The organism is Crossiella sp. S99.2, assembly GCF_023094165.1.
GTDB lineage: Bacteria > Actinomycetota > Actinomycetes > Mycobacteriales > Pseudonocardiaceae > Crossiella.
Genome location: NZ_JALMDK010000007.1, coordinates 462,198 through 519,868, shown reverse-complemented (window position 1 = coordinate 519,868; position 57,671 = coordinate 462,198). Strand labels below are relative to the sequence as shown.

The 57,671-nt window shown below is 72.1% G+C and carries 9 protein-coding genes and 1 pseudogene (2 of these 10 cut by a window edge); 5 read left to right on the top strand and 5 right to left on the bottom strand.

From position 1 onward, the window contains the following. From MZC64_RS28475 to MZC64_RS28455, 5 genes and pseudogenes are all read right to left on the bottom strand, one after another. Positions 1-13,490, bottom strand: the 5' portion of a protein-coding gene (locus MZC64_RS28475) for a type I polyketide synthase (RefSeq protein ID WP_247761685.1). It extends 6,961 nt beyond the left edge of the window; the window shows 13,490 of its 20,451 coding nt (coding positions 1-13,490); it begins with the start codon at positions 13,488-13,490; its stop codon lies off the left edge, out of view. A gap of 42 nt (positions 13,491-13,532) precedes the next feature. After that, positions 13,533-18,959: pseudogene (locus MZC64_RS28470) on the bottom strand (SDR family NAD(P)-dependent oxidoreductase); the annotation flags it as partial. Between the two features lie 147 nt (positions 18,960-19,106). Further along, a complete protein-coding gene (locus MZC64_RS28465) occupies positions 19,107-35,642 on the bottom strand; it encodes a type I polyketide synthase (RefSeq protein WP_247761687.1) in 16,536 nt (5,511 codons plus the stop codon). A 32-nt stretch (positions 35,643-35,674) separates the two neighbouring features. Continuing rightward, positions 35,675-47,161 (bottom strand): type I polyketide synthase, encoded by an 11,487-nt coding sequence (locus tag MZC64_RS28460; protein ID WP_247761688.1) that lies wholly within the window; start codon positions 47,159-47,161, stop codon positions 35,675-35,677. After that, entirely contained in the window at positions 47,158-53,151 is a 5,994-nt protein-coding gene (locus MZC64_RS28455; RefSeq protein WP_282105988.1) for a type I polyketide synthase, read from the bottom strand. Before MZC64_RS28455 ends, MZC64_RS28460 begins: the two co-directional genes overlap by 4 nt. Before the next feature lie 133 nt (positions 53,152-53,284). Between MZC64_RS28455 and MZC64_RS28450 the strand changes: the two genes are divergently transcribed. The 5 genes from MZC64_RS28450 to MZC64_RS28430 form a co-directional block, all read left to right on the top strand. Beyond that, on the top strand, positions 53,285-54,685 hold the full coding sequence (locus tag MZC64_RS28450; RefSeq protein ID WP_247761690.1) for a glycosyltransferase: 1,401 nt from the start codon (positions 53,285-53,287) through the stop codon (positions 54,683-54,685). Continuing rightward, on the top strand, positions 54,682-55,740 hold the full coding sequence (locus tag MZC64_RS28445; RefSeq protein ID WP_247761691.1) for a DegT/DnrJ/EryC1/StrS aminotransferase family protein: 1,059 nt from the start codon (positions 54,682-54,684) through the stop codon (positions 55,738-55,740). The genes MZC64_RS28450 and MZC64_RS28445 overlap by 4 nt, the downstream gene beginning before the upstream one ends. Before the next feature lie 222 nt (positions 55,741-55,962). Further along, positions 55,963-56,151 (top strand): hypothetical protein, encoded by a 189-nt coding sequence (locus tag MZC64_RS28440; protein ID WP_247761692.1) that lies wholly within the window; start codon positions 55,963-55,965, stop codon positions 56,149-56,151. Further along, entirely contained in the window at positions 56,148-57,299 is a 1,152-nt protein-coding gene (locus MZC64_RS28435; protein WP_247761693.1) for a methyltransferase domain-containing protein, read from the top strand. The genes MZC64_RS28440 and MZC64_RS28435 overlap by 4 nt, the downstream gene beginning before the upstream one ends. Before the next feature lie 86 nt (positions 57,300-57,385). Next, on the top strand, positions 57,386-57,671 hold the 5' portion of the coding sequence (locus MZC64_RS28430; protein ID WP_247761694.1) for a serine hydrolase domain-containing protein. 881 nt of this gene lie beyond the right edge of the window; only the first 286 of its 1,167 coding nucleotides appear in the window; the start codon lies at positions 57,386-57,388; its stop codon lies off the right edge, out of view.

The following is a 57,671-nucleotide window of genomic DNA, read 5'->3' as shown; positions in this document are numbered from 1 at the left end:
GGGTTGTGCGCGCTGGGGGCCAGCCGGGCGCGCAGCTGCTGGGCGCCGGAGGCGTGCAGGCGGACGCGTTCCCAGGAGAACGGCAGCCGGGGTCGGCCGCCTTCGCCGGCGGCGATGAGGGCGTGCAGGGTGGCGTCGAGCAGGGCCGGGTGCAGGCCGTAGCCGGCCTGGCTGTCCTCGGCCAGGGTGACCTCGGCGAACAGTTCGGTGCCGCGCTGCCAGAGTGCGGTCAGGCCCTGGAAGGCCGGGCCGTAGGCGAAGCCGCGGCGGGCGAATTCCTCGTAGCAGTCGGCCAGATCAACTGGGTGGCTGCCTTCGGGCGGCCAGACCGTGGTGTCGAAGTCGGTGGCGTCAGTGGCGGGTGCGGGGGCGAGCAGGCCGCTGGCGTGCCGGGTCCACGGTTCGTCCTCGGTGTCGGCCGGGCGGGAGTGGATGGTGATCGGCCGGTTGCCGCGATCATCCTGCGCGCCAACGACTACCTGCAGGTTGACCGCGCCGTCGGCGGGCACCGGCAGGGCGGCGGCCATGGTGAGTTCCTCGACCAGGTCGCAGCCGACCAGGTCACCGGCGCGGAAGGCGAGTTCGACAAAACCCGCGCCGGGGAACAGGATCCGGTCGTTCACCTGGTGATCGGGCAGCCACGGGTGCGCGACCGGCGACAGGCGGCCGCTGAGCAGCACCTCGCCGGTGGCGGCCAGTCCGGTGCTCGCCGCGAGCAGCGGGTGCCGGGTGACCTCCAGGCCAAGTGCGGTGGCCTCGCCGCGGCCGGGGCCGGGCGCGGGCCAGTAGCGGCGGTGCTGGAACGGGTAGGTGGGCAGGTCGACCACGGAGCCACCGGCCAGCAACCTGGTCCAGTCGATCCGGGCGCCGCCGACGTGCAGGGCGGCCAGGCCGCGCAGCACGGCTTCCTCTTCGTCGGTGTCCGGCCGCAGCACCGGGGCGGCGACCGAACCTGTTGGCAGCACGTCACTCGCGGCGGCGGAGAGCTGGCCGTCGGGGCCGAGTTCGAGCACCGCGCGCACGCCGAGTTCGCCGAGGGTGCTGACGGCGTCGGCGAAGCGTACGCAGCCGCGGACCTGCTCGGCCCAGTAGCCGGGGGTGCGCAGTTCCTCGGCTTCGGCGAGTTTGCCGGTCAGGGTGGAGATGACCGGGATTGTCGCTTCGCCGAAGGAGATTCCGTCGATGGCGGCGGTGAACTCGGCGAGCATCGGGTCCATCAGCGGGGAGTGGAAGGCGTGGCTGACGGCCAGCTTCCGGGTCCGGTGGCCCGCTTCGGCGAGCTGGTCGGCGAGTGCGGTGACCGCCTCGGCCGCGCCGGAGAGGACCACGCTGTCCGGGCGGTTGATCGCGGCGATGGCCACCTGGTCGGTGAGCAGCGGGCGGACCTCGGCCTCGGGGGCCTGTACGGCGATCATGACGCCGCCCGCGGGCAGGTTGGCCATCAGCTGGGCGCGGGCGCTGACCAGGGTGCAGGCGTCGGACAGCGAGAGGATGCCGCTGACGTGCGCTGCGGCGATCTCGCCAATGGAGTGCCCGACCAGGTAGTCGGGCCGCTGGCCCCAGGATTCGACCAGTCGGTAGGTGGCGACTTCCAGGGCGAACAGGGCGGGCTGGGCCCAGCGGGTGTCGTTGAGGGCGTCGGCGTCCTCGCCCCACATCACCTCGCGCAGATCGTCCCACTTGGGCAAACTCGTACGCCCACTTGGGCCAACCGGGCGTACGAGTTGGGCAAACTCGGCGATGGCCGCGTCCAGGGCCTCGGCGAACACCGGGAACCGCTGGTACAGCTCGCGGCCCATGCCGAGGCGTTGCGAGCCCTGGCCGGAGAAGACGTAGGCGGTGCGGCCGTCTTCGGTGGCCACGCCGCGGGCCAGTTCGACGCCGTCGAGGAGCACGGCGCGGTGGTCGAACAGGGCCCTGGTGGTGGCCAGGGAGTAGGCGATGTCGGCCGGGTTGCCGTCCAGGACGCGGGTTTGGTCGAGCACGGCGTCCAGGGCGGGGGCGGACTGGGCGGAGACCAGCCACGGGACCTTGTGCGCCGGGGTTTCGTTGGCGCGCTTGGGTTTGACCGGGGGCTGCTCCAGGATCACGTGGGCGTTGGTGCCGCTGATGCCGAAGGAGGAGACGCCGACCCGGCGGGGGCGGTTGACCTCGGGCCAGGTGGTTTGCTCAGTGAGCAGTTCGACCTCGCCCGCGGTCCAGTCGACCTTGGTGGAGGCGGTGTCGGCGTGCAGGGTGCGTGGCAGCACACCGTGATCCATGGCCTGGATCATCTTGATCATACCCGCGACGCCGGCCGCGGCCTGGGTGTGGCCCAGGTTGGACTTGATCGAGCCGAGCAGCAGCGGGCGGCCCTCGGGGCGGTCCTGGCCGTAGGTGGCGAGCAGGGCCTGGGCTTCGATCGGGTCGCCGAGCGGGGTGCCGGTGCCGTGGCCTTCGACCGCGTCGACGTCCGAAGTGGACAGTCCGGCGGCGGAGAGCGCCTGGTGGATGACGCGTTGCTGGGACGGGCCATTGGGGGCGGTGAGGCCGTTGCTGGCGCCGTCGGAGTTGACCGCGGATCCCTTGAGCACTGCCAGGATCCGGTGGCCGTTGCGCTGGGCGTCGGAGAGCCGTTCGAGCACGAGCATGCCGACGCCTTCGGACCAGCCGACGCCGTCCGCGCCCTCGCCGTATGCCTTGCAGCGGCCGTCCTCGGAGAGTCCGCCCTGGCGGGAGAACTCCAGGAACGCGCCGGGGGTGGACATCACGGTGACGCCACCGGCCACCGCGATGGTGGCTTCCCCGGTCCGCAGCGCCTGGGCGGCCAGGTGCACCGCGACCAGGGAGGAAGAACACGCGGTGTCGATCGTGACCGCGGGGCCTTCCAGGCCGAGGGCGTAGGCGACCCGGCCGGAGGCGATGCTGGCCGCGCTGCCGTTGCCGCGGAAGCCGTCGAACTCGGGGCCTTCCAGGAGCATCGCGTAGTCGTTGTACATCACGCCGGTGAACACGCCGGTCCGGCTGCCGCGCAACGAACTCGGGTCGACGCCCGCGCGTTCCAGGGCCTCCCAGGTGACTTCCAGGAGCAGGCGCTGCTGGACGTCGGTGGTGACCGCCTCGCGCGGGCTGATGCCGAAGAAGTCGGCGTCGAATTGTGCTGCCTGCAACAGGAATCCGCCGTTGCGGGTGTAGCTGGTGCCGGGGTGTTCGCGGTCCGGGTGGTAGAGGCGGCCGACGTCCCAGCCGCGGTCGGGCGGGAACTCGGAGACCGCGTCCACACCGTGAGTGACCAGGTGCCACAGGTCTTCCGGCGAGTTGACCCCGCCCGGGTAGCGGCAGCTCATGCCGACCACCGCGATCGGATCCCCGGCGACCGCGCGGACCTGGGTGGTCTGCACCGGCCGGTCCGCGCCGACCCCGAGTTCGCCCAACAGGTAGTCGGCGATGGCGGCGGCGGAGGGGTGGTCGAAGGCCAGGGTGGCGGGCAGTTTGAGGCCGGTGTCGGCGCCGAGCTGGTTGCGCAGTTCGACCGCGGCCAGGGAGTCCAGGCCGAGGTCCTGCAGGGCGCGCTGGGGCTTGATGGAGGCGCCGCTGTCGTGGCCGAGCACCCCGGCGATCCGCCCGCGCACCAGGTCTTCCAGCAGGACCCGGCGTTCGTCCTTGCCCAGTCCGGCGAGCTTGGCGGCCAGGCCGCCGTTGACCCGCTGCTGACCGCGCGCGGCCCGCTTGCCGGGGCGGATCAGGCCGCGGAACACCGCGGGGATCTCGCCCCTGGACCGGATCGCGGCCAGGTCGAACAGGATCGGCGCGACCGAGGGTTCGTCGATGGCCAGCGCGAGGTCGAACAGCGCGAGACCGTCCACAGTGGACATGAGTGGGGTGCCGGTGCGGGCCAGGCGGGCCCGGTCGGCCTCGGCCAGACGGCTTGCCATCCCGGCTGAAGCCCAGCCGCCCCAGGCCATGGAGCGGGCGGGCAGGCCGAGGGTGTGCCGGTGGGCGGCGAGGGCGTCCAGGAAGGCGTTGGCCGCGGCGTAGTTGGCCTGGCCCGGCGCGCCGAGCAGGCCACCGGCCGAGGAGAACAGCACAAACGCGGCCAGGTCGCGGTCGCGGGTGGCTTCGTGCAGGTGCCAGGCGGCGTCGACCTTGGGTCGCAACACAGTTGCCAGGCGTTCGGGGGTGAGCGCGGGGATCAACGCGTCGTCGAGCACGCCAGCGGAGTGCACGACTCCGGTGAGATCGGCGATGCCGTTGGCCAGGTCGGTGACGGCCTGCTGGTCGGACAGGTCGCAGGCGACGACCTCGACCGGGATGCCGAGTTCCTCGACCAGTTCGGTCACACCCTCGGCGGCCGCGCCACGTCGACTGGCCAGGACCAGGCGGGCCACGCCCTGCTCGGCCAGGTGCTTCGCGATGACCGCGCCGAGTCCGCTGGTACCGCCAGTGATCAGTACCGAACCCTCGGTGGGCCAGGCGAACGGTTCTTCGGCGGGGGTGATCCGGGTCAGGCGGGCGGCATGCAGGACGCCGTCGCGCAGGGCCAGCTGGGGTTCGGCCGGGTCGAGGGCACCGGTGGGCAGGTCGGCGGGGGTGAGGTCGCCTGCCGGGACGGTGCTGTCCAGGTCGAGCAGGCCGAAGGCGTCCGGGCTTTCGGCTTGAGCGGAGCGGACCAGGCCCCAGACTGCCGCGGCGGCTGGGTTTTCGCCGGTGGTCGCGCCGCGGGTGAGGAAGACCAGGCGGGGGCCGCCGCCGGCGATTCGCTGTTGCAGCAGGGCGAGTACGCGGGCGGTCTCGGTGTGCGCGTCCTGACGCGGGTCATCGCCGGTGGTGATCTGGACCAGCGTGGCGTCCAGGTCATTGTCCACTGTGGACGTGACCGGGATCCAGCCCAGCGAGTACAGCGAGTCCGCACGCGACCGGGTCGCCGCGGCGGCGCGTTCGCGCATCCGCAGGGCGGACACGGTCAGCACCGGCTCACCGGCCGGGTCGGCGGCCTCGATGGTCAGCGCGCCGGCCTCGGGCTGGCTGACCCGCACCCGCAGCGAGGTCGCCCCCGTCGCGTGCAGGGTCACGCCGTCCCACTGGAACGGCAGCGTGTCCGGGTTGCCGCCGGCCGCGCCGACCAGGGTGGTGTGCAGGCTGGCATCGAGCAGCGCCGGGTGCAGGGTGAAGCCGTCGGCCTCGGTGACCAGGGCGACCTCGGCGTACAGGTCGCCGTTGTGCCGCCACAGGGCGTGCAGGCGCTGGAAGGCCGGGCCGTAGTGGAAACCGTGGGTGGCGAACTCGTCGTAGCAACCGGCGAGGTCAACGGGTTCGGCGTTGGTGGGCGGCCACACGGTGGCGTCGAAGCCAAGCTGGACTGGGGTTTCCTCGGTGCTGAGCAGGCCGCTGGCGTGCAGGATCCAGTCGCCATCCAGGCCGTCACCGCGGGAGTGGATGGTGACGCGACGGCGTCCGGCCTCCTCGGGCTCGACGAGCACCTGGACGGTCACCGCGCCCGCGCTGGGCAGGATGAGCGGGGCGGCCAGGGTGAGGTCGGCCAGCTGGGCGCAGCCGAGTTCGTCGCCCGCGCGCAACGCGAGTTCGACAAATCCGGCCCCGGCAAAGAGAACCTGGTCACCGACCGTGTGGTCGGCGAGCCAGGGGTGGGCGTCCAGGGACAGGCGGCCGGTGAGCATCAGCGCGCCGGTGTCGGCGATGGTGACCGCGCCGCCGAGCAGCGGGTGGTCGGTGGAGCTGAGGCCGACCGAGGCGGCATCGCCGGTGGCGCGGAAGGGCGCGGGCCAGAATTCGGTCTGGTCGAAGGCGTAGGTGGGCAGGTCGACCCGGTGTGCACCGGGGTAGCAGCCGGTCCAGTCCACCGGGGCGCCGGCCACGTTGGCCAGGGCCAGTGAGCGGTAGACCCGGTCCAGGCCGCCGTCATCCCGGCGCAGCGTGGGCACGACCACCGCGGTGCTGCCGGTGTCGTCGATGGTGCCGGAGATGCCGGGGACCAGCACCGGGTGCGGGCTGACCTCGATGAACAGGCCGCGGCCCTGGCGGAGCAGGGTGCGCACGGCGGGCTCGAACTGGACGGTCTCGCGCATGTTGCGGAACCAGTACTCGGCGGTCAGCCCGGCCGGGTCGATCCACTCCCCCGTGACCGTGGACAGCATCGGCACTTCGAGGGAGGTGCGCGGTTGCAGGTCGGCGAGGGCAGTCAGCACGCGGTCATGCACGCGGTCGAACATTGCCGAGTGGGCCGGGAAGTCACCGGCGACCGAGCCGACCCGGATGCCGTCGGCCTCCAGGATGGCGCGGAGTTCGTCGAGTGCGGCGTATTCGCCGGAGACCACGGTGGCGTTGGGGCCGTTGACCGCGGCGATGCCCAGGCGGTCGGCGAAGTCGGCCAGGCGGGGCTGCACCTGGGCGAGCGGCAGGGCGACCGCGATCATGGAGCCCTGGCCGCAGAGTTCCTCGGCGATGGCCTTGCTGCGCACCGAGATCACCAGTGCACCGTCCTCAAGGGACAGTGCACCCGCGATGCAGGCGGCGGCGACCTCGCCCTGGGAGTGGCCGAGCACGGCGGAGGGGCGGACGCCGTGTGCCCGCCAGAGTTCGGCGAGGGAGACGCTGACCGCCCACATGGTCGGCTGGGCCACGTCAATCCGGTCCAGGCCGGGTGCGTCTGGATTGCCGCGCAAGACGTCGAGCACGGAGAAGTCCAGGTGCGGGGCCAGTGCGGCGGCGCAGCGGGCCATGGCTTCGGCGAAGACCGGCGACTGCTCCAGCAGCTGCGCGCCCATGCCGGTCCAGTAGGCGCCCTGGCCGGGGAAGGCGAAGGCGATGGCACGCCCGGCATCCGGGGCCTCGCCGATGATCGGTCCGGTCTCACCCGCGGCGAGGGCGCGGAGTCCGGCGAGGAGTTCTTCGGTGTCCGAGCCGATCACGACCGCGCGGTGCGGCAGGGTGGCGCGACCGGCGGCCAGGGACAGGCCGACGTCGGCCGGGTGCAGCCCAGTCACGGCCTCGGTCAGGCGTTCGGCCAGGGCGCGCACGCTGTTCTTAGTCTGGCCGGAGAGCACCCAGGGCAGCACACCTTCGTGCTGGGTGGGCGCGGGTTCCGGGGCTGGCGGCGGCTCTTCGAGGACGACGTGCGCGTTGGTGCCGCTGATGCCGAAGGAGGACACCGCGGCCCGGCGCGGCCGATCCAGTTGCGGCCACGGGGTTTCCGCGGCCAGCAGCTCGACCTCGCCGGCCTGCCAGTCCACGTGTGAGGACGGGGTTTCCAGGTGCAGGGTCTTCGGCAGCAGGCCGTGCCGCATGGCCATGACCATCTTGATGATCCCGGCGACGCCGGCGGCGGCCTGGGTGTGGCCCAGGTTGGACTTGATCGAGCCGAGGAACAGCGGCTCTTCCCGGTCCTGGCCGTAGGTGGCGACCACCGCTTCGGCCTCGATCGGGTCACCGAGCGGGGTGCCGGTGCCGTGGCCCTCGACCACGTCAACGTCCGAAGTGGACAGTCCGGCGCTGGCGAGCGCGGCCCGGATGACTCGTTGCTGGGCGGGGCCGTTGGGGGCGCTCATGCCGTTGGAGGCGCCGTCGGAGTTGACTGCGGAGCCCTTGATCAGGCCGAGTACCTGGTGGCCGTTGCGGCGGGCGTCGGAAAGGCGTTCCAGTACCAGCATGCCGACGCCTTCGGACCAGGCCACGCCGTCGGCGGTGTCGGAGTAGGAGCGGCAGCGGCCGTCCGGGGACAGCCCGCCCTGCCGGGAGAACTCCACGAACGCGCCGGGGGTGGCCATGATCGCCACGCCACCGGCCAGGGCCAGCTCGCATTCGCCGTTGCGCAGGGCCTGTCCGGCCAGGTGCACCGCGACCAGGGAGGAGGAGCAGGCGGTGTCGACGGTGAGGGTCGGCCCTTCCAGGCCGAAGGTGTAGGCGACCCGGCCGGAGGCGATGGCCGCGGAGCCGCCGTTGCCGCGGAAGCCCTCGAACTCGTCCGCGCCGAGCAGGGTGGCGTAGTCGGTGTACATCACCCCGGCGAAGACCGCGGTGGCGCTGCCGCGCAAGGAGGTCGGGTCCATCCCGGCCCGTTCCAGGGCCTCCCAGGTGGCTTCCAGCAGCAGGCGTTGCTGGGCGTCGGTGGACAGGGCCTCGCGTGGGCTCATCCGGAACAACTCGGCGTCGAACTTGCCCGCGTCGTGCAGGAAGCCGCCGTGCCGGACGTAGGAGGTGCCGGGCAGGTCGGAGTCGCGGCCGAACAGCGCGGCCATGTCCCAGCCGCGGTTGTCCGGGAACTCGCTGATCGCGTCGACACCGTCGTGCACCACGCGCCACAGGTCATCCGGCGAGCCGACGCCGCCGGGGTAGCGGCAGCTCATGCCCACGATGGCGATCGGCTCGTCGGCACGGACCACAGTGGACGGTCGCTGCGGGGTGGGGGTGACGGCCCCGCCGAGCAGTTCGCCGAGCAGGTACTCGGTGAGCTTGAGCGCGTTGGGGTGGTCGAAGACCAGGGTGGCGGGCAGCCGGATTCCGGTGTCGCCGCCGAGGCGGTTGCGGAGTTCGACGGCGGTGAGCGAGTCGAAGCCGAGGTCGTTGAAGTTGCGCGAGGGGTCGAGGGCGACGTCCTCGCCGTGGCCGAGCACACCGGCGACCGCGGTCAGGGTGAGCTTGAGCAAGGCCGAGGAACGCTCGGCCTCGGGCAGTGCGGCCAGTCGTCCGGCCAGCTCGCCCGCGGCTCCCGCGGCTGCTCCGGCGGCGCGGCGGGAGGAGGTACGGATCAAGGCGCGCAACAGGTGTGGCGGCCTGCCGAGGGATCGCAGGGTGGCGAGGTCGAGGCGGGCGGGCATGAGCACCGGGCGGTGGTCGGCCAGGGAGGCGTCGAACAGGGCCAGGCCCTGCTCGTCGGTGAGTGCGGGCATGCCACCGCGGGCGGCGCGCTTCTGGTCGACGTCGGAACGTCCGGCGGTGATGCCGGTTTCCGAGGCCCAGACACCCCAGGCCAGGGACACCGCGGGCAGGCCGAGGCCGTGCCGGTGCCGGGCGAGCGCGTCGAGGTAGGCGTTGGCGGCGGAGTAGTTGCCTTGCCCGGCCGAACCCACGGTGCCCGCGGCGGAGGAGAACAGCACGAACGCGGTGAGGTCGCGGTCGCGGGTCAGCTCGTGCAGGTGCCAGGCGGCATCGGCCTTGGCGCGCAAGGCATTTGCCAGGCGTTCGGGGGTCTGCGATTCGATCAGGCCGTCGTCGACCACACCGGCGGCGTGCACCACCGCGGTCAGTTCCGGCAGCTGGGCAACAAGATCGGCCACGGCGGCGCGGTCGGAGACATCGCAGGCCAAAACCCGGACCGCGGCACCGAGTTCGGTCAGTTCGGCGATGGCTGCAGCGGCTTCGGGCGCGCTGGGTCCACGGCGGCTGACCAGGACCAGGTCGCGCACGCCGCGCTGGGTGACCAGGTGGGTGGCGAGCAGACGGCCCAGGCCACCGAGACCGCCGGTGATCAGCACCGTGCCGGTCTCGGACCACAGCGCGGGCTGTTCGGGGATGCCGACCCGGTTGAGGCGAGCGCCGGAGAGCTGGTTGTCCCGCACGGTGAGCTGGGGTTCGTCCGAGCCGAGGGCCTGGGCGAGGGTCTCGCCGGTGGATTCCTCGTCCAGGTCGATCAGGGTGAACCGGCCAGGCTGTTCGGACTGGGCGGCACGCACCAGGCCCCATACCGCGGCGGCGGCCAGGTCCTGGCCGGTGACCGCGCCGTGGGTGACGAAGATGAGCCGGGTTTCCGCGCTCGCGGTCAGGCACTGCTGGATCAGGTCCAGGGCCTGGCTGGTGAGTTCGAGGGCGGAGGCGGGTTCGTCGGTGCCTACCAGGCTGACCACCGCGCTGTCCCCGGCCTCGGCCACCGAATCGGCGACCCGGACTTCGACCGCGCCCGCAAGGCGGTTGCGGAGTTCGAGGACGTCCGCACCGACGATGGTGACCGGTTCGCCCGAGGCGGTCGCGGTGACCGGGGACCAGTCCAGCTCGAACAGCGAGTTGCGGTCCAGGGCAGGGCCCGCGGTGTCGGCGGTGGGCAGGGTGCGCATGAGCAGCGCGTCCACCGAGATCACCGGGTCGCCCGCGGTGTCGGTGGCCTGGATGCGCATGGTCGCGCCGCCGGAGTGGCTGATCCGCACCCGCAGCACCGCGGCGCCGGCGGCGTGCAGGGTGACGCCCTGCCAGGAGAACGGCATCTGGCCGGGGGCCTCAACTCCGTGGCCCAGCACGGAAGAAGCCTGTACGGCGGCGTCGAGCAGGGCGGGGTGCAGGCCGAATGCCTCGGCCTCGCGGGCCTGCGGCAGGGCGACCTCGGCGAAGACCTCGCCCGGTCGCTTCCAGACCGCGCGCACGCCGCGGAACTCGGGGCCGTAGTCGAAGCCGCGTTCGGTGAACCAGGGGTAGAACACCGCCATGTCAACGGGTTCCGCGCCTTCTGGCGGCCAGGTCGGGTCGACGGGTTCGGCGGTGTGGCCGGTACTGGCGAGCAGACCGCTGGCGTGCAGGGTCCACGGCTCGTCGACCGAGTTCTCCGGGCGGGAGTGGATGGCGATCTCGCGCTGGCCTGCGTTGTCCGAGCCGACCGAGACCTGGAGCTGCACCGCGCCGCGGTCGGGCAGCATCAGCGGGGTGACCATGGTCAGCTCTTCGACCCGGTCACAGCCCACGCCGTCGCCGGCTCGCCCGGCCAGTTCGAGGAAAGCGGTGCCGGGGAACAGGGTTCGCGCGGAGACCACGTGGTCGGCCAGCCAGGGCTGGGTGTTGACCGAGACCCGTCCGGTGAAGACCACGCCGCTGTCGTCGGCCATGCTGACCAGGGCGGCGAGCAGCGGGTGCCCGACGGCTTCCTGGCCGAGGCCGCTGGCGTCGCCGCCGTCCTCGCGGCAGATCACCCAGTACGGCTTGCGCTGGAACGGGTAGGTGGGCAGGTCGACCGGGGAACCGTTGGCGCACCAGGGTGTCCAGTCCACCGGGGCGCCGGTGACGTAGAGCGCGGCGAGTCCGGCGAGGGCGCTGTCCACCTCGGGGCGGTCGCGCCGCAGCACCGGAGCGGCGGCCAGGGTGGGCGCGATCTCGGTGACCGCGGCGCACAGGCGACCGTCCGGCCCGAGTTCGGCCAGGCGAGCAGTGCCTACTGCGGCAAGGGTTTCGATGGCGTCGGCGAAGCGGACCGGCTCGCGGACCTGGCGCACCCAGTAGCCGGGGCTGCCGAAGTCGGGGACCGGGCCGACGGTGGAGATGACCGGGATTTCCGCCTTGCCCACGGTGATCCCGACGATGGCTTCGGCGAACTCGGCCAGCATCGGTTCCATCAGCGGCGAGTGGAAGGCGTGGCTGGTACGCAGCCGCCTGCTCCGCTCGAACCGCGCGGCCAGCCGCTCCACGGCCTCCTCGGTGCCGGAGACCACGGTGGCGTTGGGGCCGTTGACCGCGGCGATACCAACATGTTCGTCCAGCAGTGGCAGGACTTCAGCCTCGGGCACCGGCAGTGAGGCCATCGCGCCACCGGCGGGCAGCGCCTGCATCAGGCGCGCGCGGGCCGAGACCACCTTGCAGGCATCCGACAGCGACAGGATCCCGGCCACATGCGCCGCGGCCAGCTCGCCAATCGAGTGCCCGACAACACGATCCGGGCGCACACCCCAGGACTCCAGGAGCCGGAACAGCGAAACCTCAAGGGCGAACAGGGCGGGCTGGGCGTTGCCGGTCTCGTCCAGGGCGGCGGCGTCCTCGCCCCACATGACCTCGCGGACACCCTCGCCCAGTTCGGCGATGATCGCGTCGAAAGCTGCGGCGAAGGCCGGGAACTGTTGGTACAGCTCGTGTCCCATGCCCAGGCGCTGCGAGCCCTGGCCGGAGAAGACATACGCGGTGCCGCCGCCGGTGACCGATCCCCTGGCCAGTTCCCGGCCGTTGAGGATCACGGCCCGGTGGTCGAACTTGGCCCTGGTGGCCAGCAAGGAAAAACCGATGTCGGCCGGGTCGCCGGACAGGTCGCGGAGCTGGTCGATCCGGGCGTCCAGACCCTCCAGCGACCGCGCGCTGACCACCCACGGCACCGGCAGCTCCGAGACCACCGGCTCGGCGGCTTCGGGGGTGTCCTCGGGCGGCGGGGCCTGCTCGATGATCACGTGCGCGTTGGTGCCGCTGATGCCGAAGGAGGACACGCCCGCACGCCGCGGCCGGTCGGTTTCGGGCCAGCTGCGGGATTCGGTGACGAGCTGGACCTGCCCGTCGCCCCAGTCCACCTGGGTGGTCGGCGCGTCCACGTGCAGGGTCGCCGGGACCACGCCGTGCTCGATGGCCAGGGCCATCTTGATGATGCCCGCGACGCCCGCACCGGCCTGGGTGTGGCCGATATTGGACTTCACCGACCCCAGCAGCAGCGGACGGTCGGCCGGGCGGCCCTGGCCGTAGACCGCCAGCAGCGCGTCGGCCTCGATCGGGTCCCCGAGCGTCGTGCCGGTGCCGTGCCCGTCAACGGCGTCCACCATTTCCGGGGTCAGCTGGGCGCTTTCCAGCGCGGCCTGGATGACCCGTTGCTGGGACGGGCCGTTCGGTGCGGTGAGCGAGCTGCTGGCGCCGTCGGAGTTGACCGCGGAACCACGCACCACGGCCAAAATCTTGCGGCCGTTGCGCTGGGCGTCGGCGAGGCGTTCCAGCAGCAGCACCCCGCCGCCCTCGCCCCAGCCCACCCCGTCGGCGGCGTCGGCGAAGGACTTGCAGCGCCCGTCCACGGCCAGGCCGCGCTGCCGGGAGAACTCCACGAACAGCCCGGAGTTGGGCAGCACGGTCGCGCCACCCACCAGGGCCAGCTTGGCCTCGCCACTGCGCAGCGCCTGCGCGGCCAGGTGCAGCGCGACCAGCGAGGAGGAGCACGCGGTGTCCACGGTCAGCGCGGGCCCGCGCAGCCCCAGCAGGTAGGAGACCCGGCCGGAGATGACGCTGGCCGCGGTGCCGGTGGCGAGCTGACCCTCGACCTCCTCCGGCGGAGTGCCGCGGATGCCGTAGCCCATGCTGATGCCGCCGACGAAGACCGCGGTGTCACTGCCGCGCAGGCCGTGCGGGTCCAGCCGGGCCCGTTCCACCGCCTCCCAGCACAGCTCCAGGACCAGGCGTTGCTGCGGGTCCATGGCCAGGGCTTCGCGCGGGCTGATGCCGAAGAAGTCGGCGTCGAACCCGCTGGCGCCCTCCAGGAACGCCGCCTCGCGCACATAACTGGTACCGGCGTGGTCGGGGTCGTCGTGGAAGAACCCGTCCAGTTCCCAGCCGCGGTCGGTGGGGAACTCGCCGACGGTGTCCCGCTCGTCGACGAGCACCTGCCACAGCTGCTCCGGCGTCTCGATCCCGCCGGCGAACCGGCAGGACATGCCCACGATCGCGATCGGCTCGCTGTCCTGGGCCTCCACGTCGCGCAACCGCTGCCGGGTGCGCCGAAGGTCCGCGGTGACCAGCTTGAGATAGTCCCGGAGCTTGTCCTCGGTACCGGTCATGTGCGCCTCGTTGCCCTTCCGCGTCGCGACGAGGCGGTGGGGTCAGCTCAGCCCCAGCTCCTCGTCGATCAGAGCGAACATCTCGTCGTCACTCGCCGTGGCGAGGCCGACCTCGTGCTGATCCGCTCCCGGCTGGGCGCGGCCGTCTTGAAGAGTCCACAGGAGTTGGGCCAAGCCATTTACCAGTTTTGTCCGCGACTCCTCATCCAGTTCGGAGCCGGCCACGGCGGCCTCCAGGCGGGCCAGTTCGGTGAACGCGGCCCCCTCCCCCGCGCTGTCCACGAGCTGTCCGCGCAGGTAGCGGGCGAGTTCGAGGATGTTGGCGTAGTCGAAGATCAGCGCGGCGGGCAGGCGCAGGCCGGTGCGGGCGCCGAGCACGTTGCGCAGCTCGACCCCGTTGAGCGAGGTCATGCCGAGGTCGACGAAGCCGCGCAGCCGGTCCAGGTCGGCGTGGTTGTCGTAGCCGAGCAGATGCGCGCACTCGGTGGCGACCAGATCGGCCAGGAGGGTCTCCTGTTCCTTCTCGCTGAGCCCGCCCAGCTTCGCGGTCAGCTCGGCGCCCCGGCTGCTGGCCGCGGCGGGGCTGACGGCCTCGCCGGCGGCCGTGCCGCGCACCAGGCCACGCAGTAGCGCGGGCACCGCGTCCCGGTCCACCGCGCGCAGGTCCAGCGGCGCGGCCACGACCAGGGCGGTGGACACGGCGGTGACCGCGTCCAGCATCGCGGGTCCCTGCGCGGGTTCGATCGGGATCATGCCGGAGCGGCGCAGCCGGGCCCACTCGGCTTCGGCGAGCGCGCCACCCATTCCACCGTCGCCGCCCCAGAGGCCCCAGGCGATCGAGGTGGCGGGCAGGCCCTGGGCGCGCCTGCGGTAGGCCAGGGCGTCCAGGAAGGCGTTGGCGGCGCTGTAGGGGCCCTGGCCGGGGCCGCCGGTGAGCCCGGCGATGGAGGAGTAGGTGACGAAGGCGGTCAGCTCGTGGTCGCGGGTCAGCTCGTCCAGGACCAGGGCGGCGTCCACCTTGGGGCGCAGCACCTGGGCGAGCTGATCGGCGGTGAGGTTGGGCAGCAGGTTGTCGCCCACCACACCCGCGGTGTGCACCACGCCGGTGAGCGGGGCTTCGGACGGCACCGAGTTGAGCAGTTCCTTGACCGCGGTGCGGTCGGCGATATCGCAGGCGGCCACCCGGACCTCCGCGCCCAGCTCGGTCAGCTCCTGGGTGAGCGCGGCTGCGCCGGTTGCGTCGGGGCCGGTGCGGCTGGCCAGGATCAGGTGCCGGATGCCGTGCTGGGTGACCAGGTGCCGGGCGAGTTCGCTGCCGAGTTTGCCGGTGCCGCCGGTGATGAGCACGGTGCCCTCGGTGGGCCACTGCCAGCTCGGCTCGGCCGCCTCGGCGCGGGCCAGGCGCGGCACGGTGACCGCGCCCGCGCGCACGGCGAGCTGCGGTTCCCCGCTGCCCAGCGCGGCGAGCAGGGCGGTGGCGGATTCGTCGGTGCCGTCGATGTCGGCGAGCACGAACCGGCCGGGGTACTCGGACTGGGCGGTGCGGACCAGGCCCCACACGCCCGCGTCGGCGATGCCGTTGAGCTTGTCCTCGGGGCCGGTGCCGATGGCCTGGGCGGTCACCACGACCAGGCGGGCCTCGGCGAACCGGTCGTCGGCCAGCCAGTCCTGGATGGCGGTGAGGGTCTGGGTGACCGACTGCCGGGCCGCGTCCGCGAGATCGCCGACGCTGGCCGCCACTGGCAGCAGCACGAACTCGGGCACATGCCCGCCGCGCGCCTCGACCAGGGTGGCGAAGCTGCCGGAGGGCTCGCCGACCGCGCCACCGCGCAGGAGGGCCTCGGCCAGCTCGCTGTCACCCAGGACCACGGCGGTGCTGGTGCTTTCGGCGGTGAGTTGCCGCCAGCGCACCTCGAACAGCGCGTCCCCGCCCACGGCCGGGCCACTGGAAGCCTGGAGCTGGGCCGGGTCGACGGTGCGCATCATCAGCGAGCCGATGCTGGCGATCGGCGCGCCCGCGGAGTCGGTGAGGGTGATGGCCAGGGTGTCCGCGCCGGTGACCCGCAGGTGCACCCGGGCCGCGCTCGCGCCCGCGGCGTGCAGCTGGACCTCGTTCCAGGAGAACGGCAGCAGCATGCCCTCCCCCGTCTCCTGCGGGGCGGCGAAGGCGCTGGCGCGCAGGGCGGCGTCCAGGAGTGCGGGGTGCAGGCCGAAGCGGCTGGCGGACTTGCTGTAGTTCTCCGCGAGGCGGACCTCGGCGTAGACCTCGCCGTCCTTGGTCCAGGCGGCTTCCATGCCGGGCTGGTCGGCCACGGACAGCGCTTCCGCGCCCGCGGGCGGCCAGGCGGCGACCGGGGCGGGGGCATCTGGGAGGTCGGCGCCCAGGGTGCCGGTGGCGTTCTCCGTCCACTGTGGACTACCGGCGAAGCGGGAGTAAATCCGGATGTCCCGGTCCCCGTTGCCGTCGGCCGCGCCGACCAGGACCTGGAGGAACACCGGGCTGTCGTCGGGCAGCACCACCGGGCGGACGATGGCCAGTTCGCGCAGGGTCGGGCAGTTGACCTCGTCACCGGCCCGGATGGCGAGTTCGACCAGGGCCGCGCCCGGGATGAGCACCGAGTCGCCGACGATGTGGTCGGCCAGCCAGCCGTGACTGGCGCGGGCCACGCGGCCGGTGAGCAGGGTGCCGCCGGTGTCGGGCAGCTGGGCGACCGCGCCGAGCAGCGGGTGGTCGGCGTTGCCGAGGCCGGTGCTGGTCAGGTCGCCGGACATGCCACTGCGTTCCAGCCAGTAGTGCTGGTGCTGGAAAGCGTAGGTGGGCAAGGAGATCCGCTGCGCGCCCGCGCCGGTGAACAGCGCGGTCCAGTCCACGGTGACGCCGTGCACGTGCAGGTGGGCCAGGCTGAGCAGCAGCCGGGTCGCGCCGCCGTCCTCGCGGCGCAGGGTGCCGGTGACCACGGTGTTGTCCAGTTCCAGCTCGTCCAGGGCCTCCTGGATCGGCGCGGTGAGCACCGGGTGGCTGCTGGCCTCCACAAACGCACCGAAACCGGCCTCGGCCAACGAACGCACGGCATTCGTGAACTGCACGGTCTGGCGCAGGTTGCGCAGCCAGTACTCGGCGTCGGCGGTGCCCGGCTCGATCCACTGACTGTCCACAGTGGACCACCAGGGCACGGTGCCCGGCTGCACGGTGAGGTCGGCGAGGACTTCGCGCAGGCGGTCGGCGATGGCGTCCACCTGGTGGCTGTGCGAGGCGTAGTCCACCGGGATGACCCGGGTCCGGTAGCCCTCCGCGATGCAGCGGGCTTCCAGCTCGGCGAGGGCGGCGACGTCACCGGCGAACACGGTGGCGGTCGGGCCGTTGATCGCGGCGACCGAGAGCTGCCCGGCCCACTGGGTCAGGTCGATCTTGTCGGCGGGCGCGGCCACGGACATCATGCCGCCGCGTCCGGCCAGGTCCTCGGCAATGGCCTGGCTGCGCAGCACCACGACCTTGGCGGCGTCTTCGAGGGAGAGCACGCCGGTGACGCAGGCGGCGGCGATCTCACCCTGGGAGTGGCCGATCACCGCGTCCGGCTTGACCCCGGCAGCCTCCCACACGGCGGCCAGGGAGACCATCACGGCGAAGGAGGCGGGCTGCACGACGTCGACCCGGTCCAGGTCGCCGCCGCTTCCAATGACCTCCAGCAAGGAGAATCCGGTCAGCGGGTCCAGGGCGGCCGCGCATTCGGCCATCCGGGCGGCGAACACCGGCGAATCCTTGAGCAGGTCGGCGCCCATGCCTACCCACTGCGCGCCTTGGCCGGGGAAGACGAACACGGTCTTGCCCTCGACCACGGTCCGGCCGCTCACCACCGCGTTGGAGGTCTCGTCAGCCACCAGGGCCTCAAGTCCCGCAACGGCTTCCGCACGATCGGCGGCGACGACGACCGCACGGTGGTCCAGCACGGCGCGGGAGCTGGCCAGGGTGAACCCGATGTCCACCAGGCTGCCCTCGGGCTGCGCGGCGAGCCGGGTGGCCTGGGCGCGCAGCGCGGCCGGGACAGCGGCGGAGAGCACCCACGGCACCACACCACCGGCGGAGACCAGGCCCGCCGGTTCGGGGGTTTCCTCGACGGCTTCGGGTGCCGGGGCCTGTTCCAGGATGAGGTGCGCGTTGGTGCCGCTCACGCCGAAGGAGGACACGCCCGCGCGGCGCGGCCGGTCGGATTCGGGCCAGGGCTGGGCTTCGGCCAGCAGCCGGACATCCCCAGCCGACCAGTCCACTTTGGACGTCGGCTCGTCGGCGTGCAAAGTCTTGGGCAGCACACCGTGTCGCAGTGCCTGCACCATCTTGATCACGCCACCGACTCCGGCGGCGGCCTGGGTGTGCCCGATGTTGGACTTGAGCGAGCCGAGCCAGAGCGGCCGGTCCTCGGGCCGGTTCTGCCCATAGGTGGCGATCACGGCCTGCGCCTCGATCGGGTCGCCGAGCACCGTGCCGGTGCCGTGGGCTTCCACCGCGTCCACGTCGGTCGGGGTGAGTCCGGCCGAGGCCAGCGCCTGCCGGATCACCCGCTGCTGGGCCGGTCCGCTGGGTGCGGTGAGGCCGTTGGAGGCGCCGTCCTGGTTGACCGCGGTGCCGCGGATCACCGCGAGCACCTGGTGCCCGTTGCGCTGCGCGACGGAGAGGCGTTCGAGCAGGATCAGGCCGACGCCCTCACTCCAGGAGGTGCCGTCGGCGGCGTCGGCGAAGGACTTGCAGCGCCCGTCCTTGGCCATGCCGCGCTGCAAGGAGAACACCACGAACGCGCCGGGCGTCGCCATCACCATCGCGCCACCGGCCAGCGCCATCGAGCAGTCGCCCGCGCGCAGCGCCTGCACGGCCCAGTGCATGGCGACCAGGGAGGAGGAGCAGCCGGTGTCCACAGTGACGGCCGGGCCGAGCAGGCCGAGGGAGTAGGAGATCCGGCCGGAGGCGACGCTGTTCGCGCTGCCGGTGGCCAGGTAGCCCTGGTACTCGTCCAGGGAGCTGTCGGCGTTCATCGAGTAGCCGTTGGTGGCCACGCCGGTGAACACGCCGATATCGCTGTCCCGCAACGAGGCCGGGTTGATGCCCGCGTCCTCGAAGGTCTCCCACGCGGTTTCCAGCAGCTGGCGCTGCTGCGGGTCGGTGGCCATCGCCTCGCGCGGGGACATGCCGAAGTGCGCGGCGTCGAAATCGCCTGCCCCGTCGAGGAATCCGCCCTCGGTGACGTAGGTCTTGCCCACCGCGTCCGGGTCCGGGTCGAACAGGTTCTCCAGGTCCCAGCCACGGTCCTTGGGGAACGGCGTGATCGCGTCACCGCCGCGCTGCACCAGGTCCCACAGGTCATCCGGCGAGGCCACCCCGCCCGGGAACCGGCAGCCCATGCCGACGATGGCGATCGGCTCGTCAACCGCCGCCTCGGCCTCACGCAGCCGCTGCCGGGTGGTGTGCAGCTCGGCGGTGACCTTCTTGAGGTAGGAGAGGACCTTGTCGTCGCTGCTCATCGGTGATCTCCAGTGGTGGTGTAGGCATCGAGTTGGCCCAAGTCGTACGCCCGGTTGGGCCAACTTGACGTACGACTTGGGCCAAGTCGACGGGCTGGCAGGCGGCTAGTCATTGCCCAGCTCCGAGTCGATGAAGGCGAAGACGTCCTCGGCCGTCGCGGCCTCCAGGTTCTCCGCGACGGTGCCGCCGCCGGTGGCCGCCGAGTTCTCGGTGAGGCGGGCGGTGAGGCGGTGCAGTCTGGTGGTGAGCTTGGCCTGTTCGACGGCCTCGGCCGGGAGTGCGAGCAGGCTGGCTTCCAGGCGTTCCAGCTGGGCCTGCACGTATTCCAGGGAGTTGCTGTCGGTGTGGCCGAGTTCGGTGCGGATCCGCTTGGCCAGCGCGCTGGCCCTGGGGTGGTCGAACACCGAGGTGGCCGGCAGCCGCAGGCCGGTGCGCTTGTTGAGGCGGTTGCGCAGTTCCACCGCGGTCAGCGAGTCGAAGCCGATATCGCTGAACGCCCGGTCCGCCACCGCCGACTTGTCCGCGTAGCCGAGCACCGCGGCGGCCTCGGCCTGGACCAGGTCGACGAGCATCCGGTCCTGGTCCTCGGCGGTGAGTCCACTGAGCTTGGCGGCGAACTCGCTGGTGCCCGCCCCGTCGGCCGGTTCCTCCGGCGCGAGCAGGGCGACCACCTCGGGCAGGCCGTTGAGCAGCGGGCGGCTGCGGGTGAGGGTGTAGCCGGGGGCGAAACGCTCCCAGTCGATGTCGGCGATCACCCGGTGCGGCGAGCCTTCGCCCACCGCGAGTGCCATGGCGTGGGTGGCCTGGGCCGGGTCGAGGGTGTGCAGGCCCATCCGGCGGAGCTGTTCGGCGGCCTCGCGGTCGACCATGCCGGCCTCGCCACCCCAGGCGCCCCAGGCAATCGCGGTCGCGGCCTGGCCGCGCGCCCTTCGAGCGTGTGCCAGGCCGTCGAGGTAGGCGTTGCCCGCGGCGTAGGCGAGCTGGCCGCTGCCGCCCCAGGTCGCCGCCCCCGAGGAGAACATGACGAACGCGTCCAGGTCGTGCTCGCGCAGCAGCTCGTCCAGGTGCGCTGCGCCGGTGATCTTGGCGTGGCTGATCTGGGCGAACTCCTCGGCGGACATCTCCGAGAGCGGGGTTTCCGGGCGGGCGATGCCCGCGGCGTGCACCACGCCGGTGAGCGGCTGCCCGGCCGGGATGGCGTTGATGACCTCGGCGAGCTGGTCCCGGTTGGTGACATCGCAGGCAGCGACGGTGACTTCGGCACCGAGTTCGTTCAGTTCGGCGGTGAGTTCGGCGACGCCGTCGGCCTCAGGACCCTTGCGGCTCAACAACACCAGGCGCTCGGCGCCGTTGGTGGCGGCCCAGCGGGCGATGTGCGCGCCGAGTGCGCCGGTGCCGCCGGTGACCAGCACGGTGCCGCGTGGCTGCCAGGCTTGTGCGCTGGCAACGGGATCGCGGCGAAGGCGCCTGCCGAAGGCGGCGGATTCGCGGATGGCCACCTGGTCCTCGCCCTCGGTGCCGGTAAGCACCGCGCCCAGCCGGTCGAGCGTGGCAGAGCCGAACTGTTCGGGCAGGTCGATGACGCCGCCCCAGAGCGCGGGGCGGTCCAGGCCGAGCACGATGCCCATGCCCCACAGCTGCGGCTGCCAGTCGCTGGTCAGTTCGGCCGGGTCGGTCACCGCGACCGCGCCGCGAGTGAGCACCCACACCGGCGCGAGCAGCCCCGCCCGTTCCACCGCCTGCACCAGCGCGAGGGTGTCCGCGGGCTGGTCGTCGGTGGCGGGCAGGGACAGGATGCCGGTGTAGTCGCCGGGGACCAGCTGGTCCGGGGTGGTCTGGACGACCTTGGCGCCGCGAGCGGTGAGGCCGTCGGCAAGGGTGGCGGCCAGGTCGCCGCTATCGCGGGTGACGAGCAGCCAGGTTCCTTCCAGGGCAACGGTTCCGGGCGTGGTGAGCGGAGCCCAGTCGATCCGGTAGGACCACTGGTCGAGCGCGACGGCTTCCTGGTGGCGGCGTCGCCAGGAGGTGAGGCCGGGCAGGATCGGCGCGAGGGCTGCTTCGTCCACGCCGAGCGATCCGGCCAGTGCGGTGACATCGCCCTGTTCGACCGAGGTCCAGAACTCGCTGTCGGCAACTCCGGCCACGACCTCGGACGGTTCAGCCCAGTACAGCTCGCGCTGGAAGGCGTAGGTGGGCAAGGAGATCCGCTTGCCGCCCGCGCCGAGGAACAGTCGCGGCCAGTCCACCGGGATGCCGCGCACGTGCAGCTGGGCCAGGCTCAGCAGCAGCCGGGTGGCGCCGCCGTCCTCGCGACGCAGGGTGCCGGTGACCACGGTGTCGGGCAGGTTGCGGCCGTCCAGGGTTTCCTGGATGGCGGCGGTGAGCACCGGGTGGCTGCTGACCTCGACGAACGCGGCGTACCCTGCATCGGCGAGCGCGCCGACGGCCTGGCCGAACTGCACGGTCTGGCGCAGGTTGCGGAACCAGTAGTCGGCTGGCACTTCCGCCGGGTCGAGCCACTGATTGTCCACTGTGGACCACCAGGGCACCGAGCCCTCCTGGATGGTGATGCCAGCGAGCACCTCGGCCAGTTCGGCTTCGAGGAGGTCGACGTGGTGGCTGTGCGAGGCGTAGTCCACCGGGATCACCCGGGTCCGGTTGCCGCGTTCGGCGCACCATTCGGCGAGCTGTTCCATGGCCTGCACATCACCGGCGACCACCGTGGCGCTGGGGCCGTTGATGGCGGCGACGGAAATCGTGTCCGCCCACGGGGTGAGGTCGATCGCCTCGGCGGGGGCGGCCACCGACATCATGCCGCCGCGTCCGGCCAGGCCGTTCGCGATGGCCTTGCTGCGCAGGACGACCACCTTGGCGGCGTCGGTCAGGGAGAGCGCGCCAGTGACGCAGGCGGCGGCGATCTCGCCCTGGGAGTGCCCGATCACCGCGTGCGGCCGGACACCCGCGGATTCCCATACCGCGGCAAGGGAAACCATCATCGCGAAGGACACCGGCTGCACCACGTCCACCCGGTCCAGCTCACCGCCGCCGGACACGACATCCAGCAGCGACCACCCAGTGAGCGGGTCCAGTGCCGCGGCGACTTCGGCCAGGCGGGCGGCGAAGACCGGCGAGGACTTGAGCAGTTCGGCACCCATGCCGACCCACTGCGCGCCCTGGCCGGGGAAGACGAACGCGACCCGGCCGTCCACCGATGCCTGGCCGCTGACCACGTAGCCGGAGGGCTCGTCGTTGGCCAGATCAGCCAGTGCGGCAACGGTTTCGGCGGTGCTGGGTGCCACGACCACGGCACGATGTTCCAGGGTGGCTCTGGTGGTAGCGAGGGACCAGCCGAGGTCGACCGGGTCAGCCCCGGTGTAGTCGGCGAGCTTGGCTGCCTGTCCGCGCAAAGCGGATGCGGCCGAGCCGGAGAGCACCCACGGGACCACGCCGCCGGAGGCGACCAGGCCGGATCCGTTGGCGGAGACCGGTTCCTCGATCTCCGGGGCCTGCTCGATGATCACGTGCGCGTTGGTGCCGCTGACCCCGAAGGAGGACACCGCCGCGCGGCGCGGCCGTTCAACCTCGGGCCAGGGCCGCGCCTCGGCGAGCAGTTCGACCGAGCCAGTGGACCAGTCGACCTTGGTGGAGGGTTCGGTGATGTGCAGCGACTTCGGCATGATCCCGTACCGCAGGGCCTGCACCATCTTGATGATCCCGCCGACACCGGCTGCTGCCTGGGTGTGCCCGATGTTGGACTTCAGCGACCCCAGCCACAGCGGCTCTTCCCGGTGCTGCCCGTAGGTGGCGAGCAGGGCCTGAGCCTCGATCGGGTCGCCCAGGGTGGTGCCGGTGCCGTGCGCCTCCACCACGTCGATGTCCGAAGTGGACAGTCCGGCGCTGGCCAGCGCGGAGCGGATCACCCGCTGCTGGGCCGGGCCGCTGGGGGCGGACAGGCCGTTGGAGGCGCCGTCGGAGTTGATGGCGGATCCCTTGACCACGGCCAAGATCCGGTGCCCGTGGCGCTTGGCGTCGGAGAGCCGTTCGAGGACCAGCACGCCGACGCCCTCGCCCCAGGCCACGCCGTCGGCGTCGTCGGAGAAGGACCGGCTGCGGCCGTCCGGGGACAGCGCGCGCTGGCGGGAGAACTCGATGAACCCGGCCGGGGTGGACATCACGGTCACGCCACCGGCCAGTGCCAGCCCGCATTCCCCGGCCCGCAACGCCTGCGCGGCCAGGTGCAGCGCGACCAGCGAGGAGGAGCAGGCGGTGTCGACGGTGACGGTCGGGCCTTCCAGGCCGAGCGCGTAGGCGACCCGGCCGGAGGCGACGCTGGCCAGGCCGCCGGTGGCCTGGTGGCCTTCGTATTCCTGGCCGAGCAGGTTCGGGTAGTCATTGCAGCTCAACCCGGTGAACACACCGGTTGCTGTGCCGCGCAACGCCTTCGGGTCGATCCCGGCCTGTTCCAGAGCTTCCCAGGAGGTTTCCAGCAGCAGCCGCTGCTGCGGGTCGGTGGCCACGGCCTCCCGCGGCGACATGCCGAAGAAACCGGGGTCGAATTCGCCCGCCTCGTGCAGGAAACCGGCGCGGCGGGTGTAGCTGCGGCCCTTGCGGTCGGGGTCCGGGTCGTAGAGGTTGCCGAGGTCCCAGCCGCGGTTGACCGGGAAGTCGGTGGTGGCGTCGATGCCGTCGGAAACCAGGTCCCACAACGCGTCCGGGCCGTCCACGCCACCGGCGAAGTGGCAGCCGATGCCGACGATCGCGATGGGTTCGTCGGCGGCGATCGGTCCCTGCTGGTGGCCGTCGGCGCTCGGTGCGCCGGAGATTTCCCGGAGCAGGAACTCACTGAGCACAGCGACGGTCGGGTAGTCGAAGGCCAGCGTGGCGGGCAGGTTCAGGCCGGTAGCGGCGGAGAGGCCGCGGCTCAGGCGCAGGGCCAGCAGGGAGTCGAAGCCGAGTTCCTGGAACGGCCGGTCGGCCGGGATCCGGCCCGGGTGACCGAGCACGGCCGCGACCCGTTCGCTGACCAGTTCCCGCAGCGCGCGGGCCTGGTCCTCGGCCGAGCGGTCGAGCACCACGGGCTCGGCCACCGCCACATCCGCCGAGTTGGCCCAAGTGGTACGGCCAGTTGGCCCAACTGGTACGCCCGCTTGGGCAAACTGGGTGGTGGGCCAGTGCCGCCTGCCCTGGAAGGCGTAGGTCGGCAGGTCCACCAGGGTCGCGGCGGGGATCAAACTCGGCCAGTCGATCCCGACGCCGGCCACGTGCAGTTCGGCCAGGCCGCGCAGCAGCGAGCGCCGCTCGTCGGCCTGATCCGCGTGCAGCAGCGAGGTCACCGCGGCCTCGGCGGGCAGGGCTTCGGCCACTGCGACGCCGAGGGTGGAGCCGGGGCCGAGTTCCAGCACCGCGCGCACGCCCGCCTCGGCCAGGGTGGCCAGCGCGTCGGCGAACCGGACCGGCTCGCGGACCTGGCGGACCCAGTAGTCCGGGCTGCCGAAGTCGGTGACCTCACCGACCGTGGAGATCACCGGGATGCTGGCCTGTCCAACGGAAATCCCGTCGATGGCGGCGGCGAACTCGGTGAGCATCGGGTCCATCAGCGTGGAGTGGAAGGCATGGCTGACCGGGAGCTTCTTGGTGCGGATGCCCTGGGCGGCAATGGCTTCGGCGACCTCGTGCACGGCGTCCGCGTCACCGGAGAGCACCAGGCTTTCCGGCGCGTTGATCGCGGCGATGGAGACGCCCTCGCGGCCGTTGATCAGGTCGGTGACCAGGTCCTCCCCCGCTGCCACGGCGACCATCGCGCCGCCGGTGGGCAGGGCCTGCATCAGCCGGGCGCGGGCCGAGACCAGCGCGCAGGCGTCGGTCAGCGACAGCACGCCGGCGACGTGCGCGGCGGCGAGTTCGCCGATGGAGTGGCCGACCAGGTAGTCGGGACGCACGCCCCAGGTCTCGACCAGCCGGAACAGCGCGACCTCGATCGCGAACAGGGCGGGCTGGGCTGAGCCGGTCTGGTTGAGCGCGGCGGCGTCCTCGCCCCAGATCACCGCGCGCAGATCGTCGTCGAACTCGGCGAGCACGGCGTCGAAAGCGGCGGCGAAGACCGGGAAACGCTGGTACAGATCGCGTCCCATGCACAGGCGTTGCGCACCTTGGCCGGAGAAGACAAAAGCGGTCTTGCCGGGGATGACCACACCGCGGGCCACAGCCGCGCCGTCGAGCAGCACCGAGCGGTGGCTGAACCCGGTGCGGCGGAAGGCCAGTGAGTAAGCGACATCGGTGACCGGCTCGTGTGCCAGGATCGCCTGCACCCGCTCGATCTGGGCGTCCAGCGCGTCCGGGTTCTTGGCCGAGACCAGCAGCGGGACCAGGTCCTCGGACGGGGTTTCCGTTGCGGGAGCGGCGATTGGCGGCTGTTCCAGGATCACGTGCGCGTTGGTGCCGCTCACGCCGAACGCGGAGACCGCGGCGCGACGCGGCCGGTCCGGTGAGGTCCACTCGACTGCTTCAGTGACCAGGCGGATCTCGCCGGTGGACCAGTCCACCTGGGCGGACGGCTCGGTGACATGCAGGGTGCGCGGCACGATCCCGTGCTGCATGGACTGCACCATCTTGATGATCCCGCCGACCCCCGCGGCGGCTTGGGTGTGCCCGATGTTGGACTTGAGCGAACCCAGCCACAGCGGGGCTTCCCGGTCCTGCCCGTAGGTGGCGAGCAGGGCCTGGGCCTCGATCGGGTCGCCGAGCCGGGTGCCGGTGCCGTGCGCCTCCACCACGTCAACGTCCGAAGTGGACAGTCCGGCGGCGGCAAGGGCTTCCTGGATCACCCGCTGCTGGGCCGGTCCGTTGGGGGCGGTGAGGCCGGTGGAAGCGCCGTCGGAGTTGACCGCGGATCCCTTGACCACAGCCAGAATCCGGTGCCCGTGTCGCTGTGCGTCGGAGAGCCGTTCGAGCACGAGCACGCCGACGCCCTCGGACCAGGCGGTGCCGTCAGCGGTGTCGGAGAACGCCTTACACCGGCCATCCGGGGCCAGCGCCCGCTGCCGGGAGAATTCGATGTGCGCGGCCGGAGTGGACATCACGGTGACGCCACCGGCCAGGGCCAGGGAGCATTCGCCGGAGCGCAGGGCCTGGGCGGCCAGGTGCAGCGCGACCAGCGAGGAGGAGCAGGCCGTGTCCAGGCTGAGGACCGGGCCCTCCAGGCCGAACAGGTAGGCGACCCGGCCGGAGGCGACGCTGGCGATGCTGCCGGTGGAGCGGTGGCCTTCGTACTCCGCGCCGAGCAGGGTGCCGTAGTCGGTGGCGCTGACGCCGGTGAACACGCCGGTTTTGCTGCCGCGCAACCGGTGTGGCGGGATGCCCGCGTGTTCCAGGGCCTCCCAGGAGGTTTCCAGCAGCAGCCGCTGCTGCGGGTCGGTGGCGGCGGCTTCGTGCGGGGACATGCCGAAGAAGTCCGCGTCGAAGGTGTCCGCTTCGCGCAGGAAGTAGCCGGACTTCACGTACACGGTGCCGGGGTGGTCCGGGTCCTCGTGGTACAGCGAATCGAGGGGCCAGCCGCGGTCGGCGGGGAACTCGGTGAGCGCGTCGCCACCGGCCTCCACCAGGCTCCACAACGCCTGCGGACTGTCAATGCCGCCGGGGAAGCGGCAGCCCATGCCGACGATCACGATCGGATCGGACTGGTCGACCGTGGCGACCGGGGTCGCGGTGCGCACGGCCTGGCCGCCGGTGAGTTCCCGGTGCAGGTAGTCGGCGAGCGCGGTGACGGTGGAGTAGTCGAAGGCCAGCGTGGCAGGCAGCGCCAGGCCGGTGGCCGCGGACAGCGCGCGGCTGAGTTCCACCGCGGACAGCGAGGTGAAGCCGAGGTCGCCGAAGGGGGTGTCCTCGGCGATACCGTCGGCGTAGCGCAGTACCGCGGCGATCCGGTCGCCGATGAGCGCGCGGAGTTCGGCCGGGCTGCTGGCGCGGACGACGGGTGCGTCCACAGTGGACTGTGGGGCGGCCGGGGTGGCCAGGGCACGCAGGGCATGCGGCACGGCGGCGGACTGGCTGAGCACCGTGGCGTCCAGGCGGGCGCCGGCGACCACGTCCGACGCACCGGCGATGGCGCGGTCGAACAGGGCCAGGCCCTGTGCCTCGGTCATCCCGGTGAGGCCGACGTGGGACAGCGACTGCCAGTCGTCGGCGGAGAGCCCGGTGGCCATGCCGACCGTCCACGGGCCCCAGGCGATGGAGAGTCCGGGCAGAGCGGCGGCGCGGCGGGCGCGGGCGAGTTCGTCCAGGGCGGCGTTCGCGGCGGCGTAACTGGCCTGACCGCGGGCGCCGACGATGCCGGCGAGCGAGGAGAAGACCACGAACGCCTGCAGGTCGAGTTCGCGGGTGGCTTCGTGCAGGTGGTAGGCCCCGTCGACCTTGGCACGCAACACAGTCGCGAGGCGGTCCGGGGTGAGTGCCGGGATCAGCGCGTCGTCCACGACTCCGGCGGAGTGCACGACCGCGCCGAGGTCCTCGATGCCGTTGACCAGGTCAGCGACCGCGTTCCGGTCGGCCAGGTCGCAGGCCACGATCCGCACGTCGGCGTCGATTCCGGCGGCCCACTCGGTGATGCCCTCGGCTGCGGGACCACTGCGGCTGGCCAGGACCAGGCGGCGGAAACCCTGGCCGACCAGGTGGTTGGCGAGGGCGCGGCCGATGCCGCCGGTGCCACCGGCGATCAGCACTGTGCGCTCGCGGTCCCAGCTCGCCTCGGCCACCCGCGGCTGGAGCGGCCCGAACCGGGGTGCGAGCACCTGACCGGCGCGGACCAGCAGGCTGGGTTCCTCGCCGGTGAGGTGCGGGGTGGCGAGTTCGACCTCGACCGGGGTGTTGGCGGCCAGGTGCAGGAAGCGACCCGGGTATTCGGCGGCGGCGGAGCGGATCACGCCGGCCACGGCCGCGGCGGCCAGGCCCTCGACCGGGGTGACCACGACCAGGCGGTCGGTTTCCTCGGTCAGCCAGCGCTGCACCAGGGTGAGTGCCTCGGTGGCCGCGTTGAGCACGGCGTCCGGGTCGTCCGTGGCCTGCCCGGCCTCGGCGAGGACCACGGCGGGCGGGTTTTCGATGGCCTGGACGGTCTGGGGCAGCCAGTCCACGCCGAACAGGGTTCCGCCGCTAGTGACGGCCACCTCGGGCCAGTAGCGGCGGTGCTGGAACGGGTAGGTGGGCAGCTCGACCACCCCGGCGGCGGGCAGCAGCCGGGTCCAGTCCACCGGGGTTCCGGCCACGTGCAGACCCGCGACCCCGGCCAGCACTGATTCGGCCTCTACCGATCGGTCGGCGCGCAGCAGCGAGGTGACCACGGCCTGCTCGGGCAGCGACTCGGCGGCGGCCGCGCACAACAGTCCATCCGGGCCGACCTCCAGCACGGTCCGGACACGCGCGGCCGCCAGGGCCGAGATCGCCGCGGCGAACCGCACTGGCTCGCGCACCTGGCGCACCCAGTACTCGGTGCTGCGCAGGTCCTCGCCCAGGGCGAGTTCGCCGGTGACTGTGGAGATCACCGGGATGCGCGGTTCGCGGAAGCTGATCGAGCCAAGGGATTCGCCGTATTCGGCGTGCATGGGCTCCATCAGCGGGGAGTGGAAGGCGTGGCTGACCGAGAGCAGCTTGGTGCGCCGCCCGCGTCCGCCGAGGACCTCCTTGACCTCGGCCACCGCCTCAGCCTCGCCCGCCAGCACGATGTTGCGGGCGGCGTTGATCGCGGCAATGGACACCGCGGGCCGGTCCGCGAGGACTTCGGCGACCTCGGCCTCGTCGGCTTCGACCGCCAGCATCGCGCCACCGGCGGGCAGCGCCTGCATCAGCCGGGCACGGGCCGAGACCAGCGCGCAGGCGTCGGTGAGCGAGAGGATGCCGGACACGTGCGCGGCCGCGATCTCGCCAATGGAGTGGCCGACCAGGTAGTCGGGGCGCACACCCCAGGATTCGAGCAGCCGGAACAACGCGACCTCGATGGCGAAGATCGCCGGCTGCGCCCAGCCGGTCTGGTTGAGCTGGTCGGCGTCCTCGCCCCAGATCACCTCGCGCAAATCGGACCACTTGGGCAAACTCGTACGCCCACTTGGGCCAACCGGGCGTACCAGTTGGGCCAACTCGGCGAGCACCGCGTCAAAAGCCTCGGCGAACGCCGGGAAGCGAGCGTGCAGCTCGCGGCCCATGCCCAGGCGCTGCGCGCCCTGGCCGGAGAAGACGAACGCGGTCGCGCCCTCGACGGTGGTGCCGCGGGCGATTTCGTGGTCGCCCAGCAGGACCGCGCGGTGTTCGAAGGCGGTGCGGGTGGTGGCGAGCGAGTAGGCGATGTCCACAGTGGACTCGGCGGTGAGCAACGGGCGCAGGCGGGCGATCTGCTCGTCCAGCGCGGCTGCGGTTCGCGCGGCCACTGGCAGCGGGACCAGGTCGGCCTCGATGGTGGGGCGTTCGGGCTCCGGCGGGGCCTGTTCCAGGATGACGTGTGCGTTGGTGCCGCTGATGCCGAAGGAGGACACCGCGGACCGGCGCGGGCGGCCGACCTCGGGCCAGGGCACCTCTTCGGTGAGCAGCCGGACCTCGCCGCTGGACCAGTCGACCTGGTCGGAGGGCTCGGTGAGGTGCAGGGTGCGCGGCACGATCCCGCGCTGCATGGCCTGCACCATCTTGATCACGCCACCGACGCCGGCGGCGGCCTGGCTGTGGCCGATGTTGGACTTGAGCGAGCCGAGCAGCAGCGGCTGGTCCCGGTCCTGGCCGTAGGTGGCGAGCAAGGCGCGGGCCTCGATCGGGTCGCCGAGCGAGGTGCCGGTACCGTGCGCCTCCACCACGTCAACATCCGAAGTGGACAGTCCGGCGGAGTTCAGCGCCGCGCGGATCACCTTGCGCTGCGCGGTGCCGCTGGGGGCGGTGAGGCCGTTGGAGGCGCCGTCGGAGTTGATCGCGGAGCCCTTGAGCACAGCCAGGATCCGGTGGCCGTTGCGGCGTGCGTCGGAAAGCCGTTCCAGCACAACGACACCGACGCCCTCGGACCAGCCGGTGCCGTCGGCGGAGTTGGAGAATGCCTTGCAGCGGCCGTCCGCGGACATCACCCGCTGCCGGGAGAACTCCACGAACGCGGTGGGCGTGGACATCACGGTCGCGCCACCGGCGATGGCGAGGGAGCATTCGCCGGCGCGCAGGGACTGGGCGGCCAGGTGCAGGGACACCAGCGAGGAGGAGCACGCCGTGTCCACCGAGACCACCGGGCCCTCCAGACCCAGGGTGTAGGCGACGCGGCCGGAGGCGACGCTGTGCGTGCTGCCGATGCTCTGCTCGCCCTCGAAGTCGGCGGCCAGCAGCGGCCCGTAGTCGGTGTAGATCACACCGGTGAACACGCCGGAGTCACTGCCGCGCAACGACCTCGGCTCGATGCCGGCGCGTTCCAGGGCTTCCCAGGTGGTTTCCAGCAGGAGTCGCTGCTGGGCGTCGGTGGCCATGGCCTCGCGCGGGGACATGCCGAAGAAGGCGGCGTCGAATTCGGCGGCGTCGTGCAGGAAGCCGCCGGAGCGCACGTAGGTGGTGCCGCGCCGGTCCGGGTCGGGGTCGTAGATCCCCTCGACGTCCCAGCCTCGGTCGGTGGGGAACTCGGTGATGGCGTCCACGCCGTCGGTGACCAGCTGCCACAGGCCGTCCGGGTCGACCACGCCGCCCGGGTAGCGGCAGCCCATGCCGACGATGACGATCGGGTCGGAGTCGTCGATCCGCCGGGTCGGCCGGTCGGTGACGGCGAGGTCGTCGGACCCGGTCAGCTCGGCGAGGAGGTGGTCGGCGAGGGCGATCACGTTGGGGTACTCGAACACCAGCGTGGTGGGCAGGGCGAGTTTGGTGGCTTCGGCGAGGGCGCGGCTGAGTTCGACCGCAGTCATCGAGTCGAAGCCCAGTTCGCGGAAGGCCCGGTCCACGGGGACCTCGCCGGTGTGCCGCAGCACGGCGGCGACCCGGGCCCGCACCAGTTCGCGCACGGCGGTGAGCTGTTCGGCGCGGGTGCCGCTGAGCAGGCCGGACACCCCGGCCAGCGCGGCCTTGCCCCGGCGCACCCCGCGCTTACCCGCGAACTCGCGCAGCACGGGCGGCAGCACGTCCTGGCGGCGCACGGCGGCGAAGTCGATTGGCGCGACCAGTGCGGACGCGGTGTTGGTGGCAATCAGCCGGTCGAAGGCAGCCAGGCCCTCAGTGGCGGTGAGCTGGCGGAATCCGGCGGCGATCATCCGCTGCCGGTCGGTCTCGGTCAGCGCGGCGGACAGGCCGATTTCCCAGGCGGCCCAGGAGATCGCGAGGCCGGGCAGGCCCCTGGATCGGCGGTCGCGGACCAGTTCGTCCAGGGCGGCGTCGGCGGCGGTGTAGGCGGCCTGGCCCGCGTTGCCGAAGATCCCGGCGGCCGAGGAGAAGACCACGAATCCGGCGAGGTTCCGGTCGCGAGTGGCTTCGTGCAGGTGCCAGGCGGCGTCGAACTTGGGCCGGAGCACGGCGGAGAGTCGTTCGGCGGTCAGGGATTCGACCACGGCGTCGTCCAGCACACCGGCGGCGTGCACGACCGCGGTGAGCGGGCCGTCAACACTGTCGATCAGCTGCTGGACCGAGTCCACAGTGGACAGATCGCAGGCGATGGCCTGGGCGCCGAGTTCCGCGCACAGTTCGGCGGCGCCGGGGGCGTCCGGGCCGCGGCGGCTGGCCAGGACCAGGCGGCGGAAGCCCTGGGCGGCCAGGTGCCGGGCGAGCGCGCTGCCCAATCCGCCGGTGCCGCCGGTGATCAGAACGGTGGCGTCGCGATCCCAGGTGAGTGCGGTGGATTCGGGAGTGTGGCGGCGCAGGCGGGCGGCCTGAACCTGGCCGTTGTGGATGCGCAGGCGGGGTTCGTCGTCGCTGAGGAAGGGCAGGGCGACGGCGGGGTCGGTGCCCGCGGGCACGGCGAGGTGGGTGAAGCGACCGGGGTGTTCGGCGCTGACCGAGCGGAGGAAGCCGCCCACGGCTGCGGCGGCCGGGCCGGAGTCGGGGGTGACGATGGCCAGGCGGGCGGGATTGCCCTGGGCCAGCCAGTCGCGGACGAGTTCGAGGGTCTGGGCGGTGGCGTGGTGGACGGCGTCGAGGTCGTCGCCCCGGGTGGCGATCTCGGCGAGGACCACCTCTGGCTGCGTCTCTACCGAACGGTCGGTAGGCACGCGGTCGGGCTGTTCCGCCGGTACGTCGGTCAGCGTTGCCCAGTCCAGGGTGAATAGGTCGGCCCCGGACTCCGCCGCGATCTCGACCGCGCGCAGGGTGACCGAGCGGGCGGTGAGCACTGGGTCGCCGGAGGGATCGGTCGCGACCAGTTCCCACTCGTCCCCGCCCAGCCCGGTCAGCCGCACCTTCAGCGTGCTGGCTCCGGTGGCGTGCAGGGTGACGTCCTGCCATTCCACCGGTCGCAGGTCGTCCTCGATCGCGGCGTGCAGCAACCCGGGGTGCAGGCCGAAGCCGGGGTCGGTGGCGCCGTCGGGCAGCGACACCTCGGTGACCTGTCCACCTTCGCTAGACAGGTCCAGTTCGCGCGGGTTCTTGGCAAGCTGGCCCGACGCGTGCCGGGTCCACTCCTCATCGGAGTCGGCCGGGCGGGCGTGCACCGACACGGTGCGTCGGTCGTCGCCTGCCGCGCCGATGACGATCTGGATCTGGGACCCGCCGTCGGGCAGGACCAGCGGAGTCAGTTCGGTCAGGCTGGCCACCCGGGCGTAGCCGACCTCATCGGCCGCGCGCACCACCAGTTCCAGCAGCGCGCTGCCCGGCACGGTGGCCTGATCAGCAAGCCAGGGATGGGTTTCCCGGGACAGGCGGCCGGTGAGCACAGTGCCCGAGCCGTCGCCGAGCGGGACGGCCGCGCCGAGCACCGGGTGCCGGGTGGCGGTCAGGCCGAACGCGGCGGCGTCGCCACCGATGCGCGGGGCCGGCCAGTAACGCTGGCGCTGGAAGGCGTAGGTGGGCAGGTCCACCTGGGTGCCGGACCCGGCGAACCAGGCCGCCCAGTCCACCTTGCCGCCGCGCACCCACCACTGGCCAACGGATTCCAGCAGTCGCCGGGCCCCGCCCTCGCCGCGGCGCAGGGTGCCGGTGACCACGCCCTCGGCGCCGATCAGGTCCAGGGTGGCCTGGATTTCGGCGGCCAGCACGGGGTGCGGGCTGACCTCGACGACCCGGGTGTGTCCGGCGCGGATCAGGCCCTCGATGGCGGTGTGGAAGCCGACCCGCTGACGCAGGTTGCGGAACCAGTAGCCGCCGTTCAGCTCGGTGGTGTCCAGCCAGCCGTCGGTGACCGTGGAGTAGAACGGCACCGCACCGGCCTGCGGACGCACCTCGGCGAGCAGCTGGCCCAGTTCGGTTTCCAGCTCGGCCACGAAGTGCGAGTGCGAGGCGTAGTCCACCGCGATCTGCTTGACCCGCACGCCATCGGCCTCGCAGCCGCGCACGAATTCCTGGATCGCGCCGATCTCACCGGAGACCACCACGGCGGCCGGACCGTTGACCGCGGCCACGCCAACGCCGTCGATGAGGCGGGCTTCGACCTCGGCGACGGGCAACGCCACCGAGGCCATACCACCACGCCCGGCCAGCACCCGGGCGATCAACTGCGACCGCCGGGCGACGACCAAAGCACCGTCCTGCAACGACAATCCACCAGCCACGACCGCGGCCGCGACCTCGCCCTGCGAGTGGCCAACCACCGCGTCCGGCTGCACACCGAGCGACTGCCAGACCGCGGCGAGCGAGACGTTCACGGCCCAGGTGACCGGCTGCACGACGTCGACCCGGGCGAGCAGCTGCTCGTCGCCGAGTGCGTCGACCAGGTTCCAATCCACATGCGGTGCAAGGGCTTCCGCGCATTCGTCCAGTCGCGCGGCGAACACCGGGTACTGCTCGCGCAGTTCGAGGGCCATGCCGACCCACTGCGAGCCCTGGCCAGGGAAAACGAAGACCGAGTTGCCGCCCGTGAACACCGTGCCTGAGACCACTCCCCCAGCCTCGGCGAACCCGGTGTCGGCAAAGCCTTGCAACAGCCCGGAAAGCTCGCCCGCATCCGCACCGACCACTACCGACCGCACCGCCAGCGCGGCCCGCGAGGAGATCGAGGAGAACCCGGCGTCCAGCGCGGTCGGCGCGTCCGGACCGCTCAGCAGTGCGGCCAGTCGCGCGGCCTGGCCACGCAGTGCGGGCTCGACCTTGGCCGACAACGCCACCGGCACCACGGCCGGAGCCGTTGCGGGCTCAGTGGATTCGGCCTCCTCGGGGGCCTGCTCGATCACGATGTGCGCGTTGGTGCCGCTGACGCCGAAGGAGGACACGGCCGCGCGGCGCGGGCGGTCGACGGCGGGCCACGGGGTGGTCTCGGTCAGCAGTTCCACCGCGCCGACCGACCAGTCCACGTGTGCCGAGGGTTCGGTGACGTGCAAGGTCTTGGGCGCCACGCCGTAGCGCACGGCCTGCACCATCTTGATCACACCGGCCACGCCGGCCGCGGCCTGGGTGTGGCCCAGGTTGGACTTGATCGAACCCAGCAGCAGGGGGATTTCCCGGCCCTGGCCGTAGGTGTTGAGCAGGGCCTGGGCCTCGATCGGGTCGCCCAGGGTGGTGCCGGTGCCGTGTGCCTCCACCACGTCGACGTCCGAAGTGGACAGTCGGGCCTCGCGCAGCGCGTCCTGGATGACGCGTTGCTGGGACGGTCCGTTGGGGGCGGTGAGGCCGTTGGAGGCGCCGTCCTGGTTGATCGCGCTGCCGGTGATCACCGCGAGGACCCGGTGGCCGTTGCGGCGGGCGTCGGAGAGGCGTTCCAGCACGATCACGCCGACGCCCTCGGCCCAGGCGGTGCCGTTGGCGGAGTCGGAGAATGCCTTGCAGCGGCCGTCGGGGGCGAGTCCGCCCTGGCGGGTGAACTCGATGAACGCGGTGGGCTGGGTCATCACCGAGGCGCCACCGGCCAGGGCCAGGTTGCACTCGCCGTTGCGCAGCGCGCGCATGGCCAGGTGGATGGTGACCAGCGAGGAGGAGCAGCCGGTGTCGACGGTGACCGCGGGGCCTTCCAGACCGAGGGCGTAGGAGACCCGGCCGGAGGCGACGCTGGGCGCGCTGTTCAGGCTCAGGTAGCCGCGGGAGTCCTCGGGGTCGAGCAGGTCGCCGTAGTCGCCGTAGACCAGGCCGGTGTAGACGCCGGTCCGGCTGCCCTTCAGGGTTTCCGGGTCGATCCGGGCGTGTTCCAGTGCCTCCCAGGAGGTTTCCAGCAGCAGCCGATGCTGGGCGTCGGCGGTCAGCGACTCCCGGGGGGACATGCCGAAGAACTCGGAGTCGAACATGGCCGCGTCGTCCAGGAAGCCGCCGACCCGAGGGAAATCCACCCCGCCGGTCGGCCAGTTCCGGTCGGCGGGCACGCCGGACATGACGTCCCGCTCGTCCCGGACCAGTTCCCACAGGTCTTCTGGCCCGCGCACGCCGCCAGGGAACCGGCAGCCGATGCCCACGACCGCGATCGGCTCCCGGCCCTGCGCCTCAAGCTCCTCGATGCGCTGGCGCGCGCGGCGCAGGTCGACCGTGACCTTGCGGAGGTAGTCGACAACCTTGTCCTGCTGTTCTGGCATCCGGTGTACCTGCCCGTCGGCTACAGAGCTCGTCATTCCTGCGGTGCAGCGAAGTTGTCGTCGATGAGGTCGAACAGTTCCTCCACCGACACCGAGTTGATGTCGGCTTCGGAGGGTCCGTCCTCGCGCGGTTCGTCGCGCCGCAGCGCGGCGGCGAGTTCGTCCAGTCGCCGCAGCAGCACGGCCCGGTCGGCGCGGGCCGCGGCCGGGTCGGTGAGCGCGGTTTCCAGCTGTCCCAACAGTTCCAGCGGTGATTCGACCCGGGTCAGGTCGGTCAGGTTGAACTCGGTGAGCAGGTGCCCGACCAGCGCGTTGATCGTCGGGTAGTCGAACACCAGGGTGGCGGGCAGTCGCCTGCCCACCGCCGCGCCGAGCTTGTTGCGCAGCTCGACCGCGGTGAGCGAGTCGAAGCCGAGGTCCTTGAACGTGCGGTCGGGAGCGACCGCGTCCGCGCCGCTGAAGCCGAGTACCGCGGCCACGTGTTCGCGGGCGATGGCGCCGAGCAGTTCGCGCCGGGCCTCGGGGCTCAGCGTGGCCAGCCTGGCCTCCAGACCACCCGCGCCGGTACTGGTCTTGGCGGCGCTGCGGCGGTCCTTTTTGGTCAGTTCGCGCAGTACCGCGGACAGGTCCGGGTCGGCTGCGAGGGCGTTGCGGTCCAGCACCAGCGGCAGGGTGAGGGCCCGGTCGGTGGCTGCGGCCGCGTCGAACATGGCCAGGCCCTGCGCCACCGTGAACGGCACAATTCCCTTGCGCCGCAACCGGTCGTGGTCGGCGGCGCTGAGGTGGCCGGTCATCCCGGTGGCCTGCGCCCAGGCGCCCCAGGCCAGGGACACCGCGGCCAAACCGTCGGCGCGGCGTTGCTGGCACAGCGCGTCCAGCCAGGCATTCGCCGCGGCGTAGTTGGCCTGGCCTGCGGTGCCGAGCACGCCGGTGGCGGAGGAGAAGACCACAAATCCGGCCAGGTCGAGTTCGCGGGTGGCCTGGTGCAGGTGCCAGGCGGCGTCGATCTTGGGCCGCAGCACCCGGTGCAGCTGGTCGGGGGTGAGACTGTCCACAGTGGCGTCGTCCAGGACCCCGGCCGCGTGCACCACGGCGGTGAGTCCGCCGCGTGCGGTCAGGTCGGCGACAAGTGCTTGCACCGCAGCGGGATCGCTGGTGTCGCAGGCGACGATCTCGGCGCGGGTGCCGGTGGCGGCGAGTTCCTCGGCCAGTTCGGTGGCGCCTTCGGCGTTGGCGCCGCTGCGGCTGGCCAGCACCAGCCAGTCGAAGCCCTGACTCGCCAGGTGCCGGGCGAGTTCGCGGCCGAGGCCGCCGGTGCCGCCGGTGATCAGCACCGCGCGACTGGTGTCCCAGGTGCGCGGGATGGTGAGCACGAGCTTGCCGGTGTGCTTGGCCTGACTCATGAACCGGAAGGCGTCCACCGCGCGCCGCAGGTCCCAGGACCTGGTGGGCAGCGGGGTGATCGCCCCCTGCTCGAAGAGTTCGAGCAGCTCGTTGAGCATCCCGCGGGTGCGTTCCGGACCGGCCTCGTCGACGTGGAACGCCTCGTAGACCACGCCGGGCCACGGCGCGAGTTCGGCTTCGGTGCGTACGTCGTTGACGCCCATCTCGGCGAACCGGCCGCCGGGGGCGAGCAGGCCGAGCGAGGCGTCCACGAATTCGTTGGCCAGGGAGTTGAGCACCACGTCCACGGCGGGGAACTGGGTGGCGAAGTCCAGGGTGCGGGTGGAGGCGATGTGGTCGTCGGGGATGCCGAGGCCGCGCAGGGTGTCCCACTTGGGTTCGCTGGCGGTGGCGTAGACCTCGGCGCCCAGGTGCTGGGCGAGCTGGATGGCGGCCATGCCGACGCCGCCGGTGCCGGCGTGGATGAGCACCTTCTCGCCGGGCTTGAGCGCGGCGATGTCGACCAGGCCGTAGTAGGCGGTGAGGTAGGCGGCGGGCACGCTGGCGGCCTCGACGTCGGTCCAGTCGGCCGGGATCCGGGCCACGTGCCGGTGATCGACGACCACCATCGGCCCGAATCCGCCGTCAACCACACCGAGCACCCGGTCACCGGGGGCCAGATCGTCAACGCCAGGACCGGTTTCCACCACCACGCCGACGGCTTCGGCGCCCATCTGCCCGGCCATGCCCTCGATCTGGTCGAGGACCTTGCCGTAGCCGAGGGTGCCGAGCACATCGCGGAAGTTGATGCCCGCGGCGCGGATCGCCACCCGCACCTTGCCCTCGGTGAGCGGGAGGTCGGCGGCGGTGGTCGGCACCAGGCCGAGTCCGTCCACCGAGCCGGGGTTGCGGGCGTCCATCCGCCAGTCCCGGCGGTGGATCGGGGCGAGCAGGGTGCTGGTGTCGGGAACCAGGCGGGGCACGCAGACCTGGCCGTCGATGACGGCGAGCTGTGGTTCGTTGCCCTCGGCCAGGTGCGGCAGGGCGAGTGGAATGTCCTCAGTGGACTCGATGTCCAGGAGGCCGAAGCGGCCGGGATGTTCGGAGAGCGCGGTGCGCACCAGGCCCCAGGCGGTGGCTGCGGCCAGGTCCTGACCGGAGCGCGCGCCCTGGGTGATCAGCACCAGCCGCGAGCCATCGTACTGTTCGGCCAGCCACTGCTGCACCAGGTTCAGGGTCAACTCGGCGGTGTCGTGCGCGGAGCTAACCGGGTCACCGGCCACTGTGGACAGTGGGAAAAGGACGGTCGGCGGGATCTCGGTGAGTTCGGCCAGATCCGCCACGGTGACCAGCCCGGCTGGGTCGGTGCCCGCAGTGGTCAGCGGCGTCCAGTCCACTGTGTACAGCGAGACGGGCTCGCTGCTGGTGATTGCCGCACCCGAGGCCGCGCGCAGGCGCAGGGACTGGGTGGTGAAGACGAGTGCGCCGGTCTCGTCGGCCACGGTCAGTGCGACCAGGCTGTCGGCGCCGTCCGCGCCGAGGTGGCGCAGTCGGGCGCGCAGCGCGGTCGCGCCGGTGGCGTGCAGGTCGGCGTGCTCCCAGGCGAACGGGAGGGCACCTGCGGCGACCTCCTGGTCGGAGATCAGCACGGTCTGCAGGGCCGCGTCCAGCAACGCCGGGTGCAGGCCAAAACCGTTGACTGACAAGCGTTCCGGGAGGCTGATCTCGGCCAGGACCTCGCCGTCGGCGTGCCAGGCGCGGGTGAGGCCGCGGAAGGCGGGGCCGTACTGGTAGCCGGAGTCGGCGGCCTGCTCGTAGAAGGCGGCCAGGTCGATCTCGACCGCGCCGCGCGGCGGCCACACCGCGTCGAAGTCCGCTGTCTGGTCAGGGGTTCCGGGGGCGAGGACGCCGGTGGCGTGCCGGGTCCAGGCGGCGTCGGCGGTGCGGGCGTGCACGGCCAGGGTGCGGCGGCCGTCCTCGTCGGGGGCCTCCACCTTGACCTGGATCTCGACCTCCCGACCGGTCGGTAGGACCAGCGGCGCGCCGAGGATCAGTTCCTCGACCCGGCCGCAGTCGACCTCATCGCCCGCGCGGACCGCGAGTTCGACAAATGCGGTGGCGGGCAGGATGGCGGTGCCGTTGACCTGGTGGTCGGACAGCCAGGGCTGGGTGTCCCTGGACAGCCGGCCGGTGAGCAGCACACCCGAGCCGTCACCGAGGGGTACCGCGGCACCCAGCACCGGGTGGTTGGTCGCGGTCAGGCCGAACGCGGAGGCGTCGCCGGAAAGCTTTGCGGCTGGCCAGAACCGCTGGTGCTGGAACGGGTAGGTGGGCAGGTCCACGATCTGCGCGCCGGTCCCGGCGAACCAGGCCGCCCAGTCGACCAAGCCACCGCGACTCCACCACTGGCCAACGGAGTCCAGCAGGCGCCGGGCGCCGCCCTCGCCACGCCGCAGCGAGCCGGTCACCACGCCCTCGACGCCCGCGGCATCCAGGGTGGCCTCGATCTCGGCCACCAGCACCGGGTGCGGGCTGACCTCGACCACCCGGCGGTGCCCGGACTCGATCAGCCGCTGGATCGAGCCGTGGAAGTCGACCCGCTGGCGCAGGTTGCGGAACCAGTAGCCGCCGTCGAGGTTGGCGGTGTCCAGCCAGTCGCCAGTGACGGTGGAGTAGAACGGGATCCCGCCGGTGCGCGGTTCGACGTCGGCGAGCACCTGGCCGAGTTCTTCTTCCAGGTCGGCGACGAAGTGCGAGTGCGAGGCGTAGTCCACCGCGATCCGCTTGACCCGCAGCTCCTCGGCCTCGCAACCGCGGACGAACTCCTCCAGCGCGGCGACCTCACCGGAGACCACCACGGCGGCGGGACCGTTCACGGCCGCGATCCCAACGCCGTCGCGGAGCCGGGCTTCGACCTCGGCGACGGGCAACGCCACCGAGGCCATGCCACCACATCCGGCCAGCAGCCGGGCGATGAGCTGCGAACGACGGGCAACGACCAAAGCACCGTCCTGCAAGGACAATCCGCCAGCGACGACTGCGGCGGCGACCTCGCCCTGTGAGTGGCCGACCACAGCGTCTGGCTGCACGCCGAGTGACTGCCAGACCGCGGCGAGGGAGACGTTCACGGCCCAGGTGACCGGCTGCACGACGTCGACCCTGGCGAGTAGTTCCTCGTCGGAGAGGGCGTCGACCAGGTGCCAGTCCACGTGTGGGGCAAGGGCTTCGGCGCATTCGGCGAACCGGGCGGCGAAGACCGGGGACTCGTCGAGCAGTTCCCGGGCCATGCCCACCCACTGCGAGCCCTGGCCGGGGAAGACGAACACCGAGCGCGCACCGGCGCCCGGGGCGGGCACGGTGCCGGACTCGGCGAAGGCGCGCAGCGAGTCTGCCAGCTCGGCGGAGTTCCCGCCCACGACCACGGTGCGCACCGGCAGCGCGGCCCGCCCGGTGGCGAGGGAGAAGCCGACATTGGTAGCGCCCTCGGCAAGGGTGTCGGCCAGGCGAACTGCCTGTGCCTTCAGCGCCTCCGCCGACTTCGCCGAGAGCACCAGCGGCACCACAGCAATTTCCGCAGCACTACCAACCGGTCGGTCGGGAGCCTGTTCCAGGATCACGTGCGCGTTGGTTCCGCTGGCGCCGAAGGAAGAGACTCCGGCCCGGCGCGGCCGGTCGACCTCGGGCCAGGGCACCGTCTCGGTCAGCAACTCGACCGAGCCCGCGGCCCAGTCCACGTGACTGGTCCGGTCAGACACGTGCAGGGTCTTGGGTGCGGCGCCGTGCTCCATCGCCTGCACCATCTTGATCACACCCGCCACTCCGGCTGCTGCCTGGGTGTGGCCGAAGTTGGACTTGATCGAGCCCAGCAGCAGCGGGTTGGGCCGGTTCTGGCCGTAGACGTCGACCAGGGCCTGGGCCTCGATCGGGTCTCCGAGCGTCGTGCCGGTGCCGTGGCCCTCGACCACGTCGACCTCGGCGGCGGCCAGGCCGGCGTCGTGCAGTGCGGACAGGATCACCCGCTGCTGGGACGGGCCATTCGGTGCGGTCAGGCCGTTGGAGGCACCGTCCTGGTTGACCGCGGTGCCGCGCACGATCGCGCGCACCCGGTGGCCAAGTCGCACGGCGTCGGAAAGTCGTTCCAGGACAAGGACACCCACGCCCTCGCCCCAGCCGGTGCCGTCGGCGGAGTCGGAGAATGCCTTGCAGCGCCCGTCGATCGCGAGCCCGCCCTGGCGGGAGAACTCGACGAACAGGCTCGGCGTGGACAGCACGGTCACCCCGCCGACCAGCGCCAGGGAGCACTCCCCCGAACGCAGTGCCCGGGTGCCCAGGTGCAGGGCGACCAGCGAGGAGGAGCACGCGGTGTCGACGGTGACCGCCGGGCCTTCCAGGCCGAGGGCGTAGGAGACCCGGCCGGAGGCGACGCTGGGCGCGCTGCCGGTGGACTGGAAGCCCTCGAACTCGCCGCCGCCCAGCAGGGTCGCGTAGTCGCTGTACATGACACCGGCGAACACCCCGGTCTCGCTGCCCTTGAGTGTGCCGGGGTCGATGCCCGCGTGTTCCAGGGCCTCCCAGGCGTTTTCGAGCAGCAGCCGGTGCTGGGCGTCGGTGGCCATGGCCTCGCGCGGGGACATGCCGAAGAAGGCCGCGTCGAAATCGCCCGCGCCGTAAAGGAAACTGCCCAGGCGGGTGTGCGAGGTGCCCAGGCGGTCCGGGGTGGGGTCGAACAGGCGGGCGGTGTCCCAGCCGCGGTCCAGGGGGAAGTCCGAGGTGGTGTCGGTGCCCGCGGCGACCAGTCGCCACAGGTCGGCGGGGCCTTCGATGCCGCCGGGGTAGCGGCAGGCCATGCCGACGATGACCACCGGGTCGTCGTCGGTGGCGGACTGCGGGCGGGCGCTGGTGGTGGCGGCCGCGCGCGGGGTGAGTTCGAGGATGGCGGCGATACGGCCCGCGATGGCCTCGGGAGTCGGGTAGTCGAAGGCCAGGGTGGAGGTCAGCGCGGCGCCGGTGGCGGCGGTGAGCCTGCGGCGCAGTTCCACCGCCATCAGCGAGTCCAGGCCGCGGGAGACCAGGGCCTCGTCGGCGGGCACGCCGGACGGATCGGTGATGCCCAGGACGCCCGCTGCCTCGCGGACCACGATCGCGGTCAACTCGGCGAGCTGCTTGTCCCTGGGCAGCGCAGCCAGGCGGTCCTTGAGGGTTTCGGGTTCGTCGGCGGTGCGGGCGGCGGCCTGGCGCGGGGCCAGCCGGACGAGGGTGCGCAGGACCGCGGACAGGTGGCCGCCCTGCTCGGCCTCCTGCCGCGGTCCGCGCAGGTCGAGGCGGACCGGGGCGAGGGCGGGCTCGGTCCGGCCGAGCGCGGTGTCCAGCAGGCCAAGCCCGTGCCGCAGTGGGAAGGCGACAATGCCCTGCCTGCGCATCCGGGCGAGTTCGGCGGTGCCGAGGTGGCCGGTCATACCGTCCGCGTCGGGTTCCCACAGGCCCCAGGCGAGGCTGGTGGCGGGCAGGCCGGCGCGCTGGCGGCGGGCGGCGATCTCGTCGAGCACGGAGTTGGCGGCGGCGTAGGTGCTCTGACCCGCCGTGCCGAGCACGCCGGCGGCCGAGGAGAACAGCACGAACGCGGCCAGTGGCGCGTCCCTGGTCAGCTCACACAGGTGCAGCGCGCCGGAGACCTTGGCGTTGAAGACCTCGGCCAGCCGCGCGCCGTTCTGGTGCAGCAGCAGGCCGTCGTCCAGGACCCCGGCCAGGTGCACCACGGCAGTGAGCGGGGTGTCGATGCTGTCCAGGAGTGCGGCCACGGCGTCCCGGCCGGCGACGTCGCAGGCCACGATCCGGGCCTGGGCGCCCGCGGCGGCCAGGGTTTCGGCGAGTTCGGTGGCGCCGGGGGCGTCGGGGCCGCGGCGGGAGGTGAGCACCAGGTTGCGGGCGCCGTGCGCGCGGACCAGGTGTTGTGCCACGGCCGCGCCGAGCTGGCCGGTGCCGCCGGTGATCAGCACGGTGCCGTCCGGGTCGAGCCGGACGGTCTCGTTGATCTCGTCGAACAGCCGGGCCAGCCGCGGGGTGTACAGGCCGTCCTCGCGCACCAGGAGTTCGGGTTCGGGCAGGTCCAGGGCGGTGTCGGGCAGGGTGCGGGTGCCGACGTCGATCCAGCGCAGCACCCGGTCCGGGTGTTCGGCGCGGGCGGAACGCAGCAGGCCGCGCACGGCCGCGCCGGCCAGTCCACCGCCGCTGACCCAGACCAGTTCGGCCGCGGGGGCTTCGGTGAGGACACGCTGGATCGCGGCCAGGGCCTCGGCTGCGGCCTCGGCGACCGGGAAGTCCTCCCGGCCGGTCGCGTCGATGATCACTCGCTCGATGTCGGCGGGCAGTTCGCCGAGCGGGAGCGTTCCCGTGAACGTGCTCGGCCGGGCGGCGGGCTCAGCGGGCGCGGTGACCCGCTGCTCCTCGATCCGGTAGAGGTCCTGGGTACGTCCGGCGCCGGCCTGGATCTGCTCGGGCCGGGCGGTGCGCAGGTCCAGGCGCTGCACCCGGGCCACCGGCGCGCCGGTGGTGTCGGCCAACCACACGGACAGGCGACGGCCATCGGAGGTGGCCTCGGCCTGTACCCGCACGCGCAGTTCGCTCGCGCCGGTGGCGAAGAGTTCGACCCCGGACCACTCGAAGGGCATCTGCACGTGGTCGGCGGTCTGGCCGCCGTCGGCGCAGGCCCGCATCACGTTCAGCGCGCCGTCCAGTAGCGCGGGGTGCAGGGCGTAGGGCTCGCCGTCCAGGCCGTCGGGCAGCCGGACCGTGCCGTAGCCGATGCCGTCGCGCACCCAGAGTCCGGTGGTGGTCAGGAAGCCGGGGCCGTAGTCCACGCCCTGGTCGGCGAAGCGGTCGTAGAGGCCGTCCAGTTCGACCACCTCCGCACCGGGCACCGGCCATTCGCGCAGGTCGGCGAACTCGGGGGCGTCGGTGGCGGCGGGGGCGGAGTCGAGTTCACCGGCGGCGTGCAGGGTCCACTCGTGTTCCGCGCCGGAGGGGCGGCTGTGGATCGCGATCGGGTGGCGGCCGTCGACCGCGGGGCCGATGGCGACCTGGACGCGCACCGAGGAGGTCTCGGGCAGCATCATCGGCGCCACCATGACCAGGCTGGTGACCTGGGCCAGACCGAGCCGGTGCGCGGCGGCGATGGCCAGTTCCATCAGCCCGGTGCCGGCCAGCACGATGTGGCCGTGCACCACGTGATCGCCCAGCCACGGGTGTTCGGTGACGGAGAGGCGACCGGCGAGCACCTGGCCGAGCCCACCGGCCAGCGCGGGTTCCACGATCAGCCAGGGGTGGGTGAGCGGGGCGAGTTCCAGTGCGCCGTCGGCGCCGCGCGGGGTGACCCAGTAGCGGCTGCGCTGGAACGGGTAGGTGGGCAGGTCGACCGGGCGCAGGTCGGTGTCGGTGAACACGGCGGGCCAGTCGACCTCGATGCCGTGTGCGTGCGCCTCGGCGAGTCCGGTCAGCACGGCTTCGGCCTCGGGCCGGTCGCGGCGCTGGGCGGCGACCACGGCGACGCGCTGGCGGGCCTCGGCCACGCAGTCGCCGACCATGGCCGCGCCGGAGCCGTCCGGGCCGAGTTCCAGGAACCTGGTGACCCCGGCTTCGAGCAACGTGGTGACGCCCGCGGCGAAGCGGACGGTGGAGCGGACGTGCGAGACCCAGTAGCCGGGGTCGCAGACCTCGGCGCTGATCAGGCCGCCGGTGACGTTGGAGACCAGGCCGATCTCGGGTTCGCGTGCGGTGGCCCGTCCGGCGACCTCGGCGAATTCGGCGAGCATGGGTTCCATCAGCGGCGAGTGGTAGGCGTGCTCCATGACCAGGCGCTTGACCTCGCGGCCCTGGGCAAGCAGCGTTTCGGTGATCTCCTCGATGGCGGCGACGGTGCCGGAGAGGATGACCGAGTTGGGTCCGTTGACCAGTCCGGCGACCAGTTCGTGCTCGCGGTTTTCCAGCAGTGGCAACAGGTCCTGCTCGGACGCGCGCACCGCGAGCATGGCGCCGCCGGGCGGCAGCGACTGCATGAGCAGGCCGCGGGCGGCCACCAGCGAGCAGGCGTCGGGCAGGGACCAGACTCCGGCGACGTGCGCGGCGGCGAGTTCGCCGGTGGAGTAGCCGAGGACGTAGTTCGGGACAACGCCCCAGGATTCGACCAGGCGGTAGAGCGCGACCTGGAAGGCGAACAGCGCTGGCTGGGTGAAGCCGATCTGGTTGAGCAGCTCGGCTTCCGGGGTGTCCTTGGCGGCGAAGGTGATCTCGCGCAGCGGCCGGGGCAGCAGCGGATCGAGGTGCGCGCAGACCGCGTCGTAGGCGGCGGCGAAGGCAGGGAAGGTGCGGTACAGCTCGGCGCCCATGGCCGCGCGCTGGGCGCCCTGGCCGGGGAAGACGAACGCGGTCTTGCCCGCGAGCGCGGACCCGGTGACCACGCCGGGAATGGGCTCGCCAGCGGCGATCGCGCGCAGTCCGGCGATCAGCTCGTCGGCGTCGGAGCCGATGACGGCGGCGCGGCGGGCCAGCCGGGCACGGGTGGAGACCAGGGACCAGGCGACGTCGACCGGCCGGTGCCCGGCCACAGCCTCGGCCAGGCTCTCGGCCTGGGCCCGCAACGCGGCCTCGGTGTGCCCCGACAGCACCCACGGCACGATCGGACCGTCCACCCCTCCGTCCCACTTGGGCAAACTCGTACGCCCACTTGGGCCAACTTGGCGTACGACTTGGCCCAAGTCGTCGGCGGGCGCGGGGGCTTGTTCGACGATCATGTGGGCGTTGGTGCCGCTGATGCCGAAGGCGGAGATTCCGGCGCGGTAGGGGCGGTCGGCGGCGGGCAGGATCTGGTGTTCGGTGACCAGGTTGATGCCGCCTACCGACCAGTCGACGCGGGTGCTGGGTTCCTGGGCGTGCAGGGAGCGGGGGGCCTCGCCGCGGCGCAGCGACTCGACGATCTTGATGAACCCGGCGACGCCGGCCGCGGCCTGGGTGTGGCCGAGATTGGACTTGACGCCGCCGAGCAGTGCGGGGGTGCCCCCTGAACGGGCTTTGCCATAGGTGGCAAGCAAAGCGCGGGCTTCGATGGGGTCGCCGAGGCGGGTGCCGGTGCCGTGCGCTTCGAGGAGGTCGACCTCGGCGGCGTCCAGGTCGGCGTCGGCCAGTGCGGCGCGGATGACTCGCTGCTGGGCGTTCGCGCTCGGCGCGGACAGGCCGTTGGAGGCGCCGTCGGAGTTGATCGCGGAGCCGCGGATGACCGCGAGGATCGGGCGGCCGGAAGCCAATGCGGCCGAGAGCGGTTGCAGCAGGACCAGGCCGCTGCCCTCGGAGAAGCCGGTGCCGTCGGCGTCCTCGCTGAACGCGCGGCAGCGCCCGTCCGGCGAGAGCCCGCCCTGGCGGCTGAATTCCACCAGCAGCTGCGGTCCGGCCATCACGGTGGCGCCACCGGCCAGTGCGAGCGAGCACTCCCCCGCGCGCAGTGCCCGCACCGCGCTGTGCAGGGCGACCAGCGAGGAGGAGCAGGCGGTGTCGACGGTGACGGCGGGGCCTTCCAGCCCTAGTACATAAGAGATCCGGCCCGCGAGGACGCTGGCCGCGCCGCCGGTGAGGGCGTGGCCCTCGGAGTCGCCGCTGCCCTGGGTCAGTCCGGCGTAGTCCTGGCCGTTGGTGCCGATGTAGACGCCGACATCGCTGCCGCGCAAGGACTCCGGCACGATCCGGGCCCGTTCCAGGGCCTCCCAGGCGTTTTCCAGCAGCAGTCGCTGCTGCGGGTCCATGGCCAGGGCCTCGCGCGGGGAGATCCCGAAGAAGGCGGCGTCGAATTCGCCTGCCGCGTCAAGGAATCCGCCTGCCCGCGCGTACAGCGTGCCGGGGTTGTCGGGGTCCGGGTCGTACAGGGTGTCCAGGTCCCAGCCGCGGTCGCCGGGCAGCGGCCCGATGGCCTCCTCACCGGCGGCCAGCAGGCGCCAGAGGTCCTCGGGCGAGCTGATGCCACCGGGGAACCGGCAGCTCATCGCGAGCACCGCGATCGGTTCGCTCGACCGGGCGCGCTCCTCGCGAAGCGCGTTCAGTTCGCTGGTGGCCCGCTTGAGGTACTCACGCAGCTTCTGCTCGGTCGCCGTCACGTGTTCCTCCGGCTCATGGTGATGCTGTCGATGAGGTCGAACAGTTCGTCGTCGGAGACGTCCTCCATCGGCGCGGCGGCTTCTTCCGCCACGGCCGGGACGTCCTCGGACGCGTCGAGGTCGAGCTGGGCTAACAGGTGTTGTGCCACCGCGACCGGGGTGGGCTCCTCGAAGACCAGGGTCACCGGCAGCCGCAGACCCGCTTCCGCGCTGATCCGCTTGCTCAGGTCGGCCCCGGTCACCGAGTCGATGCCCAGGTCGCGGAAGGTGCTGGTCTCCTCGGGCCGGTCGCCGCGCCGGTAGCCGAGCACGGTGGCGGTGTGCCGCAGCACCACGTCCAGCACGAGTTCGGGGCGGCGGCGGGCGGGCAGGGCTACCAACCGTTCAGTCAGGCTCTCCTCCGCCGCCGTTTCGGCGGGGGCGGTGCGGCGGGCGTCGGGCAGGTCGGCCAGCAACGCGCTGGGGCGCAACGCGGTGAGGGTCGGGGTGAAGCGGTCCCAGTTGATGTCGGCGACCAGCTGGGTGGCCCGGCCCCCGTCGATGGCCTCCTGCAGGGCACGCAGGGCCAGTTCCGGGTCCATGCAGTTGATGCCGTGCCGTTCCAGGGTGGGGCGCACCGCGGAGGTGGCCATGCCGTCGCCGTCCCAGGCGCCGAAGGCGACCGAGGTGGCGGGCTGGCCCTGGGCGCGGCGCAGTTCGGCGAGCGCGTCCAGACCGGCGTTGGCCGGGGCGTAGTTGCCCTGGCCGGGAATGCCCACCGTGGCGCCGATGGTGGAGAAGAGCACGAACGCGGACAGGTTCATTCCGGCGGTCTGCTCGTGCAGGTTCCACGCGCCGGCGATCTTGGCCCGCTGGGCCACCGCGACCTGTTCCAGGTGCAGGGCGTGCAGTGGCGCGTCGGCCAGCACGGCGGCGGTGTGCACCACCGCGTCGAGGTCGCCGATCCGGTCCAGCAAGGTGCGCAGTTGCACCCGGTCGGCGACGTCGCAGGCCTCGATCCGGGTGTGCACGCCGCGGGCGGTGAGTTCCGCGCGCAGTTCGGCCGCGCCGGGTGCGGCCGGGCCGCGGCGGCTGACCAGCACGATCCGGTCCGCGCCGCGGTCGGCCAGCCAGCGGGCCACGTGCCCGCCGAGCGCGCCGGTGCCGCCGGTGACCAGCACGGTGCCACGCGGCCGCCAGTCGGCGTGGTCGGCGCGCTGGTCGGCGGGGCGGACCAGGCGGCAGGCCAGGGTGCCGAAGGATCGCAGGGCGAGCTGGTCCTCGCCGTCGCCGCGGGTGAGCGCGGCGGCGAGCTGCCGCCAGCTGCCCTCGCGGGGCAGTGCGGGCACGTCGATCAGGCCGCCCCAGCGGTCGTGGTGCTCGTGTCCGGCGACCCGGCCCATCCCCCAGATCATCCGCTGGTCCGGGCGGACCTCGTGGTCGCCGGGGTCGGTGATCATCGCGCCGCTGGTCACGCACCACAGCGGCGCGCTGATCCCGGCGTCGCCCAGTGCCTGCACGGCAAGCAAAGTGGCCGCGTAGCCGGCGGGCACACCGGGGTGGTCGATCCGGTCGCCGGGGATCAGCGCGAGCAGGCTGAGCACGCCGGTGAGGTCCTCGCCGAGGGCGGATTCGCAGACGGCGGAGAGGGTTTCCCGGCTCGGGTGGTGCTCGCATTCCAGGGTGATCAGCCGCATGCCTTGCTGGGCAAGGACATCGACGGCTTCCACCCAGGGGCCTTCGCCCTTGGGGGTGAGCACGAGCCAGGTGCCGGTGGCCGGGCAGGCGGTGGGTTCGGCGACCGAGCGCCAGGCGGTGGCGTAGCGCCAGTTGCCGATCATGCCAGCCGCGTTCTCCCTGCGGTGCCAGCCGGCGAGGGCGGCGACGAGTTCGGGCAGGGTGGCGGCGGGTGAGATGGCCAGGAGGCTCTGCAGACCGTCCAGATCGGCCTGTTGCACCAGGTTCCAGAAGGATTCGGCGGGCTGGGCGGCGGCCGGAGTGACCGCGGGGGTGCTCTCCAGCCAGTAGTGCTGGTGCTGGAAGCGGTAGGCGGGCAGGTCTACCAACCGAGCGGTCGGGAGCTGCCAGTCCACTGGCAGGCCGTGCGCCTGGGCGTGGGCGAGCGCGGTGAGGAACCGGCGGCGGCCACCGTCGTCGCGGCGCAGGCTACCGAAGGCGACCGCCTCGGGGCTGGCGTCCTGGATGCCCATGGTGAGCACCGGGTGCGGGCTGACCTCGATGAAGATCCGGTGCCCTGCTTCGATCAGCGCGCCGATGGTGGCCTCGAACTCCACTGTGGACCGGAGGTTGTCGTACCAGTACTGGGCGTTGAGGCCGCGGGTGTCCAGGGCCTCGCCGGTGACGGTGGAGTAGAAGGCGGCCTGGGCCTTGCGCGGCCGGATCGGGGCCAGCTCGGCCAGGAGTTCATCCACAATGGACTCGACGTGGGCGGAGTGCGAGGCGTAGTCCACCGGGAGTTGCCGGGCGCGCACGCCGTCGGCTTCGAGTTGGACGATGAATTCGGCGAGGGCTTCGGGGTCGCCGGAGACCACGGTGGAGCCGGGTCCGTTGGCGGCGGCCAGGGAGATCCGGCCATCCCATTCTTCCAGGCGGGCAACGGCTTCGGCGCGGGAGAGCATGGTGGAGACCATGCCGCCGCGGCCGGCCAGGGTGCGGGCGATGGCCTGGGAGCGCAGCGCCACGATCCGCGCGCCGTCTTCCAGGGAGAGCGCGCCGACCGCACAGGCGGCGGCGATCTCGCCCTGGGAGTGGCCGACCACCGCGGCCGGGCGCACACCGTGTGCGGCCCAGAGCGCGGCCAGGGAGACCATCACGGCCCACAGTGCGGGCTGCACCACGTCGACCCGGCGCAGCGCGTCCTCGTCGGCGAGGGCCTCGGTCAGGGTCCAGTCGGTGTAGGGCTTGAGGGCTTGCTGGCAGTCGGCGAGCGCGGCGGCGAAGGCCGGGGCGCTGTCCAGGAGGTCCAGGGCCATGCCAGCCCACTGCGAGCCCTGGCCGGGGAAGACCAGCACCGGGCCGGGCTGGTCTTTGGCCCGGCCCAGGACCAGTCCGGGTGCTTCCTCGCCGGCGGCCAGCGCGGCGAGTCCGTCGAGGAGTTCCTGGCGGTCGCCGACCAGCACCGCGCGGTGCTCGAAGGCGGTGCGGGTGGCGGCCAGGGAATGGCCGACGTCGGCGATCCGCAGGCCGGGGTTGGCGCTTACGTGGGTGCGCAGGGCGTCGGCCTGGGCGCGCAGGGCGGGGGCGGACTGGGCGGAGAGCGGCCAGGCCACCGGTTCGCCGGAGTCGGCGCCGCCGTCGACGGCGGTCCAGTCGACGTCCACGCCGTCTGTCCACAGTAGACCGAGCAGGTCTTCGAGGGTTTCTGGTGCGGAGCGGTCCCGGCGGCAGGTCCAGAACACTTCGGTACCAAGGGTTTTGGCGACCGAGACGCGCAGCACCGGGTGCGGGCCGATCTCCACTACCCTGCTTCCCACGGGGAGTGCGCGCACGGCCTTGACCAGGCGCATCGGCTCGCACATGTTGCGGGCCCAGTAGGCCGCGTCCAGGGCGGTCCCGGCCAGTTCGGCGCCGGTGACGGTGGAGATGAAGGGGATCGTGGTCTCGGCGGGGGTGAGATCGCCGAGCAGGGTGATCAGCTCGGCGGCCAGGGGGCTGAGTTCGCGGCTGTGCGAGGGGTAGTCGATGGCCACCCTGGCGGTGAAGATCCCGGCCTCGCCGAGTTCCTGTTCGGCGGCGGCGATGGCGGCGATGTTGCCGGACAGGGCGACCTGCCCCGGCGACAACTCCCCGGCCAGGGTGAGCCGGTCGCCGAAGCGTTGTTCCGCCTCGGCCACATCGAGATCGCAGACCAGCACGGTGCCGGTGCCGGAAGCTCGTTCGCCGACCAGGCGGGACCAGAGTCCGATGACCTGGGCGCCCTGGGCGGTGGTCAGCGCACCGGCGGCGACCGCGGCGGCCACCTCGCCGACGCTCTGCCCGAACACCGCCGCGGGCCGGGCACCCCAGGCTTCCAGGGTGCGGAAGAGCGCGACCTGCACCGCGAACAGCACGGGCTGCACCACCTCGACCCTTTCCAGGGGCCGGGCGGAGGTCAGGTCGGCCAGCACGGACCGGCCGAGCACCGAAGTGAGGTGAGCGTCCACTTCGGACAGTTCGGCGCGGAACTCGGGCTGGGTCAACAGGTCCCGGCCCATGCCGGTCCACTGGCTGCCGTGGCCGGAGAAGCCAAAGACCAGCGGCGCGTCGGTGGCCTCGCCGACGGTGGCGCGGGCCAGCAGGTCGGCCAGGTCACCGGGTCGGTCCAAGGCGGCGAAGGCTCGGTGCGGACCGGATCCGTTGTGCGGCAACGAAGTGATCGAGCCGCGGGCGGTATCGGCGATGTCCCGCCACAGCTGCTCGGCGCTGTCCGCGGCCAGCGCGACCAGGTTCCGGCGGCGGGCGGGCGGCTGGGCCAGCGCGAGGTGCACGTTGGTGCCACCGAAGCCGAAGCCGCTGACCCCGGCGTAACGCGGGCCCTCGGGCCAGGCACTGCGATCGGTGACCACCTGGAGGCGTTCGGCGGCGAAGTCGATGGCCGGGTTGGGCGCCTCGAAGTGCAGGCTGGCCGGGAGTTCGCCGTGGTGCAGCGAGAGCGCGGTCTTGAGCAGGCCGAGCACGCCCGCGGCGGGTTCGAGGTGGCCGAAGTTCGTCTTGGCCGAGCCGATCCGCAGTGGTTCCACCCGGTCCGGCGCGAAAACCTCGCCGAGTGCGGAGGCTTCGATCACGTCGCCGAGCTTGGTGCCGGTGCCGTGAGCCTCCACATAGGACACCTGGGCGGGCGCGATCCCGGCGGACTGCCAGGCCTGGCGCAGCACGTCGGTCTGTGCCTCGGGGTTGGGCGCGGTGAGGCCGTTGGAGGCGCCGTCGTTGTTCATCGCGCTGCCCAGCAGCACCGCGTAGATCCGGTCACCCTCGCGCAGCGCGTCGGAAAGCCTGCGCAGCACCACGATGCCGCAGCCCTCGCTGCGCACGTAGCCGTTGGCGCCTGCGTCGAAGGCCCGGCACTGGGCGTCCGGGTTGACCCCGCCGAACTTGGTCATCGCGACCGTGGTGTGCGGGGTGAGCATCAGGTTCACGCCACCGGCCAGGGCCAGGTCGGACTCGCCGCGGCGCAGGCTGTGCGCGGCCAGGTGCACCGCGGCCAGGGAGGAGCTGCACGCGGAGCCGACGGAGAGCGCAGGGCCTTGCAGGCCAAGGGCATAGGCGACCCGGGCGGGCACGATCGAGGTGTCCCAGCCGACCGCGGAGTGCGAGCCGGTCGCGTTCGGGTCGGCGCCGGTGGCCTGCTGGTACTCCTGCCACATGGTGCCCAGGAACACCCCGGTCCGGGTGCCGGTCAGCCCGGTCGGCACGATCCGCGCGTCCTCCAGCGCGGACCAGGCCACCTCCAGGGTGATCCGCTGCTGCGGGTCGGTGTGCTCGGCCTCCGCGGGTGACATGCGGAAGAAGGCCGCGTCGAACCCGGCGATATCGTCCAGGAACCCGCCGCGGCGGGTGGTCATCTTGCCGGGCTGGGCCACGTCCTGGTCGAACCAGGCGTCGGCGTTCCAGCGATCGGCAGGCACCGGCCCAATCGCGTCCACCTCGCCGAGCAGCGCGTCCCAGAGCTGGCCAGGGGAGCCGATACCGCCGGGCAGGCGGCAGCCCAGCCCGACGATCGCGATCGGCTCATCCCGCATCGTGGGAGCCGCCTGCACCGCCACGGCCGGGGCCGGGGCCCCGTCCAGGAAGGCGGTCAGCGCGGCCACCGTGGGGTGCCGGTACGGCGCCCAGGCGGGCACCGGCCGCCCCAGCCGCCGGGACAACTCCTCGGTCAGGCCGGTCAGACCGGCCGAGTCCAGACCCAGCTCACGCAGTGCCACCTCGGCTGGGACCGCGTCCGCGGCCATTCCTAGCCGCGTGGCCGCGGCAGCGCGCACGTGTGCCAGACATGTATCGGCCTCACTTCGCATCCCGACCACCTTGCCGCCGTTTCCCAGGGGATTCCCGGAGCGACGTTACAAACGGCCAACTGCGGATTCCCCCAGACACGGGCGCGCGGAATCTCTAGCAGTTTCCGGGATGGGCGGGCTTCACCCTGTTCGCATGGCAGAGGTCGCTGACCGAACGCGTAAGCCCATCATGCTGGTCAGCCTGCCGGCGGCCGGCCTGGCCAACCCGATGCTGGTGCTGGCAGGCGAGCTGGCCCGCCGCGGTGTGCAGGACGTGATCTTCGCCAGCGACGAGGTCCGGCGGGCCGACGTCGAGGCGCTGACCGCCGCCAGCAAGATCGAGTTCGTCTCGCTCGGCGAGCAGGTCCCGGAACTTTCTCCCACCACGTGGGACGAACCAACCTATCGGTCGGTAACCCAGCGCTCGCGTTTCGGCGCCTTCCGCGCGCTGCTGCGGCACAACATGAAGCCCGAAATCACCGTCGACAAGCACAAGCAGCTCGAAGCCGCGGTCGAGGCGCACCAGCCCGCGCTGATGGTGATCGACGTGATGTGCAGGCACGCGCTGGACATCGCCATCACCAAGGGCATCCCGTACGTGCTGAGCTGCCCGTTCGTGGCCAGCAACATCGTCAGCCGGACCACCCCGTTCGGCCCGAGCTACACCCCCGACGACTTCCCGACCCCTCGGTCGGCCCTGCCGTACCCGATGTCGGCAGGCCAGAAGCTGCGCAACAAGCTCTTCCAGCTGCGCACCCTGGCCCTGTTCCTCACCCCGAGCATGGGCAAACGGGTGCAGGCCGCGGCCAAGATCGGCCAAGAATTGGGAGTTTCCGCCGAGGCACGCAAGCCCCTGGCCGGGTTCGAACGGGCGGAGAAGGTGCTCTGCTACTCCCTGCCCGACCTGGACTACCCCTTCGACGTGCCCGAGAAGTTCAGCTTCGTCGGCGCCATGGTGCCACCCCTCCCCCAGGCTCCTGCAGACGAACTGACCGACTGGTTGGACGGGCACCAGAACGTCGTATACATGGGTTTCGGCACGATCACCCGGCTCACCAAGAGCGATGTGGCCGCGCTGGTCGAGGTCGCCCGCCGGGTCGAGGGCAAGGCACACGTGCTGTGGTCGCTGCCCAAGTCCCAGCAACCACTCCTGCCCGCCGATCTGCCCGCCAACCTGCGCGTGGAGGGCTGGGTGCCCTCGCAGCTGGACGTGCTGGCGCACCCCAATGTGCGGGTCTTCGTCAACCACGGCGGCGGCAACGCCTTCCACGAGAGCGTCTACTTCGGCAAGCCGCAGGTGGTGCGGCCGCTGTGGGTGGACTGCTACGACCAGGCGGTCCGGGTGCAGAGCATGGGCCTGGGCCTGACTGTGGACCGGCCGGCCGAGATCAACGCCGACGACCTGACCGGCAAGCTGCTCCCGGTGCTGGGCCAGAAGACCTACGCCGAAGCCTCCCAGCGATTCGCCGCTGCGATGACCAAGGCCGGCGGGCGCACCGCCGCCGCGGATCTGCTCCTGTCCCTCCCGCAACTCACCGAGACGAGCAACTCATGAGCTACCGGTACCCCGTCTCCATGCCGACCCTGGCCGGTCGCGAACTCGAGTACGTCACGGCCGGTATCCAGCAGGGCTGGATCTCCTCGCTCGGCCCGCACGTGCGCAAGTTCGAGGAGGCTTTCGCCAACTACAACCAGATGTCGCACGGCGTGGCCTGTTCCTCCGGCACCGCCGCGCTGACCCTGGCCATGCGCGCCATCGGCGTCGGCCCGGGTGATGAGGTGATCGTCCCCGAGTTCACCATGATCGCCTCGGCCTGGTCGGTCACCTACACCGGCGCCACCCCCGTCTTCGTCGACTGCGGCGACGACCTCAACATCGACGTCAGCAAGATCGAAGAGAAAATCACCCCACGCACCAAGGCAATCATGCCGGTGCACATCTACGGCCGCCGCTGCGACATGGACCCCATCATGGAGCTGGCGCACGAGTACAACCTCAAGGTGGTCGAGGACTCGGCCGAGTCCCACGGCGTCCGCCCGGTCGCGCACATCGCCGCGTTCTCGTTGTACGCCAACAAAATCATCACCTCCGGCGAGGGCGGCGTCTGCGTCACCAACGACCCCGTCCTGGACGCCCAGATGCGCCACCTGCGCGGCATGGCCTTCTCCCCCGACCACAGCTTCCTGCACCGCAAGCTCGGCTACAACTTCCGCATGACCGACATGCAGGCCGCGGTCGCCCTCGCCCAGACCGAACAGCTGGACGAGTTCCTGGCCGCCCGCAAGGAGATCGAGCGCCGCTACGACGAGGGCCTGGCCGACATCAAGGGCATCACGGTGATGCCGCCGCGGGATGTGCTGTGGATGTACGACGTCCTGGCGGAGGACCGCGAGGCGCTGCGGGCGCACCTGAAGACGGAGGGCATTGAGACCCGCCGGTTCTTCAAGCCGATGAGCCAGCAGCCGGGGTACTTCGACGCGTCGTGGACGAGTTTGAACGCGGCTCGGTTCGCGGCTTCCGGATTTTATCTGCCGACGTATGTGGGGCTGACGGCGGAGGACCAGGAGTACATCGTGGCCAAGGTGCGGGACTTCTACCGCGGCCGGTGACCTGATCGGTTCCCGAACCCGGGCGGCACCCCACGGCACTGGGGTGTCGCCCGGGTTTTTCGCATTCACCAACCGGCTACACACAGTGTCGAATCGAGTACGATAGGTCATCGGAGCAGGCTGGGCACGGCCGACCAGGCGCCGACCACCAGCCACACCACAGGAACTGGGCAGACTGATGACCGCGCGCCTCGAGTCAACCGGTACACCGGCTTCGAGGAGATGTTCGACCACGAGCACATCGCCTCGATCAACCCGCTCGCGACGCGCGAGGAACAGCTGGCTGACATCCGCCAGATCTACCCACCCGAACGCGAGGCCCTGGGGGTGGTCGCGATCGGCATCGAACTCGTCGGCCCACCCCTGCCAAACCCACTCGCCGATCTGCTCTCCCAAGGACGTCCCGCATGACCGAGGACTGGACCACCCGTGCCCGGCAGCTCGCCGACCAGCTCACCGCGGACGGCGTACTGCACGACCAGCGGTGGCACCGGGCGCTCACGGCCGTGCCCCGGCACCGGCTGGCCCCGCGCATCTATCAGCAGACCGGCACCGCGTGGCAGCTCATCGACGGCGACGATCCCGCGCAACGCGAACAGTGGCTCGCCGCCGTCTACGCCAACACCGGCCTGGTGACCGCGCTCGCGGAGGAGAACGGCCAGCAGGTGACCCGCTCGTCCACCACCACGCCGAGCCTGATGATCCGCATGCTGGAGGCGTTGGACCTCGACGGCGGCCACCGGGTGCTGGAGATCGGCACCGGCACCGGCTACAACGCGGCCCTGCTCGCGCACGCGCTGGGCGCCGCCAACGTCTACTCCGTGGATGTGGACCGGGACCTCGTGGATCTCGCCCGGGACCGGCTTGCCGCGCTGGGAATCCGGCCGACGCTGCTCACCGCCGATGGCGCGGCGGGCCTACCGGAGCACGGCCCGTACGACCGGATCATCGCCACGTGCGCATTGCCCACCGTCCCGTGGAGCTGGGCTGGGCAACTGCACGTCGGCGGCATCGCGCTAGTCGATGTCAAACCGCTGGTCAACGCGGGGAACCTGGTGCGGCTGCACCGGAAACCGGATCGGCTCGAAGGGCGATTCCTGCCGAAGTGGGCGACCTTCATGCCCATGCGGTCAGCCCAGTTCCCGCTCGATGCGGCCGCCGCGGGATACGACCACCGCGTCGGCAGGCTCTCCGCGACCAGTCTGCCCGCCTCCCCGTTCGACAACCTGGTCGCCTGGTTCCTCGCCCACTTCCACCTGCCCGCCGGTATCTGGTCCGGTCTGCGGCTGGACCAGGGCACCGGTGAGCCCGTCGCGCACTTCCTCACGGCCACCGACGGATCTTGGTACGATGTCGAACTGGCGGCCGAGGATGGCTACCGCAAGGTCCGCCAAGGCGGTGCGCAGCAGCTGTGGAGTCACCTGGAGACCGCGCTGCTCAGCTGGCGGGAGCTGGGCCGGCCGGGCTGGGAACGGTTCGGCATGACCGTGACCCCGGACGCGACCTGGATCTGGCTCGACCATCCGGCCCACCGAATCGGCGAGCTGAGCCACCGATAGGCACGCCACCAGCGATCTCATCCGGATTTCAGCGCTCGCTGGCACGCTCCGCCCGTAGGACGAAGGCTACGGAGGAGGAGTACTTCGTGATCAGACACAGTGGGCGCCGGTCGCTGGCTGTCGCCCTGGTGGCCGGGCTGGCGCTGGTCGCCTCGGGCGGCGCCGCGCAGGCCGCCGGTGATCACGCCGACACCCAGGCGGCGCTCGACGGCTATCAGTCGCATGCCGGGCCGGGGGCGGCGGTGTACGCGGGGAACGCGGCCGGGTCGTGGCATCTGACCGCGGGTAGTGCGTCGATCAGCGCTGCGCGGCCGATCAAGTCGGATGAGCACTTCCGGATCGCCAGTCAGACCAAGACTTTCACCGCCGCGG

Bases quoted from the DNA above. Each gene is read 5' to 3' on its own strand.
- MZC64_RS28440 (WP_247761692.1), top strand. From the start codon at position 55,963: ATGTTCGACCACGAGCACATCGCCTCGATCAACCCGCTCGCGACGCGC.
- MZC64_RS28445 (WP_247761691.1), top strand. From the start codon at position 54,682: ATGAGCTACCGGTACCCCGTCTCCATGCCGACCCTGGCCGGTCGCGAA.
- MZC64_RS28435 (WP_247761693.1), top strand. From the start codon at position 56,148: ATGACCGAGGACTGGACCACCCGTGCCCGGCAGCTCGCCGACCAGCTC.
- MZC64_RS28450 (WP_247761690.1), top strand. From the start codon at position 53,285: ATGGCAGAGGTCGCTGACCGAACGCGTAAGCCCATCATGCTGGTCAGC.
- MZC64_RS28455 (WP_282105988.1), bottom strand. From the start codon at position 53,151: ATGCGAAGTGAGGCCGATACATGTCTGGCACACGTGCGCGCTGCCGCG.
- MZC64_RS28465 (WP_247761687.1), bottom strand. From the start codon at position 35,642: ATGCCAGAACAGCAGGACAAGGTTGTCGACTACCTCCGCAAGGTCACG.